The sequence below is a fragment of the Pseudomonas sp. UBA3149 genome (assembly GCF_002364655.1).
GTDB lineage: Bacteria > Pseudomonadota > Gammaproteobacteria > Pseudomonadales > Pseudomonadaceae > Chryseomonas > Chryseomonas luteola.
The window spans coordinates 1-57671 of record NZ_DEYV01000015.1 but is presented as its reverse complement, the minus strand read 5'-3'; the positions used below and the strand labels follow the sequence as shown (position 1 = coordinate 57671).

Here is a 57671-nt window from a genome sequence, read left to right as displayed (position 1 = left end):
CATGGTCTGGGTACTGATTTTCCTTACCTAATCCGTTTGTTTATGCAGGAGCCTGTCATGGCCGATCTATTTGAAAACCCCATGGGCCTCATGGGTTTCGAGTTCATTGAATTCGCCTCCCCGACCCCTAACGTCATCGAGCCTGTACTGGAAAGTATTGGTTTTACCCACGTAGCCAACCACCGTTCCAAGGACGTTGCGCTGTATCGTCAGGGTGATATCAATGCCATTGTCAACCGTGAACCCAAGAGCCATGCGGCCTATTTTGCTGCTGAACATGGCCCTTCCGTGTGCGGTATGGCCTTTCGTGTGCGTGATGCTCACCAGGCTTACTACAAGGCACTGGAAATCGGCGCTCAAGCCGTAGACATTCCTACCGGTCCGATGGAGCTTCGCTTGCCAGCCATCAAGGGCATCGGTGGCGCACCGCTGTACCTGATCGATCGTTTCGAGGAGGGCAGTTCAATCTATGACATCGACTTCGTTTTCCTCGACGGTGTTGATCGCAAGCCGGTCGGGGCTGGTTTAAAGATCATCGACCACCTGACCCATAACGTGTATCGGGGCCGTATGGCCTATTGGGCAGACTTCTACGAGAAGCTGTTCAACTTCCGCGAGATTCGTTACTTCGACATCAAGGGTGAATACACCGGTCTGACCTCCAAGGCCATGACTGCGCCAGACGGCATGGTACGGATTCCGCTGAACGAAGAGTCTTCCAAGGGGGCGGGTCAGATCGAGGAGTTTCTCATGCAGTTCAACGGCGAAGGTATCCAGCATGTTGCCTTTCTTACCGATGATCTCATCAAGACCTGGGATGCGCTAAAGGCCTGCGGCACCCGCTTCATGACAGCACCACCAGAGACCTACTACGAGATGCTTGAAGGCCGCGTGCCCAACCATGGCGAGCCAACTGGAGAGCTTCGCTCACGGGGCATCCTGCTGGATGGCACTTCCGAAGGGGGTGAGCGTCGCCTGCTGCTGCAGATCTTCTCCGAGACCCTGCTGGGTCCGGTGTTCTTCGAATTTATCCAGCGCAAGGGTGACAGTGGTTTTGGCGAGGGCAACTTCAAGGCACTGTTCGAATCGATCGAGCGCGACCAGATCCGCCGTGGCGTGCTAGCCACCGAGTAAGGTCACGGGCGGCCGGTACGCCGGCTGCTCTGTCGGACATGCCCAGAATGAGAATCAAGCCATGAATGTACATGCACAGGGCCTGGATACCCTTCCCTATCAGTCCGGCTTTGGAAACGAATTTGCCAGCGAAGCGCTTCCAGGCGCACTGCCGGTTGGGCAGAACTCACCTCAAAAGGTCCCGTACGGTCTTTATACCGAACTGTTATCAGGAACTGCCTTTACCGTTCCGCGCACGGAAGCCCGGCGTACCTGGCTCTACCGGATTCGCCCGTCGGCTAACCATTCAAAATACAAGCGCCTTGACCGGCAGCTGGCGCATGGCGGCCTCGGTGAAGTAACACCCAATCGCCTGCGCTGGAATCCAATCGCGCAGCCGCAGATCCAGACCGATTTCATCGACGGGCTGGAATGCCTGACGGCTACTCACGATGCGGTGCAGACTACGGGCGTAAGCGTCTACCGCTATGCAGCCAACAGCTCAATGTCTCGAGTCTTCTTCAATGCCGATGGCGAGTGGTTGGTGGTTCCCCAGGCCGGGCGACTGCGTCTGGCAACCGAGCTGGGCATTCTACAGATCGGACCGCTGGAGATTGCGGTTATACCTCGGGGCATGCGCTTTCGCGTCGAACTGCTCGATGGCGTGGCCAGCGGGTATGTCTGTGAAAACCATGGGCAGGCGCTTCGTCTGCCGGATCTGGGACCCATTGGCAGTAATGGTCTGGCCAATCCACGCGATTTTATGGCTCCAGTGGCCTCTTACGAAGAGCGTGATGAGGCAACCGAACTGGTACAGAAATACCTGGGCGAACTATGGTCGACCACGCTGGATCACTCACCTCTGGACGTTGTGGCCTGGCACGGCAACAACGTACCCTACAAGTATGATCTACGCCGCTTCAATACCATCGGTACCGTCAGTTTTGATCACCCCGATCCGTCCATTTTTACAGTCCTGACCTCACCGAGCAGCACTCACGGAATGGCAAATATCGATTTCGTGATTTTCCCGCCACGCTGGATGGTGGCCGAAAACACCTTCCGGCCACCTTGGTTCCATCGCAACCTGATGAATGAATTCATGGGACTTATCCAGGGTGCCTATGATGCAAAGGCCGACGGCTTCTCACCGGGCGGAGCCTCCTTGCACAGCTGCATGAGTGCTCATGGGCCGGATCATGTATCGACGAACCAGGCGATTAACGCCGAGCTGAAACCACACAAAATCGATAACACCATGGCCTTCATGTTTGAGACCGGGCCGGTATTAAGACCCACCCGCCATGCTCTGGAAACCGCAACCTTACAGGCTGACTATGACGCGTGCTGGTCAGGGTTGGGCAAGACGTTTCACCGGGAGGACCCTCTATGAGAACCGAAAATCCACGTCTGAGTTGGGTAGCCTCTGCCAACAGCCATATCGATTTTTCCTTGCAGAATCTGCCCCACGGCGTGTTCAGCCCTCCTGGCGAGACGCCCAGGGGCGGTGTCGCGATTGGGGACTATATTCTGGACATGCGTGTTGCCTGCGAGGCGGGTCTGTTCAGCAGCGCGGCGCAGTGTGCCGCCGAATACGCAGCAGGTACCACGCTAAACGCCTTTTTCGCGTTGGATGCAACCGAGCGCCGTGCTTTACGCGAAGAGCTACTGGCATTACTGGACGAATCGAGCCTGCACCGCACGCGCATGCACGCGCTGGGCGATACGTTATTGCGCCCAATGAAGAGCTGCCAGTTGCATATGCCAGCCAAGGTCGGTGACTACACCGATTTTTATGTAGGAATCCATCACGCCACGAACGTGGGTAAACTGTTTCGTCCGGACAATCCACTGCTCCCCAATTACAAATATGTTCCCATCGGCTATCACGGGCGGGCATCCACCATTGACGTATCCGGAGCGCCGGTCATAAGGCCGAAAGGACAAACACTTCCACCAGGGCAGAGCGAGCCGGTGTTCGGTCCCTGCAAACGCTTGGACTACGAGTTGGAACTCGGCGTCTGGATAGGCCGAGGCAATGCTCGGGGCGAGGCCATCTCAATTGGCAATGCCAAGAAGCATATTGCCGGGCTATGCCTGCTCAATGACTGGTCGGCTCGTGATATCCAGGCGTGGGAATACCAACCGCTGGGTCCGTTCCTGTCCAAAAGTTTTGCTACGACGGTTTCCCCTTGGGTGGTTACCACCGAAGCCCTGGAGCCGTTCCGCTGCGCGCAACCGCCCCGGCCGGCTGGTGATCCTCAGCCGCTCTCCTATTTGCTTGATCCAACCGACCAGGAAACGGGCGCGCTGAACATTGAGCTGGAAGTATTACTGCGCACGGCAGCCATGCGTGAGCAGAATCTGCCGGCTCAACGCGTGGCCTTGAGCAATAGCCTGAACATGTACTGGACTCTATCGCAGCTTGTTACTCACCATACCGTGAATGGATGTAGCTTGCAGCCGGGGGATCTTTTCGGTTCCGGTACGCTTTCAGGGGAACAACCGGACAGCTATGGAAGCCTGCTGGAAACAACCGTAGGAGGCAAGCAGCCGCTAACGCTACCCAACGGTGAAACCCGCACGTTCCTGGAGGATGGTGACGAGGTTATCCTGCGAGCCCGCTGTCACCGTGAAGGTTATGCCTCGATCGGATTTGGCGAGTGCTCCGGTATCATTCAACCGGCACGCTGAGACCAAAGGGCACTATACGGTGCCCTTCTTTTCCTAAAGCAGAGAATCCATCAGTGCCTTCAGCGCCTCGATTCGCATCGGACGAGCAAGGTAGTAACCCTGCGCCTGGTTACACTTCAACCGGGCCAATACGTCCATCTGCCGTTGGGTTTCCACCCCTTCCGCCGTGACAGTCAATGACAATGCACGACCCAATCCGATAATGGCCTCGATGACCGCCTCCCCATTGGAGGAGGTATCCAACCCGGCGATAAAGCTGCGGTCGATCTTGATTCCATCGAAAGGATAGGTATGCAGATAGCTCAGCGATGAATAGCCGGTTCCAAAGTCGTCCATGGCCAAACGAACGCCCAGGGCCTTAAGCCGGTGCATGACTTCGCGCGCCGAATTGGCGTTATCCAAGACGACGCCTTCGGTGATTTCCAGCTCAAGCTGATGAGGCGGCAGCCCTGTTTCCTTCAGAACAGCCATGATCCGGGCAACTACATCACTGCGCTTGAACTCCAGGGGTGAAAGATTCACCGAGACAAATGTATCCGGCGCCCACTGTAACGCCTCAAGGCAGGCTTTGCGCATCACCCAGTCACTCAAGGAGACAATCAGGCCAGTCTCCTCCGCAACGGTAATGAAGTGGTAAGGCCCCAGGTAGCCCCGAATGGGATGTTCCCAGCGCACCAGAGCCTCTGCCCCTAACATTCGTTTTTGCGCTGTGTCGAAGCGGGGCTGGAACTCCAGGCGCAACTCGTCCCGTTGCAAGGCCAGCTTCAGATCACTTTCTATTTGGCGCCGGGCCAAAATACGGGTATTCATCTCCTCGGAATAGAATTGCCAGGTGTTCCGGCCGGCAGCCTTGGCTTCATACAGGGCGATATCGCCAAGCCTGAGCAGTTCATCGGTCCGCTGACCATCCTGTGGCGCACACACGATACCGATACTGCTGCCAATGATGACTTCCTGATCACCAATCTGCACGGGCTCGATAATAGCGGCCAGAATTCTTTCACAGAGCTGCTCGATAGCGGAGCGTCCGGTCACTCCTCGCAGGAGAATAACGAACTCGTCTCCTCCCATGCGCGCAACGAATGTCTCACGTCCCAGACTGCTCTTTAATCGATGCGCGATTTCCATAAGGACCCGATCACCGGCCGCATGACCCAGCGTGTCGTTTACCGGCTTGAAATTATCAAGGTCCATGCAGAGCAGTAAGAGGGGATTGGCCAGCGTAGGCTTGGCGCCAAGCTGACTTTTTAATCGTTTGTACAGGGCACGCCGGTTTGGTAGCCCCGTCAGGCTGTCCTCCAGCGCTTCGCGTTCCCGGCGCTCCTGCTCGGCTCGGCGTTCAGAGATGTCATGCAGAAAAGCGCTGTAAAGCTTATGGTCTAGAGCATCAACAGCTGTCACCTTGAGCTCTACAGGGATACGTGCGCCGTTACGGTGGTGCACCATGATTTCAAGTGCAGCCCCCTCGCCCAGGTCCATTTCCCCCGAAAGATAACGGCTAAGACCGGCCTGGTAGTGATCACCGATGGATGAGGTCATGATGAGCCGGTCTACCGGCTGCCCGACGGCATCCTCACGGCTCCAGCCGAACAGTGCCTCCGCCTTGCGGTTCCAGTCTACGATACGGCCGGCTTCGTTCATGCTGACATAGGCATCACTGCTATTCTCAAGCACTGCACTCAGCTCGGCTTCACGCTTGCGAAGGGCCTGCTCGGACTGCTCCTTCTGTTCGAGTGTTTCGGTCAGTCGCTCATTGGCCTGCTGCAGATCCTGGGTTCGAACATTGATACGCTGCTCCAGATCATGGTGCAGTGCCGCCAGTGACAACTCAGCCTCTTTGCGGGCTTGAATATCCTGTCCAACACGGACGTAATAATCCAGCTCACCCTGATCATTGACATGCCGGGTACACGTCAACCGTACCCAACGGTGCTCTCCGTTCTTGTGCCGGTAACGCTTCTCGATTTCGTACCGGTCGATCTCTCCGTTACGCAACTGATTCAGCAGCTCAAGGTCTTGAGCCATGTCATCAGCATGACTGAGCTCGGCAAAATTCATGCTCAGCACTTCATCACGTTGAAATCCCAGCATGGCGCAAAACGTCTCGTTGATATCGAGCCACTGCCCTGTCGGCGTCAATAGCGAGATCCCCACGCCTGCCCGCTCGAAGATTGTGCGAAACCTGGCCTCGCTGGCCTTGAGCTGGGCAGTGGACTGCTGTAGTTGCTGCCAGGTCTGAACAGCCGTTTCACGCCGCTGAATTTCTCGACTGATGACTCCGGCCAGAGCCTCAAGGGTCTCCAGCTGCTGGTCCGTCAAGACTCGCGGATAGGTATCAATCGCGCAGAGCGTACCCAGTGGATGACCGTCGATACTGTTGACCGGAACGCCTGCATAGAACCGAATATAAGGCTCTCCGATGACCAGGGGATTGTGGGAAAAGCGAGGATCTTCCAGCGCATTGTTTACAACGAGCGGGCCGCGTCGCTGGATGGCATAGGAGCAAAAGGCCCTCTCGCGAGGCATTTCGTTAATGGAAACGCCTAGTTTGGATTTGAACCATAGCCGCTCCGCATCTACCAGCGAAACAAGCGTAATGGGCAGATCAAGCGCATCAGAGAGCAGCTGCGTCACCTGATCGAATACAGCTTCGGCCTCGGTATCGAGTATTCCAAGCGCTTTGAGAACGGCGATTCGCTCAGCCTCGGCCATCAAGTCGCTGGTGTATAAATCACTCATGAGCCAATTACTCTCATCAGACGGCAAGCTCGTAGTTAGCAGCAACAGCGGCGCATTGAGCCGGAGGTATTGCTAGCGAAGTCACCACTTGGCGGTACAAATAGAAGATAGGATTGCGTCAGGTTATCGACCGCCCCCGCGATAGCTTTATGCCATTCGTCCGTAAACGTCCGGCTTCTATCCATACAGGGGGTTATGACCGTGAACTCATGCCTTAAGTCCAACACAGGCGACAGATTGCAACCACTTTATTTTAATTATCGCAATAATAGTAAAGTGCGATAAAGTTCACGTATTGATAGGTGCAATAAGCGCTGGACAGACGTAGGCTAGAATAAGAATGCACCGATTGGCTCCGTACGGTGCTCTATAAAGATACGGCTCGACCAGCGGTCTGATCGTACTGCGTTCAGACTGGCTCACTGTTATGCTCATCAAAGCGGCTCTAAGGAACTTGCTCACTCACGCAGCGCCTTATCCCGTTCTCCTAACCACTGATCTTTCTTTACGTGTTTTTCACGTGCAACGTGTCAAATTAAACGTTTGTTCTAGGAGGCTCTCGTCTGTGAGTGAGTCGTACCAGCCCGTATCCGAGGGCGTGGATTTAAGCGTCTGTGAGCGGGAACCTATCCATGTTCCTGGTTCTATTCAGCCACATGGATTTCTTTTGGGATGCAGCCTGCCGGATTGGAAAATCATTCAGGCTTCAGCCAACACGGCTGACTACCTCAAAGGATACTCACCCGATTATCTGCTTGGGCTTGATCTTGAGCAGGTACTGCCTTTGGAAGCCGTTCACTCGCTACGTAACCTCCTGCAGACGACGATGCTGTCCGGCACGGCAGAGCGCCTTAACCGCATGTCGCTGGACAACAGCGACGTATTTTACGATATGGCCGTTCACGTCTCGGGCGGGATAGCCATCATCGAGGGCACGCCAAGCCTGGATAACACCGCGGCGGCTGACCCTGTCACGCTCGTCAAAGGCCTGATCGGGCGGCTCAAGCGCGCTCCGACCCTTGACCGCTTCCTGAAACAGGCGGCTCAGCAGATCAGGGCATTCACCGGCTACGACCGGGTCATGATCTACAAGTTTTTACACGACAACTCCGGCCAGGTCATTGCCGAGGCGGTAAGGCCCGGCATGGATGCTTTTCTCGGGCTGCATTATCCCGCCTCGGATATTCCGGCTCAGGCCCGAGCGCTCTACAAGCGTCAATGGCTACGTGTAATTACCGATACAGCTTATGTACCTGTTCCATTGGTACCAGGCTTCGGGCCGGATGGCCTGCCCCTGGACCTCAGCCTTGCTACCTTGCGTAGCGTCTCGCCCGTACACATCGAGTATCTGCACAACATGAACGTGCGAGCCACGATGACCGTTTCCATTATGCGGGGGGAAGAGCTATGGGGCTTGATTGCCTGCCACCATAGCGAGCCTTATCGCTTGAGCGGTCCCATGAGCGCTGCCGCGGAACTGTTTGGGCAGGTGCTGTCGCTTCAGCTGGAAGCGAGGGAGCATCAGGATGAGCTGCGCCTGGTCAGCAGCGCGCATGAGGCGCATGACCGGCTGATCGCCAGCATGTCACCCCGTGAGACCTTATTCGATAATCTGGCCGCCTATGCCGGAAACTTGAATGACATCATCCCCTGTGACGGCATCGGGGTATGGTCGGACAGCCGTTTCACTGGCTTTGGTATCACGCCTCCACCTGAGATGGTAGAGCCGCTGATTCAGTTTCTGAGTATGGGCAGTTCCAATGCGGTACTCGCCACCCACGAACTAAGCAAACTTTTTCCTCCCGCACGGGCTTATGCACAGGCCGTCAGCGGGGTACTGGCGATACCCTTCTCTCGCTCCCCCCGAGACTATTTGCTGTTTTTCCGTCGTGAATTCGTGCAGACCATCACCTGGGGAGGCAATCCAGACAAACCGGTTACGCCGGGCGAGCGCATCAGCCCACGCAAGAGTTTTGAGGCTTGGAAACAAACAGTTGGGGGGCAGTCACTACCCTGGCGCTCCGATGAAAAACAGATTGCCGAGACCTTGCGCATCTCGCTTTTGGAAGTGATCCTTCGGCGTGCCGAATTGATTGCGCAGGAGCGGCAGGTGGCCCAGGAAAGCCAATCGCTGCTTATTGCCGAGCTCAACCATCGGGTCAAGAATATTCTCAGCCTGATTCGGGCAGTGGTCCGTCAGAGTGGTCAGCAGACCACATCCGTCAAAGACTTTACTGCAGATCTTGAGCATCGCATCAACGCCCTCGCTCAGGCGCATGACCAGATGAATCAGGTCGGTTGGGCCTCGGCGCCATTGCTTCACTTGCTGGAAGCCGAAGCCCAAGCCTGGGCTTACGGTGCGCAGGATCGTGTGATGTTTTCCGGTCCCTCGGTCATCCTGGATGCACGGGCCTATCAGACGCTAGCACTGGTCTTCCATGAAATGATGACCAATGCGGTCAAGTATGGCGCCTTGAGCCGCCCGACCGGGCATCTGCTGGTGTCCTGGTTCCTGGTAAGTGATCAGGACCTTCGGATCGAGTGGTGTGAAAGCGGAGGGCCGATAGTAAGCGCGCCTTCCCGCCGAGGATTTGGATCGGTCGTTATCGAGCGGACCATTCCCTTCGAGCTGCAAGGTGAGGCCCGGATCGAATACCGAATCGAAGGTGTCCAGGGCAGTTTTTTGATCCCGGCACGCCATGTGAGTGTGGGGAATGTTACTGAGCTGAAAACGGCGCCTACGCTGGTCACGGCGCAATCGTTGGCAGAGAAAAAACTGTTGCTGGTAGAGGACAGCATGATGATCGCGCTGGATGCACAGGCAATGCTCCAGGAAGCTGGCGCTGATGTGGAGATTGCCGGAACGGTCAACGAAGCACGCCGCGCCTTGGGCTTTACTCATTTCGACGTAGTCGTACTGGATGTGAATCTGTCGGGGGAGACCAGTCTGGCTATTGCAGAGGAGCTGGCTGATGCCAAACATCCTTTCATTTTCGCAACAGGCTATGGCGAAAACACGGTGATTCCTGATCGCTTCAAGGATATCCCGCTCATTTCCAAGCCTTACAGCGCCGGGTCGCTTACCCATGCGATCAATCGGTTTGATATCACCCAAGAGCTTGATCGCTTGTAATGACCAGCGCTGCGTAAGCAGGCCCCAACGTTACGAAGCCTGCTTACATCATTTAGTGATGCTGCCTGGTTGCGCTTGCAGTCAAAGCGGTTTCGATCAGATCCACCTCCCTTACCAGCTTTTGTAGCGTACTGTCATTGATATGGTGACGGCTACGCAGCTTGTAGTATTCAGTGCGCTCCGCCTTGAGCGCCTGCAGACGCGTTTCCCGCTCAAGATCGCGTCGCGCTTCGAGAAGCGGGGTCGGCAGCTCGTGGTTATTGATCTCCATGCGCTTGTGGTAGTAGTCCATCAGATGGAGGGTGATCTCGTTGAACGCGACGATAATCTCTTCATCCCCTTGGTGGTCCGCCAGTACCTTCGCTTTTTCTTGGTGATAGTTTTCAATGTGCCGGATTGCCGCCTCGGCCCCACGAATACGCGCATGGCGCTCCTCTTCATATTCGCGGCTGTCTTCAGGCAGATCCAGCCCGCGCAACACCAGAGGAAGACCTACGCTTCCGGTAATCAAGGTGAACAGAATGACGCCGGTCGCCAAGAAGATCAGCAGCTCACGGGCCGGAAACGGCGTACCGTCATTCAGCATCTCTGGCAGCGACAAGGCAGCCGCCAAGGTAATGGTGCCTCGAATACCTGCCAATGTCCCGGCCAACATGACGCGAACGGAGACAGACCGAGCTGGCTTGCGACGCAACAGCCGAGGCACATGTACGGCACCAAATATCCAGAGAAACCGCATCCCTAGAAGCGCAATCGAAATCAGCGCGACGAAAGCCAGCAACTCAATAAACGGCAGCGTAGTGCCTGCACTGGTCGTTGCGTTAAGCGCGCCGCCAATGATTTCGGGCAATTGGAAACCGAGCAGCAGAAAGACCAATGCGTTAAGCACAAACTCCAGCATTTCCCAGACGCTGCGCGTCTGGATACGGGACGTGGTCTGATCCTGGCGTTTGAGGTCAAGCCGGTTGATGACCATACCCGCTGCCACAGCGGAGAGAATACCGGACAGATGAAAATGCTCCGCCAGCAGAAACGCCGCAAAGGGTAGCAGCAGGAGCAGCAGCACGATCTGAATCGTCGAAGCTTCGCCAAGGTGCCGCTCGATCAGACGGGTCCGCACCACATTAAAGGCCAGCGCCAGCAAGGCGCCCACCAGTAGCCCACCCAGGGAAATCAGCAGAAACCCTACTGTTGCCTGTGCCAGAGAGAACGCACCGGTCAGGGCTGCGGCTACCGCGAACTTGAATGCCACAAGACCGGACGCATCATTCATGAGCGACTCGCCCTCAAGAATGTGCATCAGCCGCGGTGGTACAGGAAGACGACCGGAAATAGCCGATACCGCGACGGCATCCGTAGGTGAAAGAATCGCTGTCAGTGCAAAGCAGACAGGCAAAGGCAAACCGGGGAATAACCAGTGAACCACATATCCCACACCAATCACGGTTACCAGTACAAGGCCCAGCGCTAATGCCAGAATAGGCCCACGAAGTAGCATGAATTCGCGCTGCGGGAACCGTCGCGCATCGGCAAATAGAAGCGGGGCAATGAATAGGAGCATGAACAGCTCAGGCTGAAGCTCCACATGCAGCCCGCTGGCAGGCCAGGCCAGTAGCGCGCCAAAAGCAATCTGTACAAGCGGTGTGGGCAGTGATGGTAGAAAGCGAGCCGCCACCCCAGTAGCCGAGGCGACAAGTAAAAGCATTAAAACAAGATAAACCGTATCCATGAATCTTTAGAAAAATCCCTGTCAATGAAGAACCATAAAGCGCTTTAGCGCTATGGAATAAACGTTGCCGACACCCTCAGGCGTGTCTTCCGATGTCCCTCGGACGATGATGTTGATTTAGCTTCTGAGGCCTTTTCAGCGTAGGTGAGGTGAGCGTTGGCACCGGTAACATAATCGCGATCAGGCGCTATACAGCGGCGCACCCCGTCATCACCTTCTTTCCCCGAGTCGACCTGAAAGCATGAGGAATTCGGATACAGCCTTGAATCGCCAATATGTGTAAAAATGTTTCTGAAAGGACTGGGAAATCGACAGAAGCAATCAGCCCTCCATGCCGTTTGGTAGAAAAGCTTTTCATGGCAGTCTCCTTATTAGCCGATTGGTTTTCTTACGACTGGATCAACTTGATAACGTTAGCCACTACCAAGAAGAGTGACCCTAAACAGCCACTTATATTGGCAAGCTATTCTTGTTGTCAGCCATAGGCTCTTACCACCTTACAGCGATAGCGATGTCTAGTCGTAAAAGGCCAGTGCTACGAACATTTTCCTGGCGACCCTGACTGTTATGAGTCCCTGTTGTGTCTTGAAACGTGGTGCATTCCTCTTTTCCAGTCATCCATTGGCAGTTGACCGAACTATCACGCTCGTTCGCCGTCCATTCTGCGTCGAGGCAAAACGCCACGCTCTAAACGAGCGAGCCGGTCATGCATCGGATCAAGCGCTGCAGTCTGCCTTTCTATGAGCTGACCGTTGATGAGCATCTGTGTAGCTTTCTGCGCATGTCCAGTTCAACTTGTCGTGGCTGCCATACTGAGCGCCGTAAATGACTTTCTGAGAGAAGTCATCCAGTAATCGATTGCCGATTACCTCAGCTCAGGTCGCTCTTGCAGCAAGACGACAATCATTTCCCCAGCCGAGCAAACGGCGTGACAACAGGTACCTTTTTTCACATCCATCTGGGCTAAGCACATGGTTGAGTTACTGCCCGAGCGATTTTCCGATAAGTACTCTAAAGTAGTCCTGTAACTATAGTCCGCTGTCCATTAGCCCTGATCTATCCCCGCCTGCACTCAACAAGGAGAACATGCATGGCTCGTCTTACCGCAAAAGATTTCGCGCCCGAACTGCTTGAGCTGTATGACTATTACGTGCATGGGCGAATCAATCGTCGAGAATTTCTCGACCGTGCAGGTAAATTCGCCGTAGGCGGATTAGCCGCCACGACACTCCTTGCTGCCTTGAGTCCAGATTACGCTCTGGCGCAGCAAGTCGAATTTACCGATCCTGAAATCATCCCTGAATACATTTCCTACCCCTCGCCTAAAGGGCATGGACATGTCCGTGGCTATCTCGTGCGACCTGCGCAGACCAAGGGAAAAGTTGCGGGCATTGTCGTCGCTCATGAAAACCGTGGGCTCAATCCCTACATCGAGGACGTTGCGCGACGCCTGGCAAAGGCGGGATTCGTGGCGCTGGCCCCTGATGGCTTGAGTTCCGTAGGCGGCTACCCGGGAAATGACGACAAGGGGCGCGAGCTTCAGCAAACCGTTAATCCTGAAAAGCTGATGAACGACTTTTTTGCTGCCGTCGAATGGCTCATGGGGCATGAGCTCACAACTGGCAAGGTAGGAATCACCGGTTTCTGCTATGGCGGAGGCGTAGCCAACGCGGCAGCCGTCGCCTATCCCGAGCTCGGGGCAGCCGTACCGTTTTATGGGCGGCAACCCAGAGCTGAAGATGTCCCTCGCATCAAGGCACCGTTACTCATTCATTATGCCGAGCGAGATGAGCGCATCAATGAAGGTTGGCCTGCCTATGAGAGCGCTTTGAAGGCCGCTGGCAAAACCTATGAAGCCTATATCTATCCCGGCACGAACCATGGTTTTCATAATGATTCGACGCCACGCTATGACGAGGCCGCCGCAGCGCTGGCCTGGGAGCGAACACTGGGCTGGTTCCGCCGTTATCTGGCCTGAGTAAAGAGCTATTGAAATAGCTTTTGTAAGGCACCATCTCAATCACAGGTTAGAGCACTGCAAGCCACCTTAACCAGAATCAGGTCACGGATGGCTTGTCTGTGCCTGTACGGCAGAGCACCTTCTTACAGGCATACTTATCAACCCTTACAAGAGCAAGACGTATACTCGCCAAACGTTTGACCCATAACGATATTTGCAACCTCTGGCCGCAGAAGCGCTGATCGAAATAGCGTAGAGTAAGCACAAACCGGTTGTTACGTGTTCCGCACAGGTTTGATCAGCCAGTCATCCCAACACCATGCTTTAGGAGAATTTTATGGCGACCGAATACATGACCGTTGCAGGAGGCTGCTTCTGGTGCGTAGAGGCAGTATTCAAGGATGTCATCGGAGTCGTTTCCGTCGAGAGTGGCTATACCGGCGGCAAAACGGTCAACCCTACGTATGAGCAGGTCTGTGAGGGTAATACCGATCATGCCGAAGCCATCCGTATTGGTTACGACCCTGACGTGATCAGCTATGGCGAGTTGCTCGATATTCACTTTGCAACCCATGACCCGACCCAGCTCAACCGACAGGGTAACGACATGGGTACGCAGTATCGGACTGCCCTGTTCCCGGCAAACCCCGAACAGGAAGCCGAGGCCAGAGCGGCGATTGCACGTGCACAGGAAGGTCTCTCAGCGCCCATCGTGACCACAATCGAGCCACTGGGGCCTTGGTATCCGGCAGAAGGATATCATCAGAACTATTGGGAAGAGCGCGGGCGCGCCAACCAGTACTGCATGGCGGTAATCCCACCCAAGCTTCAAAAGCTGCGCAAGAGCTTCGCCCAACGGTCCAAAACCTCGATCGAGGGCTGAGTTGTCCGGGGTAGCCCTTCTTGGGGCTACCTTCTCTGCACTGGATTTTCTGCACCTAAGCCACTACTATCCGTTTTTCTTTCTGTCTTGCAAGGAGCCTGATCATGCGACGCGCTTTCACTCTTTGCAGGTCCTGCCAGGCGTAAACGCTTTCCTGCGCACTTAGCGCATGCTTTGCCCGGCTCCGGCCTGCCTTTCCCTGAATTATTGTTTACCCATCAGGAGTTGGTTATGGGCAATTGCATTCGTACTCTATCGGAACGCGTCAACCTTATCGCATCCGATAATCTCTGGATCGAAGGTACTGCGATACAGCAGTTGGAAACTACTGCCAGATTGACTGGTATGGTCCGGGTCTCCGGCATGCCGGACCTTCACCCAGGCCGTGGCTACCCAGTAGGCGCCGCGTTCTTCTCTGAAAATGTTATCTACCCAGCCCTGGTTGGAAATGATATCGGCTGCGGCATGGCGCTCTGGCAGACTGATATCCGAGCTGGCAAGCTGAACCTCGACAAACTCGAACGGCGCCTGGGCAGTATCGACGGGCCACTGGACAGCAGTTGGGCCGAAGACGTAAAGGCCTTTTCGCTTTCCAGGACAGGCCATGAAGCCTCTCTGGGCACGATTGGCGGCGGCAATCACTTTGCCGAGCTTCAAGCCATCGATACCGCTCATGACGAAACGCTGGTCGCTTCACTGGGGCTGGATCGAAAAACCCTGCTTCTGCTTGTGCACAGCGGATCGCGCGGCTATGGCGAGTCGGTTTTGCGTAGGCATGTCGAGGTGTTTGGGCATGCTGGTCTCGACCCTAGGTCGCCCGAAGGGCTCGAGTATCTGGCACTGCACGACCAAGGTCTGCGCTATGCCGAGGCCAATCGCCAGCTCATCGCCAGACGACTCCTGGCGAATCTGCATGCGGAGGGCCGTCAGGTACTGGATATCAACCACAATCTTGTGTCCTCAGCCACCCTTGACGGTGTGCAGGGCTGGCTGCATCGCAAAGGGGCCACTCCGGCCGACGCGGGACCAGTCATCATTCCGGGCTCTCGTGGGTCCTATAGCTGGCTGGTCAAACCGATTCCTTCGGAAGTCAGTCTATTTTCCCTTGCCCATGGTGCTGGCAGAAAATGGCTCAGGACAGAATGCCGTGATCGGTTATCCAACCGCTTCTCGTTCGATCAGTTGAAGCGCACGTCCTTGGGCAGCCGGGTAATCTGCGAGGACAAGGCGTTGATGTATGAGGAAGCGCCAGAAGCGTACAAGGACATCGACAGCGTCATCGAAACCCTGCAAGGTGCTTCACTGGTCACGGTCATAGCCCGGCTTAAACCGGTGCTGACCTACAAGCGACGGGGGTGCTGCCCGTGAGACTCCTGCAACTCTCATCGGCTCAAGGCCCGGCTGAGTGCGAGCTGGCAGTAACCAAGGCACTTCGTCTCCTGGAGACAGAAGCCGAACGCGAGGGTGTGCTGCTGTCAGTGATTGAACAGACGGATGGCGAGCACCGCGGCACCGTTAGCTCTGCACTTCTGGTATTGGAAGGCGAGCGCAGCGAGCCACTGGCCAGCCGATGGAACGGCAGTCTACTCTGGATATGCCAAAGTCCTTACCGGCCCCAGCATGGCAGAAAGAACTGGTATTTTGGCGCCAGGGTATTTATGCCGCCTGCGTCAGCCCCCCCCGGGATCGATACGCTTCGAGTACGTGCGGGCCTCAGGGCCTGGCGGTCAGCACGTGAACAAGACGGACTCTGCCGTTCGGGCTACTCATGTGCAGAGCGGGCTTTCGGTCAAGGTGCAAAGCGAGCGCAGCCAGCATGCCAACAAGCGCTTGGCAATGGCATTGATTGAGCAAAAACTTGCGCAGTACGCCGAGGACGCCCAAGCAGCTCAGCGGCTGGATAGACGCTTGTTTCACCATGATATTGAGCGCGGTAACCCGGTTCGTACATTTCGCGGAATGCGTTTTACTGAAAAATGAGGTCTTCAGCGGCAAGCGTATAGCTTGCCGCTCTTGTATGAACCCTCAAATCAAACGCTAGCCCGCAACAGAATATCGGACTTTGGCTGAATTTCGCCTCATCCGAACAATGGCCCATCATTATCAGTTAGAGCGCGGAGGGATGCGCTGCTGAAGGATAACGGCTCAGCAATAGCTCTGATTACACGCGAGAACGCATACAAGAAAAGCGCAAACCGTTAAGATGGCGCTCTGCTTCATTGTTGGCCTCAAAGGTAATGGCAAGAAAATCATCGAAAACCGCCTCCGGACCCTCTTCTGGTACTCCCGCCCTGACCTTGATCGATGTTGCCAAGGTGGCGGGTGTCTCACCCATTACGGTTTCCCGAGCACTCCACCGCCCAGAGATCGTAAGCGAGGCCGCTCGGGAAAAGGTCTTAGCCGCCGTCAAAGCCACAGGATATGTTCCCAACATGTTGGCGGGAGGCCTGGCTTCGAATAAAAGTCGGCTGGTCGCCATCTTCCTGCCGACAATTGCACACTCCATTTTTGCCGACACGGTACAGGCCTTGATCGATCAGCTGACAGCGTCTGGTTACCAGACGATGATAGGTCTGACCGGCTACTCTCCCGAACAGGAAGAGCAGCTTCTGGCAGCCGTACTCGGTAGGCGGCCCGATGGAATCGTACTGACAGGTACGCTTCACACCGAAGAGAGCCGTGACCGGCTGTCACGCTCATCTATTCCGGTAGTTGAAGCATGGGAGCTGGGCACCGAGCCAATCGACATGCAAATCGGCTTTTCCCATGAAGCCGTTGGGCGCGCTATGGCCGATTATCTCTATGGCAAAGGGTATCGTCAGTTTGGACTGGTTTCGGTCGACGACATACGAGCTCTAAAGCGTGGACGTGCCCTACTGGACCAACTGGCGTCGTTAGGCATTACGGATGTACCTGTCGAGATCATGCAAACGCCTGCCACGCTGTTAAGTGGTCGTGAAGGTTTGCGCCAGCTCAAGGGGCGTGGCTCGCTTCCTGAAGTGGTGGTATGCAGTTCCGATACAGTCGCCCAGGGCATTCTGGCAGAAGCGGCCAGTCAGGGGATCAAGGTGCCTGAAGAACTGGCCGTTCTAGGATTTGGCGACCTATCCAGCGCGGCTCATGTATACCCTTCACTCTCGACTGTGAATGTTGATGGTGCCCGAATGGGCAAGCTCATTGCGAAGGCTCTGCTGGCGCGCTTTCAAAATCCTGACCAACATACCGAGCCGGTACAACTGGATACTGGGTTCACAATTGTGGAACGCTCCACAACCTGATTCAACGGCAGGCGACTATTCGTCAGCCTCTTACACTTTAATGATTGCGCAATCACATCAAGATCGGTTATCAATAGACACAACCGATTGGTGTGATAGTGCCTTTAATGATTGCGCAATCAGACAAAGCACCATCTGATCACTATAAAAAGGACAACAACCGTGAAACATATCGAACCGCGTACTCAGTTCCCCCTTCCCTCTCGCTTATTGCCTGTTACCCACTCAGGCGCATAGCTCCAGCTCGCTTCCTTTCTGCCACACCGCTCTATGGGGTGAGGCTAATCATCGACAACAATAAATATCGAGGTGAACGTTATGGGCGATACACGGCAAACCCGGGTCCGCTATCTGATTCTCCTGATGCTGTTCCTGGTAACAACGATCAACTATGCGGATAGAGCCACCATTTCGATTGGCGGCTCCAGTATGCAAAAGGATTTGGGAATCGATGCCGTCACGCTCGGCTATATTTTCTCTGCCTTCGGTTGGGCTTATGTGCTGGGCCAGATCCCCGGAGGCTGGCTACTTGACCGTTTCGGTTCAAAACGCGTTTACGCCACGGGTATTTTCATCTGGTCACTGTTTACTCTGCTTCAGGGCTTTGTTGGCATGATGCCTGTAGCCTGGGCCGTGGTTACGCTGTTCGTTCTACGTTTTCTAGTGGGATTTGCCGAAGCGCCTTCATTTCCGGGTAACGCCCGCATCGTTGCAGCCTGGTTCCCCACTGCAGAGCGCGGTACCGCTTCGGCCGTGTTCAACTCTGCACAATACTTCGCAACGGCATTGTTTGCACCGCTGATGGGCTGGATTGTTTACAGCTTCGGCTGGGAACATGTGTTTGTTGTCATGGGTGTATTGGGCATCATTTTCTCCGGCATCTGGATGAAAACGATCTATAACCCCAAGGATCATCCTCGGGCGAATGCGGCGGAAATTGCACACATCGAAAAGAACGGTGGTCTGGTCGATATGGACCAGGCACGTGGTACCAACAACGGCCCCAAATGGCACTACATCAGCCAACTGCTGACCAATCGCATGATGCTGGGTGTTTACCTTGGCCAGTATTGCATCAATGCCATCACCTACTTCTTCCTGACTTGGTTCCCGGTCTATCTTGTCCAGGAGCGTGGGATGACCATCCTAAAGGCTGGTTTCATTGCCTCTTTGCCAGCAATCTGCGGTTTTATCGGGGGTGTACTGGGTGGCATCATTTCCGACTGGCTGCTGCGTCGCGGCAATACACTGACCTTCTCCCGTAAACTGCCGATCGTGTGTGGGCTACTGCTATCCACCTCAATGGTGTTCTGTAACTATGTGGATGCCGAATGGATGGTAGTTGGCTTCATGACGCTGGCTTTCTTCGGAAAGGGATTGGGTGCACTGGGCTGGGCGGTTGTATCGGACACGTCACCCAAGCAGATTGCAGGCCTTTCAGGCGGTCTCTTCAACACGTTTGGCAACATCGCTTCTATTACCACGCCCATTATCATTGGCTACATCATTGCAGTAACGGGCTCGTTCCGCTGGGCGTTGGTGTATGTAGGTGCCAACGCGCTAGTCGCAGTCTTTAGCTACCTTTTCATCGTTGGCAAGATACAGCGTGTCGAGCTGCGCGATGAGAATGGCAAGCAATTGGCGGATACGTCGGTTCCTGCACCCGCCTCGGCTTGATCCAACAAGGACTGGCTAATACATCAGCCGGTCCTCCAATCAGATCGCTATACAGGCAAAGGGCGCCGTTGGGCGCCCTTTGCTGTCTTTGTTACTTATGCCGCTTCGTCATTCAACGCAGGACGCGCTTCACTGGCAATGGTAATGCGCTTTGGCTTTGCTTCTTCCGGCACCCGGCGAACCAGATCAATAGTGAGCAAGCCATTCCTTAGGCTGGCGCCTTTGACCTCAATGTGCTCATCGAGCCGGAAGGACAGCCTGAAGGCACGCAGGGCAATACCTTGGTGCAGGTAGGTCACACCTTCAGCGGTGTGCTCACGCCGATCGGCACTTATTGTCAGTACACCACGCTCGACCTGAATATCCAGATCGTCTTCATGCAGGCCCGCTGCCGCAATCACGATGCGATAGTCGTTTTCGCCGTGCTTCTCGACATTGTAAGGCGGATAGCCTGGTACCGAATCACGCAGCGCCGACTCAAATAGATCATTGAAACGATCAAAGCCAACAGTGCTACGGAACAAAGGTGCAAGGGATAAACCAGTCATGATGAATCTCCTGAAGATCAGCAAGTTTCGATAACTCGGGACCCGATTTCGGCATCCCGCATGACCCAACATAAGGATAGTGAAAATACTTTCAAGCGGTCTGCCGACGAACGGAAAGCCCAGTAAGCCTTTGTTTTTCAACTGCTTATTTTTTATCGCCCCATTGATGTCGCAGGTTTCAGCAAGGTCGAGCTACCCTTGGGTTTGCGAAATACCAAGATGTTGCCCAGCAGTACCAGCGCTAGCCCAAACAGTGCAGGCCATGTCCATTGGTATCCTTCCATCCATGCCGAGATGTTAAGGGCAACCACCGGAAACAGGACGGTGCAATAGGCCGCCCGCTCAGCACCCAGACGGCCAACCAGGGTCAGGTAGGCGGTAAATCCGATCACTGAGCCAGGAACGGCCAAATAAACCAGCGAACTGACGTAGCGTGTACTAAGGTCGACTGTAAAAGGCACCCCCTGTACAAGGCAGATCACCAATAGAATCAAGGCGCCGTACAACATGCCCCAGGCATTGCTCGTCAACGGGCGGATACCCACGCGCTGTTGCAGACTCGAAATCATGTTGCCCGCTGAAAAGCACAGTGTTCCTAACAAGGAGAGCCCAAGCCCTAGCCAAGTCTCATGGCTTGCCGTGTGGCTGCCCAGTTCCGGCCAGAACAACAGGGCGAGCCCCAGCAAACCCAATGCGCCCCCGGCCAAAACGTTAGCCGCGATGGTTTGCTTGAACCACAGGCGTGCGTTGAGGGCGTTCCAGAGTGTGGCGGTTGAAAACACTACGGCAATCAGCCCACTGGCTATGTACTGGCTGGCCGAGTAAAAGCAGATGAAGTTCAGGCAGAACAGGCAAACACCTTGAGCCATGCAGAACAGTTGGCCGCGTTGATCCAATGGCTGTAGGCGACGGGTCGGTATCAGGATTAGAAACAGGACCAGCGCTGCAAGGGCGAAGCGATAGGCAATCGAAAGCGGAATGGCTACGGATTCGATCTGAAACTTGATGGCAATCCAGGTGGTGCCCCAGATCAGAACAGTCAACAGATAAAGCGTAAGGTTCATGGTGGTCTCCAGCGGTCAGGAAACCAGTGTGGTGAGTAAGTCCGTTGAAGAGTTGCACATTCTTGCGCTTTTTATTCTGGCATGCGGTTCGCGCCTCTCATAAGCCTTATGATGTGAAACCAGGAGACGTGATCATGCAGCAAGCCGACGACTTTCAAGTGTTTCGTACCTTAGACCAGGCCTCCAATGCACACCGTCTACGTCATACTGCGCTGGGCAATGGCATGGCGTTGGCGCAGTGGTATCGTAGCGATGCCGACGTGCTGGGCTACAGCAGCCCGGATCATCACACTTTGTCGCTCTATCTGGAAGGTGGTTGGCAGACGTTTCGCCTCGACCAGCCGGGCCACTATGGGGCGCCTGACCGATTCTGTGTTCTGCCAGCCGGACACGACTCTGACTGGTCAGTTACGCAAGGGCTGGGTTTCATGCATCTGTACGTCACCCCTGAGCAGTTGATGCTGGAAACCATCCGGGTTCTGGACAAGGAACCCCGGGCGATCCATCTGCAGGAACGCACATACATGGAGGATCCTGCACTCGTTGCCATCTGCCGTGCGCTGGAACGCAGTGACTGGCAGGAACCTGGAGAGTGCCTGCTGTGCTCGAGCCTGGCGCACGAAGCGGTCAGCCATCTGCTGCTCAATGGGTGCGGGCCGCGCCAGGAGGTACACTGGCGCGGCGGCCTTTCACCATCGGTCAGACGACGCATCCGCGACTATATTGACACCCACCTGGATAAACCGCTTGAGCTGTCGACACTGGCTGAAGAAGCGGCCTTGTCGACCTTTCACTTTAGCCGCATGTTCACGCTTTCATTCGGTATGCCGCCTCATCGTTATGTACTGGCACGACGATTAGCCAAGGCTCGAGAGCTGCTGGTGAATACTACATTGCCGCTTGCTCAGATTACGCTGGATTGTGGCTTTTCCAGCGCCAGTCACCTGAGTCGCCGGTTTGCTCAGGTACATGGCGCAACACCGGGACAATATCGTACCGTCCTTTCACGCACAGGTTGAAGTGCTAGAGGTCAGCCGTCCTGCCCAAATACTGATCTCAAAGCCGCTCTAGCAGGTGGCCTCTCATAAAGAAGCTATGCTTTAAGTAAACCTCAACTGGGTCACATCAAATGGATGCACATAATGCTGAAACACCGCAGCGTTACGCCCCCATTGCGCTTGTAGCGGAAGATGAGGTCATGCTTCGTGAGCTAATGATCGACGTGTTACAAAACGAAGGTTTTGAGGTGGCAGCGTTTGGTACAGCTGATGAGGCCCTGAGCTTTCTAGAGGACAAAGCGCTTTTGGTAAGTGTGGTCGTATCGAATGTGAGAATGCCTGGGCATATCAACGGCATCGACCTGGCACATATCGTTTCAAAACGCTGGCCCTTTCTTCCAATCGTCTTGATGTCTGGCTATACCGGTCTGGAAATACAACTACCTAAGGATGTGCCCTTTCTACGCAAGCCCTGGACAATCGACCAACTGGCCACTGCAGTCAAAGAGATGAGGCGCTAAACAGCGCTTTTTGATTACAGTTTTTCTCTGATCAATGTAACGCCTTCTTCATTGCTAAATATTGTTGTTATCTGGCATTCATCGTAGCTATGGATGTTTGATCCTCCCCTTCTCGGGTGACGCAACTTCTGCCTAGCTAGCCTTAAGATAGCTTTGTTAGCTTGGTCAGCACTGAGCTTACCGCGCAGGTACTAGAGGAACCCTTCTAACCTCCTGTCCTCATATATAGCTGTCTGCTACTCATACCTCAGAAAGGGCCGAACGAAAAGGAAAATACCCAGTAACAGCAGGCCGATGAAAAAGAGCCTTCGAAAAAGCGTCTCACTCAATCTGGTACGTAGTTTTTGCCCTGCAAGCAAGCCAGCAAGCGCAGGTAGGAGCATAAGCAAAGAGGTTTTGACATCATCAATAACCACAGCGCCCTGCCATGACAGGCCTGCGCCAAGCGTCAACGTCGAAACGGTAAAGGAAAGCCCAAGCGCTTGAATCAGTCGCTCCCTGCCAAGATTCATCGCTTGAAGATACGGCACGGCAGGGACTACAAAAACGCTGGTAGCTCCCGTGATCAAACCAGTAACAAGGCCCACTGCGCCTGAAACAAGACCGCCGCTCTCCGATACGGTAGGTAGGCGGTACGCGCACAACCCCATGCAGCCATACACTATCAATATCAGGCCCAGCATGGCAGGTATGAAGACGTTTTCTGATTCAGTCAGCCAGCGCACGGTCAGTAGTGTTCCCAGGCACAGCATTACCATCATCAACCAGAGCCGGCTGATCAGTTGACCTAATGCGGGCCCGCCGTACAACTGCCAGAGGTTGGTAACCAACGAAGGGATCAACAACAGCGCTGACGCTTCCCCAGGCGTCATGACCAGGGCAAGCAGGGCAACGGCTACCGTTGGTAGCCCCATTCCCAAAACACCTTTGATAATACCGGCGAGCAGGAAGACCAGACTGCAAAACAGGATAGTCATTAGTCATACCTTCCGTTGAGTGATCTGATGAGCATGCAGCGTCAGCGCCTCATTTAAAATCTGCATTTCCCTGATTCTGGGTTAGGCTGGGACGAAGCCAGATAAGCATCGATGGAAGCCCGCCCCATGAGATGTGATCTTGTTGATCTCAAGCTCTTCATACATATCATCGAGACGCAAAGCATTACAGCAGGGGCCGGCAAGAGTCATTTATCCCTCGCTTCAGCCAGCGCCCGCATAAAGGGTATGGAAGAGACGCTCGGAACCGCTCTGCTTGAGCGCCACCGGAGAGGCACTGTGCCTACGCCGGCTGGCAGAACCCTTGCCCATCACGCTCAGGCTGTCCTCCACCAACTGGAGGTAATGAACGGCGAGCTTGGCAATCACGCCTCGGGATCAAGATGCCGAATTCGCCTGCTATGCAATACCGCTGCGCTAACAGAGCATTTGCCCGACCTCCTGAGCCATTTTCTGTTGCGGCATCCCCAGCTTGATTTGGATATAGAGGAGCGTTCCAGCTATCAAATTGTGGAATCGCTTACCAGACGCCAGTCAGAGCTAGGCTTGCTTGCCGATCACACAGCGTTTAACGCACTCGAATCTCGCCCGTTTCGAACGGATCGTCTGGTAGTCATAGCTGCCAAGCATTCGCCATTTTTTGTTGGTAGAAAGGTCATTCAGTTTGAGGAGCTACTCACCGAGCCCTTTGTGGGGCTGACCTCTACCAATGCTCTTCAACAGCATCTGGAAGAAAAGGCAAAGCAAGCCGGCAAATGGTTAGCTCTTCGGGTGCGGGTGGCTACTTTGGACGCTATATGCAGCCTGGTAACGCAGGGCATAGGAATAGCCATCGTACCTGAGGCAACGTATCGCCGGAGTCAGCTGAGAAAGAGGCTCTCAATGGTCAGACTTCAAGATACTTGGGCGACCCGGTTATTGTATTTATGTACCTACTGCTTTGATGCCCTCTCACCATACGCAGCCGAGCTGGCTAAGCACATTCTGGCCCGCTCTGACCTTGACGTCCCAGAGAATGAGTCAGAGCGTTAACTGTCTGCATAGCAACAAGCATGAGTTAATTAACGTGTATATAGGCTAGCTGACCACCGTCCCGAAAAAGCAGGGACTAAGTTTCCTGCACTATAATCAGCGCTACTTTGTGTTTATCCAACGACTCTGCGTCCTGTCTATTTTGACAGGCTAGAGCCTAACTGACGGGGGCGCGTTTAATTTCTTACTCGGTTGGAGGCTAGGACTATAAAATTCATGCTAATCATCACATAAGTTACCTTTAATGATTACTTATAGAGCATTCTAGCCTTAGCATTCTTCTCAGGATAGCCACAGTGGCCTTTTAAATCTCGTGCTGCCATCAGGCATAACCTCACAGGTTCTTTCCAGTAAATGAAAATCAGCAGATTCAGAGGGTATGAAAACCAAGGGACTGCTCCTCAAGCGCTTGGCTTTTCATCCTGCATTCTGGCCTTTTTTTGCCCTTTTGCTGAGAAAATAACCTGCACTGCCAACACCGCTCCCATCAGCACGGTCATGATTCCTAATGCCTCATTCCAGGACGGTAAGCGGCGCTCAAATGCTAGAGCCAGCACGGCTGCAAACAAGGACTCTAAGGCAATCAGCTGACCTGAAAGCACCATTGGTAAATCACGACAGGCCCTGTTCCATGCCCAGGCTCCAAGTAAAGAAGAGAAAACTCCAATCAGGAAGGCCCAGCCGTAAAGGGTACCTGCACTGGCAAAGTCGTATCCTTGGTGAGGAAAGTGAAAAAGACCAAAGGCCTGTGCCAAGGGCATTAGGACTAATAGAGCCAATGCACTTCCCGCCATCATGAGGCCAGTCCAGACGCCTGTCGCGCCGGGAGAAATCTTTTCCAATGAGTTTTGGTTTAAAAAACTAAACACTAGCCAGAGCATCACTGCCGCAACCGAAAACGCAATTCCAGTCGACACCGATACGCTCTCGTTCAGTGGATGCTGAAGACTGGTCAGATTGATCAACAGCAACCCAAAGGCAAGAACACACAAGGGCAGGGCCAGTCGACGCCATGCCAATACTTTGGAGTGCACATTGCCTAACAATGCCAGTAATACCGGGACCATCCCAATAAAGGCAGGGGTTAAAACCGGACCTCCAAACTGAGCACCTGAAGCAATAAGGGTGCTGTAACCGAAATAGCCCATGGCACCCAATCCGGCGGCCATGTATCGCAACGGCCATGACAGCATGGAAAGATGGGCGCGGTTGATAGCAATTAATACAATGCCAATTACCCCTACGATCAGAAATCGAGTGGCAAGGAAATCAAATATGGTATAGCTCCCTGTGATATAGGGAACGATAAAATTCAGTGCCCAACACAGGGTCGCGAATATCGCAAAGGCGATCCCAGTCACGAGCCGAGAGGTAAGCCCTTTCATTAAAATCCTTGAACCAGATTATGACTGGCTTATGTATCTAAAGGCCGCTATCAACGCTTAGGTGGATCTACACATGGAGCCGGTGGCGCTCAGCAATAGTTGATCTCTAAATGCATCATCAAGCACTTGGGCACCAGACAGGTAACATCCACCAAGCCCTCCTAGCGATTCACATTGACGACAAGCCGCCCGCGTATCTTGCCCTGAAGCAAATCAGTGGACGCAGTAATAGCCTCCCCTAGCGTAATTTCGCGTGTTATTTCAGACAGCATAGATAAATCGAGATCTGTCTGCAGGCGGTTCCAGGCCTCCACACGCCGCTCGTAGACCTGGGTGACGCTATTGATACCTAGCAGGCTTACCCCGCGAAGAATGAAAGGCGCTACGGTTGCGGGCAGGTCCATACCCTGTGCTAGACCACAGGCGGCTACCGCTCCTTCTGCCCGAGTGGCAGCACAGACATTTGCAAGCGTATGGCTACCCACTGAATCAATAGCTCCAGCCCAGCGCTCTTTGGAGAGCGGACGGCCCGGCTCAGACAGTTCGTTGCGGTTGATAACCGATTGGGCGCCAAGCTTTTTAAGGTACTCGGACTCCTCGGGTCTCCCTGTGGCAGCAATGACCGAATAACCGTTACGAGCTAGCAGAGAAACGGCGAAACTACCAACGCCACCATTAGCACCTGTTACCAGGATGTCTCCTTTATCAGGTGTGATTCCATGTCGCTCCAGCGCCATTAGGCAAAGCATGGCAGTGTATCCGGCAGTACCGATTGCCATAGCCTGGTGTTCGTCGAGCCCGGACGGTAGCGGGATCAGCCAATCACCCTGTACGCTGGCCTTTTGAGCCAGTCCACCCCAATGGCTTTCACCAACGCCCCATCCATTGAGCAGCACTCGGTCTCCGGCCTTGTACCGTGGATGGGTACTTTCCTCAACGATCCCGGCACAGTCTATTCCAGGCACCATGGGAAATTTGCGCACGACAGGGCTATTCCCTGTTATAGCCAGTCCGTCCTTGAAGTTCAGCGTGCTATAGGAAACACGCACCGTTACATCCCCTTCAGGAAGCTGGTCTTCGCTCATGTCAGCCAGCCGAGCGTTATAGGTTGATGCATTCTTGTCGATAAGAACTGCTTTAAACATCATATCTCCTATTTAGACCAGTCGTCTTTAATTAGGCAGCAGCAGTTATGCTTTGATGCCATTCAGAAAACCCTCAATAAAACAGTCGAGAGGCCACACCGTCTGAGACAGTCGTGCACGTAGCACAGCGCCTTCCCAGCCAATCCAGAAGTAAGCAGCCAAATCATCACAATTACATCCAGACTGCAGCTGTCCTCTCTTTGCTGCCTCACGAAGGCAGTCAGCTAAACGCCGTTGCCAATCAAGCAAGGTCGCTTCTAGCTGGGAGCGAAAACTATCCGGCAGGACGAGTACTTCCTGTCCAAGATTGCCAACCAAACAGCCTCGTCGAAACTCGTACCTGGCCATACCGACTTTGGCATCCTCTACAAAGTTCTTTAGCCGCTGTATGGGATCAACGCTTTCATCCAATAACCAGCGGTCAAGCTTACGCGCGAAGTAAGCTGCGTAGCTCCTGAGCACTGCCTGCCCAAAGGCTTCCTTGCTATCGAAATAATGATAAAACGAGCCTTTAGGCACCTGTATTCGTTTAAGGACTAAGTCGATGCCTGTGGTAGCAAAGCCTTGCTCGGTAAAGATTTCCATACCCGCATGGATCAAAGCGTCACGCGTATCGGCGTGCTCTCGGGGAATCTTAGGTGGCCGACCTCGGCGGGCCGGTAAGGTACTGGTAGTCATACTCCCATATTAGACCGATCGTCTTTAAAGTCAATTTAGACTACTGGGAAGTTATTTGCGCTTATGAAATGAGGCAGACGCCTATTCAACGGCTTTGCATGCTATGGCTATCCGTGCACCTGTATCGTTTTGACTTTATTCATCAGGAATGTACCTAAGACTATAGGGGCCGAGGCTTAGGCATGTAAAAACGTCGGGGGGCGCGGCGATAAGCATGGCGCTGATAAAGCGTTGTGCTGACGTTGTCAGCAGTCTCAAAGAAAGCAAACTTCTTTAGATCCGAACACATACTTTTATGCCAGCGCGGCAGTTACATAGGCCATTGCCACGAGACGGCTACTTCCCTTGCACAGCTACACTCAAAAATACACGGCCGACCTCGTACGATCTGTTTAAGCTTTAAAGCCTTAATGTATGGGTACCACAGTCAATATCGAAAGGATGAGCTCATGAGTGCGCGTATCGAGATTGCAATTAACCCAAAAGAAAATGAGCGCTCGGCTATCCTTAAACCCTTACGGGCTCATAATCATTCTAAAGCGGGTGATCCGAAACCAGAGTCAATCGCGCTACTAGTCCGCGATGAGGACACCAATGAAGTCATTGGAGGGCTCTATGGGGAAATATACTATCGTTGGCTATTCATCGAGTTGCTAGCTATACCTGAGGAAACAAGGGGCCAAGGCATAGGTTCACGCCTGGTGGACATGGCCGAAGACGTTGCGCGTGAAAGAAGTTGCGTCGGAATCTGGCTCGATACTTTTGACTTTCAGGCACCGGGCTTCTACCAAAAACATGGTTTCACTGAATTTGGTCATCTTGATAGTTTTCCACCAGAACATACACGCTTCTTTTTTCAAAAAAGATTGTCCTAACGTGCTCATCTTTTCCTTGAAGCAAGCACACCGAATAAAGATTCTGTCCAACCTTGCTGATGGCAAAGTGTCGGTATTGCTAACATTTGCAGCTGTCACTATATTCAAGACATGCATATAACTCAGCTCACCTCGACCGCTACCACCACGACCGCTATAGGCGGGCCGTGCAAGGTGTCGTGAGCAAGAGATAGCGAGCGAATCCAAAGGCCCCGCCAGCGATGGTAGGGGCTTTTTATTTGTCCTTACGTCACTGGCCAACGTAAGGAAATAATCCATGCACGCACTCTTGATCCTCGATATGCAGGTAGGCCTGTTTCAAGGTCCAGACAAACCCTGGCTTGGCGATCGTCTACTTTCCACTCTAAATGACCTTATCTATCGAGCTCAAAAAGCGGGCTCTCCCGTTTTCCTTGCGAGGCATACAGGCCCTGCTGGTAGTCCGATTGAGCCGGGTAGTCCTTTCACTCAATTGGTAAATGGACTGGCTCTTGAAGGCTCCGAAATTATTTTCGATAAAACCAGACCCAATGCGTTTGCTTTTACCAATCTGGCCGAACAGCTCCGATCAAAAGGCGTTGATACTGTTGTAATTGCGGGCATGAAGACTCAGTACTGTATCGACAGTACCTGCCGCGCAGCACGGGACTTAGGATTCGAGGCTATCCTTATAGAGGATGGACATACCTGCTCAGATACGCCAGTGATGAGCGCTAACGCTATTATTGACTATCATAACGCGACACTCGTGGGTGCCTTTTGCCAGGTCATGAAAGCCGCAGAATGCGAGCTCAAATAAGCAATCTGTCCATTTGGATAGGGTCGCAGTGGGTTTATACGGCTCGCTGCAATGCTCCAGTGCCTGTCGTCATTGGGGTATACCTCTGAGGCTGCACACTTGGCTGAGCTGCATTTACGGTAATACCTCTTAAGCGAGGCTGATAGGACCGCGTACTCTGATGTGCCTCGGCGTGCTTTCTAGAATCTGTTACTTACCGCTTATCCTATAAAAGGGGTATACCCAACTTTTAAGGAACTCCGTACAGCCTTTTCCCTTCCGATCTCTTGAAGGGTGATTGTTCCGATCAGCCAGGCAAGTCCTAACCATTGTGGAGAAAGACATGACAGCTAAAAACGACAATCCAGGTAACTTCGCTAACGATCGTGAGAAAGCCTCTGAAGCAGGCAAGAAAGGCGGTCAAAACAGCGGTGGCAACTTTGCCAATGATCGCGAGAAAGCCTCTGAAGCGGGCAAGAAAGGTGGCGAGCATAGCCATGGCGGCGGTCGTCAGTAAGAGATGACATGAGCGGGGGCATAAGCTCCCGTTCTGTTATGAATCTATCCATCCCCTGCTCTCGGCTCAATAAAGCCTGCCTTTCTTAGTCTTACCGCTTAAATGCCTTTAAAGCCTTTTGCTCTCGCTTTTTTCCGGCAGGAATTTGCTCATGCTGTCTCGCAAGCCGTTATCAGGATCTGAGATGGAAGAAGAGGCTGGGCTTGTATTTGAGCTATTTGGCCGAAATCCGATGTGCATGCTCGCTGAGTTGAGCGTTCGTAAAATGAGCAAGGCTTAGGTTGTTGCGCACGGCAGACTAACTCTCTGGTCCTAACCCTTATGTCCCAGCAAGGAATAAGGCCGATGAAATTGGATGCCGATATACGTAACATCGTAGTGATTGGGGCCTCCGCTGGAGGGGTCCAGGCATTGACCACGCTATTCCAGAGTCTTCCTCCTGTCCTTCCTGCCGCGTTCCTGGTAGTTCTTCATATACCCGCTTATGCACCCAGCGTGCTACCCGAGGTTCTTTCTCGCGTGACACAGATGCGGGTTGTGCCTGCCGATGACAGTCAGCCGCTCGAAGCTGGGAGCGTCTATGTGGCTACGTCAGATCGTCACCTGATGCTTGAAGAAGAAGGGCTACGTGTTACCCGAGGCCCGAAGGAATGCCGGGTACGCCCAGCGATAGACGTTCTTTTTCGCTCAGCCGCGGTCAGTCATGGTGCACGTGTAATCGGTGTCATTCTTACAGGGGCGCTTGACGATGGAACCGCAGGTCTCTGGGCGATTAAAGACAGAGAGGGCTTGGCTTTGGTACAGGATCCATCCGAGGCGATGCACGAATCAATGCCTGAAAGCGCCATAAAGCATGTGAAGGTTGATTTCATAGGCCCTATCGAGGCACTGGCTCAGCAGATAGTTAGGGCTGTGGGCACGCAGATAGATAGGCAGCATGCCCGTCCCGCCAGGGAAGGACACGTGATTGAGAAGCTGATTGAACTCAAGGGCAACGGCCTCGAAGCGGGTGTAATGTCCCTAGGTGCAGTATCAAAATATACTTGTCCCGAGTGTCATGGCGTCCTGGTACAGATCGAAGAAGGTTCTATTATCAGGTTTCGATGTCATACCGGACACGCCTTTTCGATGAAAACACTCATTGCTGAGGTTAACGAGGCCATTGATAACGGGCTCTGGGACACCTTGCGTGCGGTTGAAGAACGCATCGTCCTGCTCAAGCAAATGGCCGAGCTTGCAGACCGCGCAGGCTCGCACGATGAGGCTGCGCAGTGCCGCTATCAGGCAGACGAATCGGAGAAGCGGCTACAGCCGCTACGTGAGCTGGTACTGGACTCAGGCTTTTTCGGCCATGACCAGATGGGGTAAAGATAGCAAAACGACTCTGTATAGAGCTGGTCGCCTAAGAGCCACAGCCTGCTTAACGTTATGGGCAGCGATGTAGAACGTGCCAAACCATCTTTTGGTCAGTGTCAGCTTATGAGGCCTTCAAAATTTCCTTGATTTTGCTGGCAAGTGCTTCGATTGCAAAAGGCTTGGTAATAATTTCCATGTTGGGTGCAAGATAACCGCTCACATTGGAGCCTTCCGCATAGCCAGTCGCAAAGAGAACCTTCAGGTTCGCTCGGCTTAGACGGGCAAAGTCAGCAAGCTGACGTCCATTCATGCCTGGTAGCCCTACATCAGAAATCATCAGATCAATGCGCTGATCGCTTTCTAAAAGAGGGATAGCCTCTTGAGCATCTGCCGCTTGAAGCGCCCGATAGCCTAACTCATCTAGTACCTCTACGATGAGCGAGCGAACCACTGCCTCATCTTCAACGACCAGTACGATTTCACCACTTCCTAACGGTGCCACCCTGTTTTTCTCTGCTGGCAACGTATTTGCGTCACCTTTATGGCAAGGCATATACAGGTAAACACTGGTTCCATTTCCAGGCTCAGAGAGAATCTGAACAGACCCTTTGGCCTGTTTCAAATAGCCATACACCATGGACAACCCTAGCCCTGTCCCTTGACCGATAGGTTTGGTGGTGTAAAAGGGCTCGAAGACCTTAGCTAACACATCAGGCGCCATTCCCATACCGGTATCCGTTACCGTCAACTGTATGTATTGGCCCTCCTTGAGCTCAGCCCATCTGGCCTCCTGGTCACTCTCTACGTCGAAAGCGGCAGTCGAAATGGTGATAGTGCCGCCGTGCGGCATAGCATCCCGTGCATTAATCACAAGGTTAATCAGGGCGCTCTCGAGTTGATTGGCATCCATGCAGGCCAGAGGAAGACCTGCGCTTAGCGCTGTTACAACCTTGATATTTTCCCCAGTCGTACGGTTAAGCAGATCCTCTAACGAGGCTACCAGCTGGTTAACGTCAATCGCCTTAAGATCCAGTGTCTGACGCCGAGAAAAAGCCAGAAGGCGCTGAGTGAGCGCTGCCGCCCGTTGGGCCGAAGTTACGGCAGCGTTTATATAGCGCTCATCATCCTTCGAACTGCCGGCACTGTGGCGCCGTTGCATCAGCTCCAGGCTACCAATGATCCCTGTGAGCAGATTATTGAAGTCATGGGCAATACCGCCGGCGAGTTGCCCCACTGCTTCCATTTTTTGGGCCTGATGGAGTGTTTCTTCCACACGGGTACGCTCGGCTACCTCGGAGGCAACACGCGCTTCCAGTGTTTCATTGAGCTCACGCAAGGCGTTCTCAGCGTGCTTTCGAGCACTGATATCCACGCAAGTACCTGTTACATACGATGGATTGCCTGCGGCATCCCTGAAAACATTACCTTTACAGACCAGCCATCTTTCGTCCTGGTTACGCTGTAGCCGAAACTCAACTGTAAAATTGCTACCTTGCAGACATTGAGCAAAGGATCGGCGTACCTGCGCCTGGTCCTCTGGATGTACATAGCCGAGAAAGCGCTCTACAGCATTATGGGTAAGGGTATCCGGCAGTTTAAACAGCTGTTGCAGCGCGCTATCAAAGTAGAGCCTGTCTTCATCGATATACCAGTCAAAGATACCGGCTTCAGATGCCAGCAGGGCAGCACGAAAACGCTCATCAACAACCTTGAGGTTTGAATTGGAGCGTTGTTGTTCGACAACCTGCTCTGTCACATCTTCGGTCTGATGGATGATGTAGATGACCTCGCCCTTTTCATCCAGCACAGGCGTATTAAGCGGACTCCAGTAGCGTACTTCAAAGCCCCCACCCTGCGCTGCTGGCCGAGGAATATCATACTTGGTGATTGCCATGCGATCAGGCGCTCGGGTCTGTACCACACGCTCTAGCGAGGCGCGTAATACGCCTGCACCAAACTCTGTTCGCTCGTCCGGATTCTTTCCAAACACCTCGAATATCGATCGTCCTATGCAGTCCTCACGCCGCGTATTGGTTCCTCTAAGCCGCCCTTCGTTAGCAGCCAGCATGATGAATTCCGGACCTGTAGACAGGACCAGTACAAGGTGCGGAAGCGCTTCGAATAATGTCTGAAAATTTAGCTCTTGTTTCATCAAGACTCGCACTTGTGTCAGAGATGAGCCAAGTAATGCGCCTGGATTTAGGCATTGCATTAATCAACCCGGTTTACTTGGCTGACCTTTAGAACGTTGCTTGTCAGGCCTTTAACTATCGATAGGGAAATCAGCGGTCAGTTCATTCATGCCGATAGCCGCACGAAGAAGCAGACAGGACTAAGGAAGACATGACATCGGCACCTCTTGATGACGGGAGGAGCACCAGGTCTATCGCCACCTGCAAACGTTCCGTTGATAAAGAGCTTGGCATCCAGGATCTCGCCTGTATTGAAATCTCGCTCCTTGCCTTTAAAGAATCGGCTCTCATGGGTCTTAACAAACCTGATTCCGCTGCATCTGCCCCTGTAGGAGCCATTTGGGTTGAAGCCGATGGAGTCGTCCATTGCTATCTTTGTGAACGATTAAGTCCTAGTTATTAGAGAAGAGCAATAGACTTAAGAACAGTTTATTTACCAGCGTAACGGTAAAGATAGCTTAGCCGTTTCTACTACTTAAGTAGATCGATCCTTTAGCTGTAAATAGGTCGGCGTTCCCATAGGGTATACCTTAATGCCTACACCGGAAAAAACCATTATACATAGGACGTTAGTATCAAGCATTGAGGAAACAGACGTCTAACAAACAAACTATGTTTGACTTGTTCTTATAGCCGGTGTGTACAAGTTACAAAGCTGATGCCACATGAGTGGCATCAGCTTATCGTGTTACTGCTGAATAACGGAAGCAGTATTACCTGTGCCGTTTTGCATTACAGTAGCTACGTTATCTGCTCTAAAAGAAGCAATAGACCAACGCTGGGAAACTGCAGCTTCATTGGAAAAACCGATTTGGGCAATACTAGCTTGGCTGTTCCAGGCCAGCTCTTCTTGGTGTATCCGCCCTAAATTGCCGCCACCCTCCTGAACAATACCCGCACTTGAGGCATCACCAGACTGAGCTATATCTACTACGTTGTCATCTCCAATAGAATGACCACTAGCCCTAACAGCACGAGCCCCTTGGTAAATACTCAGCTCGTTATTGTTGCCCTGCTGGGCAAAGCTTGTACTGCTTGATCCACTACCATGATAGATGGTCGCTGTGTTGGCATTGCCTTCTTGCGACAGTGATGTAAATCCAGCCGCATCTCGGCTAGTGCCTCCCTGGTTAACAGTGGCAGCATTTTGATCGCCGTCCTGAGAGACATAGACCGACCCTGGCATGTAACCGCCGCCCTGGTTAACAACAAGTACATTGTCGTCGCCAGTTTGAAAGAGCTGGGCATCTACTGCTGAGCCCTGCTGAACAGTCAGCTGGTTATTGTTACCAACCGTACGCGCTTCCAGGTTACCGCCTGTAAGAGCATCGCGTTGCTCAATGTTATAGATGTTGTTATTACCTTCCTGATATAGCGTGGCGTGATGATAACTGTCCTGGCTCAACGTTAATGTATTCGCTTCGCCGAGCTGCGTAACAGTAGCGCTTTGATCGTCGTACTCCCCACCCTGTTGATAGACAGAGGCCGTATTACCGCTACCGGTCTGGCTGAGGTCTATGGAATTGTTAAACCCTTGCTGAATGGTCTCGGCAACGTTTGCGTTACCGTCCTGAAGGACAGCTGATCGGTTATTGTCGCCCGTCTGATTCTGAGTAGCTTTATTGTTCTCACCACGCTGATCGAGTGTTACCTCGTTGTTGTTCCCATCCTGTAGTTGCGTAGCACTGTTATTAGCTGCGACTGCAGTACTACCTAGTGAAACCAGAACGATAAAAGCGAGAGGTTTGAGCTTGAACATGACAACTTTCCTTGTGAGGCCATAGGGAGTCAGCTAAGTACGAGACAAAGCTAGAAAGCTATAGACCACTTATTAAAAAAGCGCCAAGTCGTGGTGCGCTGGTAATCCCTTATGCGTTGCTCATACATAATGACCTATACAGCCTTGACTCAAGGGCTCCTTCACTTCCATCGCGGCCAAAGACTATAACGGCAGAATCTAAGTTCTAAGTATAGTCGCTGGGTATACCCTAATGACCCTATAAAAAATCATTGCCAACGATTCAAGGTAGGCTCTTAGAAAATAGAGGAACTGATAAAGATCTATGGCTGAGCCGATAGTGGCGGCTCATACATGCTGTAAAACTGATGCCACTTATGTGGCATCAGCTTAGATGCGTTACCGTTGAGTAATAGAGACTATGTTGCCCATACCCGCTTGCGTAACAACAGTCGTATTTCCCTGGCCGCCTGGGTTGTATTCCTGAGTTTGACTGATGCTAACTCTGTTATCCTCACCGTTTTGTCTGACCGTGGCGGAATGACCTGCTGGGTCAAATGTAAAATGGTCGCTTTGTAACAGAGTAATCTCGTTAGCGCTGCCAAACTGGTTAACATCGGCATAATTATTACTGTCAGCCTGATCGATAGAGAGCAGGTTGCTGTCACCTTCCTGAGCATATGCAACGGTTGAGCCTTCGCCACGGTGATCTATATCGACAGCGTTGTTATTACCGACGGAACGCCCATAAAGCTGGCCACCTATCCCTTGCGAAACAACTGCATTATTGCCGTTGCCTTGCTGACTGAGGTTTGCGGAGTTAAGACCTCCCTGGCTAACTGAAGCCGAGTTAGCATCGCCCTCTTGATAAAGGGCGACACTGTTCTGCCCGTAACGGCCTCCACCATTATTTACATCAGCCAAGTTATTGTTGCCATTTTGACTGATAGTGGAATCTGCTCCACCCGCTCCCCCAAAGCTCTGCCCCAGAGTTATCTGGTTGCCGTCGCCCGTCTGCTCTACCTGCGCGGTTACGTAGTCGGTCTGAGAAACCGTCAACTGATTATTATTACCCGTTGTAGTAGCAGTCAGAATATTGCCGCCATATACGCTTCCCTGATGAATATCATAGGTATTGTTGTTTCCTTCCTGATATAGCGTAGCGTTATTAGTGTAAAAACTCCCTTGCTGCTCAAGCTTTACAGCATTGCTGTCCCCTAATTGAGCTACTGATGCAGTGTGGCCTGCTTGCGGCTCGATATAATCGGGATGCTGATAGATAGAGGCAAAATTCCCATTACCGCTTTGATTAACATTGACCTCACTGCCATAGCCCTCCTGAAGAGTTTCTACGGAATTATTGTTCCCGCTCTGCACAACGGCAGACCGATGCGCATCACCCGTCTGGGTCTGTGTTGCCGTATTGCCTTCCCCGCTCTGTTCGAGCGTGACTTCATTATTATTTCCATTCTGTGTCTGGGTTGCGGTGTGGCTAGCAGCCAGTGTGGTACCCGAGATAGCGAAAAGGACAGCTAGTGCCAGAGGCTTTAGCATAAACATGAGGTACTTTCCTTGTGAGACCAAAGATTTCGATTCGCTAAGTCGAAAGACGAAGCTAGAAATCTATAGACCAGCCTTATAAGGTCAGCAAATGGATGAATACCCATTCGACTAACGGGCGGTAGTGCATGGTCATTACGTGTAGTCGCTGAGGCATACCCCAGCGACTACAGATCTTTAACTGGCTAGCATCCGTTATTGGTTGATTGGACTAGCTAGATTACGATTACTCGCCTTAGGTGATGTAACGTCATCCTCTTCCTGGGCCCAGCTGAGACAAAACTCATGCAAATTGCCAACATACCTTTTGGAACAACTGACTGGTCTACGGTTGAGCCGACAACCCATCCTGGCGAAACCGGCTCGGCTTACTGGCGTACCCAAACCTATGGTTCCATCCGAGTACGAATGGTTGAGTATAGTGCTGGCTACCTAGCAGACCATTGGTGCTCGAAAGGTCACATACTGTTTTGTCTTGAAGGTGAACTACAGACTGAGCTTGACGATGGTCGTCAATTCACTCTTAAGCCAGGCATGAGCTATCAGGTCGCAGATAATGCTGAGGCACACCGCTCTTACACGGCTAGCGGAGCAAAGCTCTTCGTGGTCGACTGATGAATGCTCATAAGATGTAACGAAGCCAGGACGATAGCTATTTATCATTAGGGTGTACCCGAACAATAACAGCTGCTGGCTATCGTTCAGGTGTAGCAATAAATGGCAGACTGACTTAACGACTACATCGCTTATTTGCAACACCTAACCACTACACTTGATATGCTAAGCAATTACCTATTCCTGCCTTGGAGCTAGCGCTAATAATCTAGCCGTCAATCGCTCTCAAAAATTGCACCTGCTGTCCTTCACGACTAATTGAGATGGTGCATCGCAGCCTTTTACATCATGCTTTTCGTACAGATAGCAAAAACTGCCAGAGCATCTAGTACTCAATAATTAAGATGTGAATACCAATCTGTATAACCAGTACCAGAACAATAAGAAGTGACCATTAAAAGGCACTTTAAGTATTGATAGCGATAAAGACATAACTGAAGCTGTAAGCTATCGACAGAACGGATGACGCATTTAATATCCCCTCAAGTAATGGTCTGGAAATGACAGGTCTCCATAGCTGCCTGCAAGCAAGAAGCCTTTGTGAAAGGCCTCTTGCTATACACCCTATTACTTAAGCCAATCCAGGTTGACGGCATTAGCCATTGCAAGGAAGCCAGTCTCGTTGGGGTGAATATGGTCGCCCGAGTCGAACAAGGGGTTCAATCGGGTCGGTCTTTTTGGGTCACGCATGGTTTTGTCAAAATCGATAACCGCATCATAGGCCCCGCTTTCACGAATCCACTTGTTTACTTCCTGACGCTTGGCCTCGCCCTGCCGGGTGTAATAGCTGCCCCCTTCATACGGTAGAAGCGTGGCACCAATTACCTTTAGACCATGGGTTTTCGCACGGGCAATCAGCTGCTTGTAACCTGCAATGAGCTGCTTGGCGCTTACCTTTTCCCGAGAACCGGGCAAATCCGAATAGCCAATGTCGTTGATGCCTTCGAGTAATATCAGATGCGTAACGCCAGGCTGCGCGATGACATCTCGATCGAAGCGTGATAGTGCGCTTGGCCCCACCTGCTCGTGCAGGATGCGGTTGCCGCTAATGCCGAGATTAAGAACACCCTTGGTATTGATATCGGACCGGTTCAGCAGGCGGCGAGCCAGATAGTCAGTCCAACGGTTGTTTGTATCTACCGCGGCATTGAGACCATCTGTAATCGAGTCGCCAAATGCGACAACAGCTGTGGTGTCCTTATGGGTCAGAATATCCACACCCGTTAGGAAGTACCATGAAGTGCTGGTCGACTTTGTTTGTAACGCGCGCGCTTTCGTATGGTTGCCGGAGGTAGAAATATAGTTGGTCTGCTTGCCCAACGTATGTACGGTTTTAGTTTCGGTCTGCTCTGGTAGATAAAGGCTGATAGCCAGATCGGCTTGTGAAGAGAACCGCATGTCTACAGGATCGCTGTACATCACCGCTCCAGGCGGGATTGTCGTCGAGGATATTCCTCCAAACGTCAAGGGCCGATCTGTATCGGGGTTGATGGTGTTCTTACCAGCACTCAATGCAACCCGGGCCTCGCCAATCACCAGCGGAGTTTTCCCCAAGGCATTGGATAAGCGAACTCGAAACTTATAGCCTCCAATAGAGGTATGAACGATCTGGCGTATCGTCTGATTGTTCACCCTGACAACAGTCTCTTTCGAGCCGGCAGAAGCACCGTTGGCTTGCGGAGCCGCGGCCCAGCTTCCAACCCAATGAGGACTTTGCGGCTGAGCCGCCAGCGAATAATTACCCGCCATCAAAAGCGCTGCCGCCAGGGTGGACATTGACCACCGTTTTAGGGATTTCCTGTGAGCGGCTGCAAAAATATTAGCGTTATTTTTAGTATGGAATTCAACCACGTTTCGTTTCCTGCTTTTCTATAAACCCGACCAACGCTAGACGCTAAACCCGCTCCTGTCCAAAAACGCGGCTGCGCTTGTTCAATAAAGTAGTGCTATTTCAATAAATTAGCGTCGGTTTACCTGAAGCAGGCAGCTCATGCGGCATAAATAATTAATCCGCTGAGGTACAGGGGTAATCTTGGCGGTGGCAGAAAACAAACATGCGCATAAAGCAATCAGGCAGATACTGCTATATTACCTTTTTTAGCAACATTCTAACATCAATATACATTTATACCTTTGTGTTCTCCTTTAACTTAGTGCTGAGACAAGGACTTATGCAGTAGGACAAATAGGATACTGCTTTAAGGAATACCTTAGTGGAGCGACACCTGATTTAAGGCATTGCTCAAACAGGTCCACTCACGCCAGCAAAACACGCTAAATCGTGCATAAATTCTGACTTAATAATTATTTATTGCATGTTTATGCATCTTTATGCATGATTGATAGATCAACTGAGTACACGATCATGCCTATTCTTAAAGATATTCTTCCTCATGAACGTCAGTCCGTGATTCTCCAGCGCCTGGATTCTCAAGGGCGGGTCATCGCAGCGGATCTGGCAAAAGAAATGAGCGTTTCTGAAGACTCGATTCGCAGAGATCTTCGCGAACTGGCTCAGAGAGGACTATGCCGTCGAGTATATGGGGGCGCTTTGTCTGTTGCCCCTGACCCCGGCCCGTTAAATAAACGTATTCAAAACAGCACACCTATCCTCTCGGTGCTGGCCGAAGCAGCGGCAGCATTGGTCGGTCCAGGCCAGACGATTTTTCTGGATGCAGGCTCAACCAACCGGGCAATTGCATTGGCCCTTCCTTCACAGGCCAACCTCACAGTCATCACCAACGCGCCCGCTATTGGCGAAGCACTACTGAGCAAGCCTGGGGTAGAGACGATCCTGATTGGGGGCCGCCTCGACTCAAAAGCTGGTGGCAGTCTGGGGGCAAAAGCACTAAGGGAAATCCAGGCTATTCACGCAGACATTTATTTCATGGGGGCCTGCGCGCTCAGCTTTGAAACGGGCGTGACGGCATTCAACTTCGAGGAAGCGGAGCTCAAGCGCGCCCTGGTGAACGCGGCCAACGCCACGGTTATTACCCTGTCTGCCGATAAATTCGACACCCTGGCGCCCTATCAGGTGATCCCCAGCGAGGCGATCGATCATTTGGTGATTGAAACAAACAACCAGGTCGAGCCGCGCCTGAAGGCATTTCGAAAATCAGGCTGCTCGGTACAGACCGTACACATTCAGGAGGCGCTATGAAGATTGCACACGTTGCCCTATGGACACTTGATCTTGAGCGGGCCGCCGATTTCTGGCATCAGACGTTTAGCGCCCGCATCGGTCAGCCTTACCACAGCCAGACCAACAAAGGCTTCATTTCTCGCTTCGTCACTCTAGAGGACGGACCGACTATCGAACTGATGACGCATCCGAGACTGAACCAAGCCACCATCTCTTCAGACACACCTGTAACAGGCTGGGCCCATATCGCCATATCGCTGGGATCGGAAGACGCCGTCAGGAAACTTGCTGAGCATATGGACGGCGAACAGGCGCTAGTATCCGCGCCACGCTGGACGGGCGATGGCTTCTTCGAAGCGGTAATCCGGGATCCCGATGGCAATCTAATCGAAATAACGGCCTGATCGTTTGATCTTCTTGGCCGCGCTGCTGAATATCAACAATACCGCTAGCTTGTGGCTTACGCATTCGGCCTCGTTTCTTCAGACAGCGAGGCCGATTTTCAGAGGCCCTCTCAAGAACCTAAGCACCTCAGATATCTCACACCGGTAGCCTCGATGCTTTACACAGTGGCACGTATCAACTAACAACCATCCTTTGAAAAGCAAAAATAAAAATAGTTAAGCCTTGGCGCGCAAACCATATTCCTGCCAGGGTCAGTCGGAGTATGATCCGCGCCCCGACCTGTTAATGGAACTAACATGCGCCTCAAAGGGATATTACTCAGCGCGATTCTGTGCCTGCTTGCCGCCTGCGACGCCTCTCAGGATGCGCCAACGGGATCTACATCCAAGACCGCGCCTGAATCATCCGGATCGCCTGCATCTGCGACTATTGATGCTAAAACAGCCGAATCGGCACCGGTATCAAAAACTCAGGACATTGCCCAGACAGCCGAGCGATACGCTGGCCGAGCATTGACTGTGGTTGACGCCTCTGAGATTCAGCTGGACGGTGCCAGCACATTGTCGGCTACGTTTTCAGTCCCCTTGCAACGCGAACAGGCATTTCATCAGTACCTTCATCTGGCAGAGAAGACCGCCGGCCCGGTTGATGGCGCCTGGGAACTGTCGGATAACCAGATGGAGCTTCGGCTGCGCCATTTGCAGCCCAAGCGTGAGCTTACTCTGACCATTGATGCGGGCCTAAAAGCCATCAATGGCAACGCGCTGAATGCCCCTTACACCACCTCACTCAACACGCGAAACATTACCCCAAGCGTTGGCTTCGCCAGTCGTGGCTCACTCCTGCCAACACGACTGGCCGAGGGGCTTCCGGTCATTGCCCTGAACGTCGATAAAATCAATGTCGACTTTTTTCGCATCAAGCCCGATGCGCTGCCAGCCTTCCTTGCTAGGTGGGGTAATCGAGCCACAATGGGGTATTGGGAGTCGAGCGAAATACTGCCAATGGCAGAGCTGGTTTATACCGGCCGATTCAACCTGTCACCCAAGTTGAATACCCGGGAAACCGTACTGCTGCCCCTGACTGGGATAGAGCCCCTCAAAGAAAGCGGCGTTTATTTGGCCGTGATGCAACAGGCCGGCAAATACGACTATCAACAGTCGACTACGCTGCTGACGTTGAGCGATATCGGCTTGTCGGCCCATCGCTATCGGGATCGGATCGATGTCTTTACTCAAGCTCTAAATGGCGGACAGCCACTGGGCAAGATTGCCATTCGGGTACTGGATAAAGACAGTGCAGTTCTGGCTGAAACCCAGACCGATGCCCAAGGGCATGCGCAGCTTACCGTCAACGGTAACGCACGCGTGCTGCTGGCTCAGCATGATGGGCAAACCAGCCTACTGCGACTGGATAACCCCGCATTGGATCTGGCTGAATACAAGATCGATGGCCCAAGACAACAACCGCAGCAGTTCTTTGTATTTGGCCCTCGTGACCTGTATCGACCCGGTGAGACCGTGTTGCTGAATGCCCTATTGCGCGACGGAGACGGACATGCGCTGCCACCACACCCGGTCCCGGTCGAGGTTCGTCGGCCGGATAACCAGACGAGCCGTCGCTTCGTCTGGAAGCCTGATGCAAATGGTCTTTACCAATATGAACTGCAACTGGGCGAAGAAGCGCCCACCGGCCGCTGGCAACTGGTCATGCAGGTAGACGGGGCTACGCCTCAACTGTATGAGTTTTCCGTCGAAGATTTCCTTCCAGAGCGCATGGCGCTTGAGCTCAAGGGTGAAGACGCGCCGCTGGCTCCCGATGAACCATTTGAAGTCAACGTGACCGGCCGCTACCTGTACGGAGCACCCGCGAATGGCAATACCCTCTCCAGCCAGCTGTATGTCAGACCACTTCGCGAAGCCGCGGCAACCCTGCCGGGTTATCAATTCGGCTCCATTACCGAGGCCGACCTCAGCCAGGACCTTGACCTGGATGACCTGACGCTGGATACCAAAGGACGCGGACTTCTTTCCCAGGATACCCGTTGGAGCGAAGCGCGCTCGCCCCTGCAGTTGATTTTGCAGTCCAGCCTGCAGGAGTCAGGCGGCAGACCGGTGACACGTCGTCTTGTCCAACCGGTCTGGCCCGCTCAACACCTTCCCGGAATTCGCCCTCTATTCAATGACGGCGAGGTCGATGCAGATAGCCAGGCGGGCTTTGAGATCGTTATGGCCAACGCGCAGGGTAAGAAACTACAGGCCAGCCAGCTACGGGTCCGTTTGGTCCGTGAACGAAGGGACTATTACTGGGGTTTTTCTGATGATGAAGGCTGGAGTAGTCGTTACAACGAAAAAGCCATCACCATGTCTGAAGAGACGATCGATATTGCGGCAAACGGTTCAGCGAAGGTCAGTTTTCCTGTGGAATGGGGTCCTTACCGGGTTGAAGTGGAAGACTCCGAGACCGGCCTGATAAGCAGTGTTCGGTTCTGGGCAGGCTATCGGTGGCAGGACAACACCGACAACGGAAGCGTACGGCCTGACCAGGTCAAGCTTTCGCTCGACCGTCCAGCCTACCCCGCGGGCGATCAGGCTCGCATCACTGTCACGCCTCCTACAGCAGGCAATGGTTATCTGCTCGTGGAGTCCGCCGAGGGTCCGCTCTGGTGGCAGCCTATCGAAGTGCCGGAAGGCGGCAAGACGTTTGATGTGCCCGTCGCCAAGGACTGGTCTCGTCATGATCTGTATGTCACGGCGCTGGTTATACGCCCAGGTGAAGCCAAGACAGGCGTTACCCCCAAGCGTGCGGTAGGCTTACTGCATCTTCCGCTGGACCGTGAGGCCCGTCGCCTGAACCTGACGGTAAACACCCCTGCACGCATGGAGCCAGGCCAGCCGCTAAAGGTCCGCCTGCAGGCACGCAACGCCGATGGGTCGATTCCTCAACAGGCGCACGTTCTGGTGTCGGCTGTCGATACCGGTGTTTTGAGCATCACTCGATATACCACACCGGACCCCTTCTCGGCCTTCTTTGGCCGTAAGGCCTACACGGCCGATCAGTTCGATGTGTATGGCCAGCTGATCGAGGCAGGCCGTGGCCGCCTGGCAGCCCTGGCTTTTGGTGGTGACGCTGACCTGTCGGCCGGGGGCAAGCGGCCCCCTACCAAGGTAAAAATTCTTTCTGAGCAAAGTCAGGCAGTAACCTTCGATGCAGAGGGTAATGCCGAGGTAAGCCTGCCGGTTGAAGATTTCAACGGTGAGCTGCGCGTCATGGCTCAGGTCTGGACAGAAGACCGGTTCGGGGCGGGTGAAAGCAAGGTTACTGTTGCGGCACCTCTGGTAGCTGAGTTGGCTGCACCTCGCTTTCTTGCAAGCGGCGACGAAACGACATTGGCTCTGGACGTGACAAACCTTTCCGGACGCGCTCAGCAGCTAGTAGTCAAAACCGAGGTTTCAGGACGTCTGGCGCTGCAGGAAACCGTTGATAAGCCCCTTGCCCTGAAAGAAGGACAACGCGTAACACTCAAGGTACCGGTAAAAGCGCTTGGGGGTTACGGGACAGGCAAGGTTACCGTTCGGATCACGGGATTGGTGATGCCAGAGGGTAGCTCATCGCTGTCCCGCGACTGGACGCTAGGTGTTCGCCCGGCCTATCCGGCACGCCGTGACCAATTCTCTGTCGCGCTGGACGCCAGCACACCCTCCTGGAGCTTACCGGCATCGGTACTCGAAGCCTATGCTCCGGAAACTCGGGAAGCGATGCTGGCAGTATCAAGCCAGCCGCCGCTTAATCTGGCCGAGCATATCAAGGCACTTGAGGCCTACCCATACGGCTGTCTCGAACAGACCACCAGTGGGCTTTACCCCTCCCTTTATGCGGACGCCGAGTCACTCAAGCGCCTCGGCATTCGGGGTGAGCAGGAGAGCGATCGCCGCCGCAAGATCGAGGTGGGAATCGATCGGTTGCTGGGAATGCAGCGATACTCGGGCGGCTTCGGTCTCTGGAGCGCGGAGAGCTCAGAAGAGTACTGGCTGACAGCGTATGTCACTGACTTCCTGCTACGGGCCCGGGAGCGAGGCTTTGCTGTACCCGCCGAGTCTCTGAACAAGGCAACACAACGGTTGCTGCGCTATCTGCAAGATCCTAATCAGATCGATGTAGGGTATAGCGAAAACGCCACACATGACCGCTTTGCCGTTCAGGCCTATGCGGCTTATGTACTGGCACGCAGCAAACAGGCACCGCTTGGCGCACTGCGTAGCCTGTTTGATCGCCGTGAGGCTGCAGCGTCCGGCCTGCCCTTGGTCCATCTTGCCATTGCCCTGCAGCGCATGGGTGATAATGACCGGGCAATGCAAGCGCTGACGGCCGGACTTGCACAGGTTCGTGCCTCAAAGGCCTGGTTCCATGACTACGGTAGCGTCTTGCGTGACGAGGCGCAGATTCTGGCACTGCTCGAAGAAAATGACTTGGCGGAAAACCAACGTACCCAGCGCCTATTCGCGCTGGCGGAGGAATTGTCCACTCATCGGTGGTTGTCGACGCAAGAGCGAAACTGGCTATATCTCGCGGGTCGTTCGATCATGAGTAAACCGGCCCAGCCCTGGAAGGTCGAATTAACTCTCGCAGGAGTCCCGCGCGAACTGGCCGATAACCGCGACGTGACGCAGCACATCGATGGTGCCGAACTCAATACACCGCTTTCGGTACGCAACACGGGTGATGCGGTGGTGTACCAACAAATGACTGTGACCGGTTATGGGATGCAGGCACCAGCACCTACCAGCGAAAACCTGAGCATCGAGCGCAGCTATCTAGGGATGGATGGCCGTCCGGTCAATCTGTCCCAACTTCATAGCGGCGAACTTGTGCTTGTGCATCTTGCCGTACGGGCTCATCAGCGTGTACCCGATGCGCTGGTGGTCGATCTGCTACCGGCAGGACTTGAGCTGGAAAACCAGAACTTGGCACAAAGCGCAGCCAGCCTGGAGGATGCCGGCAGCAACGTTCGTGAATGGGTAAAGGCGATGCAGAACGGTACGCTCAAGCATCAGGAGTACCGGGATGATCGTTATGTTGCCGCCGTAGATGTCAACGGCTATGGCACTACGCATCTGGTATACCTGGCGCGGGCGGTTACACCAGGACGCTACCTCGTGCCGCCACCCCAGGTGGAGTCCATGTATCGCCCTGCCTGGCAAGCGCTGGGTGCTACCCCTGATCAACTAGTTGTTCTGCCGCGTTAAGCGGCAGACCTCCCGAGTTGTGTAGCCATGAAAAAAGGCCTGCACGCCGCAAAATACTGGTCTCGTCTCGCGCTGAGCCTTTTTTCAGTGCTTGCTGCAATGTTATGGCTGGCTGACCAGCTTTGGCCGCTACCTGTACCTGACGATGGGCTTGCCCATGTCATTCTGGCCGAAGACGGCGAGCCGCTCTACCGGTTCGCTGATGGGCAAGGTATCTGGCGCTATCCCGCTACGCCAGATACCGTTTCGCCCTACTACCTCGACGCGTTACTGGCGTATGAAGACCGTTGGTTCTATCAGCACCCCGGTATCAATCCGGCTGCGCTCGCACGTGCCGCCTGGCTGAACCTCTCAAGTGGGCGGGTCGTCTCGGGGGGTAGTACGCTATCGATGCAGGTTGCCCGCTTGCTGGAACCACATTCGCGGACTTTCGCCGGAAAACTTCGCCAGCTGTTTCGGACCGCTCAGCTTGAGTGCCACCTGTCCAAACAGGAAATCCTCACGCTGTACCTCAACCGTGCACCCTTCGGCGGCACATTGGAAGGGGTCGCCGCCGCCAGCTGGACCTATCTTGGCAAGTCACCTGTCAACCTTACACGTGCCGAAGCAGCACTACTTGCGGTATTGCCACAAGCGCCAAGTCGTTTGAGGCCGGATCGCTTTCCCGAACGAGCACAGGCGGCGCGAGACAAAGTGCTCGCTCGACTGGACAGCGAAGGGGTATGGCCTGCCAAAGCGGTAAAAGAGGCGATGGAAGAACCTGTGTGGCTGGCGCCCCGGCAATCGCCTGACCAGGCACCGCTGCTGGCTCGTCGGCTGAATACGCCAGGAGAGTCGCCAGCGATCCACACGACCATCGACATTGCCTTGCAACGACGCCTCGAATCGCTGCTCCTTGATTGGCGGGCCCGTCTACCGGAGCGTACTTCAGCTGCAATTATTGTGGTTGATACCGGGAGCATGGCGGTAAAGGCATACCTGGGCTCTGTCGATATCACGGATGATCGTCGGTTTGGCCATGTCGACATGGTGTCAGCCATACGATCACCCGGCTCCACGCTCAAGCCCTTCCTGTATGCCCAGGCACTGGACGCAGGTCTGATTCACTCGGAATCCTTGCTGCAAGATGTCCCTCGACGCTTTGGCGATTACCGGCCCGGGAACTTCTCTTCAGGCTTCAGTGGCCCTGTCGCTGCAAGCGAGGCGTTACATCGGTCGCTCAATCTCCCTGCGGTGCAATTGCTCGAGGCCTATGGCTCCAAGCGGTTTTCCGGTGAACTGCGTAGTGCAGGCGTCCCGCTCTTTTATCCTCGAGGCGCTGAGCCCAATCTGTCATTGATACTGGGCGGTGTCGGCGCACGACTGGAAGATCTGGCCAGTGGTTATAGCGCCTTCGCGCGCGAGGGAAAGGTAGCCCGCCTGCGGTTTCGTCCAGAAGAGCCTGTGATGGAAAGACGGTTGATGTCGCCCGGTGCTGCCTGGATCGTTCGGCGTATGCTGGCCGACCGCTCAGATCCCCTCCTGGATGAAGCCCAACTGCCTCCAGCGCTGGCTTACAAGACGGGAACCAGCTATGGTTTTCGGGATGCGTGGTCGATCGGCATTACGCCAGGTTATGTGATTGGCGTCTGGATCGGTCGCCCTGACGGCACACCGGTAGCAGGTCAGTTTGGCCTTGCTTCAGCCGCCCCGCTGCTCTTTCAGGTCAACGATATATTGCTCAATCGGGATACTCAGCGAGGACGTCTCTCCCCCATACAGACCAGACCAGCAAGCGTCGGGGTGGAATCCATCTGTTGGCCTGGGGGACAACCGCTTCCGGCCGATGATGAAAACTGTCGAGTCCGACGTTGGGCTTTCACGCTGGACAAACAGACGCCTCCCACAATGCAAGCTCCTGACCAGCCCTTGGGCCAAGGCCTGGATGAGACCTATTGGGTCAACGAGGCAGGCAAGCAGGTGGCACCATCATGTTCTGGCGCACGTCCGGTACGTTTCCTGGCTTGGCCTGCGTCCCTCGAACCTTGGCTGGCCGCGCGTGAGCGGCGCATGTCCCGTCTGCCATCAGTCGATTCGAACTGTGCGCCTACCCTTGGCACTGCAGCCAGTCCGTTACAGATTACCGGGCTACGTGATGGTGCACGATTACAAGCGCCTGCCGGACAATCCGAGCCCGTTTCCATCACCGTAACCGCGCAGGGTGGTGAAGGTTCACGCTGGTGGTTCGTCAATGGCGAACCGGTGGCAGAGCAATCGGAACAATTGAGTTACACGTTTCCCAGGCCAGGAGCTTACGAGATCAGCGTACTGGATGATTCCGGGCAGACCGAGCAAGTGAATGTAACTGTAGTGCGGTAGCGGCTTTATGTCTTATGCATTAAGCCCCTCATGCATGAAAGCGTTTACGGTATTCGGCTGGAGTAATGCCCACGTGTTTCATGAAGGCTCGGCGCAACGTATCGGTGCTGGCAAAGCCGACCTTGGTAGCGACTTGTTTGGGCACATCGCCCTGCTCTTCCAAAAGCAAACGAGCGGCGCTTATGCGCGCACGCTCTACCCATACCGCAGGCGTTTCACCGATTTCAGCTGAAAACAATCGCGCAAAATGTCGGGAACTCATACCTGCATGAGCCGCTAACGCGTCGACTGACAACGGTGACGACAGGTTTGCCATGGCCCACCGTTGTGTTTCCTGCAGAACAGACCGACCGCCAACACTGGACTGTCCATGCCGGCTGAACTGGAGCTGCCCTCCGGGTCGCTTGAAATACATAACCAGCTGAGAAGCGACCTGTCTTGCAATGTTCCGGCCCAAGTCTTCTTCTACCAGTGCCAGGGCAAGATCGAGACCTGCCGTCACCCCTGCTGATGTTCTCAATTTACCGTCTCGAATATACATAGCATCCTCTTCGACCTGGACGCTGGGATATGCCTGTGCCAGCGCGGGTGCGCAAGCCCAATGAGTAGTGACACGACGCCCATCGAGCAAGCCACTGTGAGCCAAAACAAATGCACCTGTACAGACAGAACCAAAGCGCCGCGCACGCTTTGCTGCACCGCGTATCCACGCCTGAGTGATCGGGTCTGGTTTGAGGTTGGAGATGTGCGGCGCCCCTGCGACAAGAACAGTGTCATAGCGCTCCGGCTGTTCATTGACAACGCCGTCTGCGTACAGACGTGCACCTGACGAACTTTGGACGGGACCTGACTCAAGCCCAATTACTCTGCACAGGTAAGAGGGGGTACCTGAATCAAGGTTAGCCTGTGCGAAAACGTCCAGAGGACCTGCTACATCGAGCAGCTGCACACCGGGAAGTGCCAGGATGGCGACAAGTCTGGTCATTGAAATCCTCTACACGTCTGTCTCAGACGGATAATGGCAGGATTTAACGCAATACTGCAATTGAGGACATGCCGACAACGGGTGAAACTTTGTTTTCCACCCTTTGCCGGAGAGTTTGCATGAGTATTAATATTGATGGCGTTAACATCCCTGATACTGCATTGACTCGGGAAATTACTGAGATTGTTCGAGATACCGCATCTCCCCTCCTCTTTCACCATTCCAGCCGGGTCTATTACTTCGCGGCGCTGGCCGGGCAAAAGCGCGGCTTAACATACGATGCGGAGCTTTTGTATTGCGGCTGCATGTTCCATGACATGGGCCTGACGCATCAGCACAGCAGCGCCTGCGAGCGCTTTGAGGTAGACGGTGCCAACGCGGCCAGGACATTTCTGGCAAGCCACGGGATAAACCAACAGGATATCGATACCGTCTGGGCCTCGATTGCACTGCATACCACGCCGGGCATTCCCCAGCACATGCATCCGCTGATTGCCCTGGTCACGGCAGGCGTAGAGATGGACGTGCTAGGGCTAACCTACCCGGAATACAGCGATGAGCAACGACAAGCAATCGTCAATGCCCATCCTCGAGGCAATCGTTTCAAGGAAGAGATTATTCAGGCCTTTTACGAGGGAATAAAACACAAACCTCAGACTACGTTCGGCAATGTCAAGGCAGATGTTATCGCTGACAAAGACCCTCAATTCGCTCCCCTGAATTTCTGCAGCGTCATTCGAAACTCTCAATGGGCCAGTTAGTGTGACGCCTGGAGATGAAACCAGCCAGGCTGGTTTCATCTCGGTCTGATCGATTGAGTCCTCAACAGCCTTTTCTGAAATCCATACCTATAACCCTCATGTTCACGCGGCCACCAACTAGGCGCATGAGCACGTCGGCAGGAATGCCACACGGCTTCTTCCGCTCAGCTTTTGAAGGATTTTATCCGTACCACATCGCTTTTGGGGACGATGAAATCCCTTCTACTGCAAAGTCTTTACGTTACGCCGCTTGATTTTGAGATGTATAAAAGACAGGCTAAATAGCAGGTCTAAACAGCCATTTTGATCACTCGGCGGGCATTTGCCCCTGCAATTCCTTCTCCTCTAGGGCTAAACGCTAACGTATGATGGGTAAGCAGTCTTGTCTCGTGGGAGGCGGTCAGGCAGGTGAACGATTACGGGCCGTTGATTGGCAGAACACTCCATTAGGCCCTGTCGAAGGTTGGCCCCTGTCGCTTCAGGCAGCCATCAGAATAGTACTCAGCTCCGACTTTCCCATGATGGTGCACTGGGGTCCGGATCTGATTACCTTTTACAACGATGCCTACGCTCCAAGTCTGGGTAACAAGCACCCTGGAAATCTTGGAAGACCCGCCAAGGAATGGTGGTTTGAGATGTGGGATCAGCTGACTCCGATTTTTGATCATGTCCTCTCGGGGAAGGCTTATTTTGTAGAGGATGCCCGATACACACCCAATCGCAACGGGGTACAGCAGGAAGCATTCTTCACGCACTGCCATAGCCCGTTATGGGATGACGATGGTCATGTCGCAGGTATTTTTCTGGTTGTGACGGAAACGACGGGCCGTATCGTGGCCGAGCGCAAGCTGCTTCAGGCCAATGCCGATTTGGAGCGGCAAGTGCTGGCTGCAAAATCCAGCGAGGCGCGCCTGAGCGCCTTTGTCAGTGCATCGTCCGAGGGGCTGTATTCCATGAGTGGGGATTGGCAGGAGATGCACGAGCTGAAGGGACGTGGCTTTTTGAAGGATACATCCTCGCCCAATCCGAACTGGTTGACCGATTATATTCCCGTTGACGAGCAGCCCCGCGTGAAGGCAACCCTCAACGAAGCGATAACCTCCAGGAAGTTGTTTAGCCTGGAGCATCAGGTCAAGCGCGTTGATGGCAGTATAGGCTGGGTGCAATCACGAGCCATACCGTTTCTTGATGCGGCGGGTGATATTACCGAGTGGTTTGGCGCAGTAAGCGACATTACCGTTCGCCGCCATGCAGACGAGGTCCTGCAAGGACAGAAAAAGAATCTTGAGCATCAGGTAACCGAGCGAACCATAGAGCTGAATCACCTCTGGGAGATTTCGCCCGACCTTTTGCTGGTGATCGATTACGAGGGCATTTTCCGTAAGGTCAACCCCGCCTGGACACGTATCCTGGGTTATGAACCGGAAGAACTGCTCGGACAGAACGTCAGTGAACTCGTGATACCCGATACCGCTCTTTCGCCGCTGGAAGCCTATGAGCGAGCTGCACGCGGCGAGCTGTCTGAAATGGAGAATCGCTATCGCCATAAGGACGGCTCCACCCGTTGGTTTTCCTGGGTTGCGGCGCCCTCTGCCGGGCAGATCTATGCAAACCGGACGGGATATCACGGCAGCAAAGGCGGCAGAAGCCGAGCTGGCTTCGATGCAGGAAGCCTTGCGTCATGCACAAAAGATGGAAGCCGTCGGCCAGCTGACAGGCGGTGTCGCCCATGACTTCAATAACCTGCTGGCTGGCATTTCCGGGTCAGTGGATATGATGCAGATCCGTATACAGCAGGGAAGACTGGATGATCTAGAGCGCTATCTGGGCATGGCCCAAAACGGTCTCAAACGTGCGGCGTCGCTTACCCACCGTCTCCTGGCTTTTTCACGGCGCCAGACGCTGGATCCCAAGCCGACCCGTATCGGACAGCTGGTTTTGGGTATGCAGGAGCTGATTCAAAGTACGGTAGGCCCTGCGACGCCCGTAAGAATGAATACGCCAGAGGAGTTGTGGTCTGCGCTGGTCGATGCACCTCAGCTTGAAAACTCCCTACTTAACCTGTGCATCAATGCTCGCGACGCGATGCCTCAAGGCGGGCGTATCCTCGTTGAAATGGCCAACCGTTCTCTTGATGAGTACGCGGCGCGACAGCATGATCTACCGCCGGGAGACTATCTCACGCTCAGTGTTACCGACAGCGGAACCGGGATGCCTCCCGCGGTCATTGAGCGGGCGTTCGAGCCATTCTTTACAACAAAGCCAATCGGAAAAGGCACCGCCTGGGATTGTCCATGGTCTATGGCTTTGTCCAGCAATCGGGCGGACAGGTCCGAATCAATTCACGACTGGGCGAAGGCACTACGGTCTGTGTCTACCTGCCTCGTTACTATGGCAATGCTATCACCCCCTTGACCGGCTTTGCCGAAGCTACAGAGTTTCCCCGCTCAGAGCCGGGCGAGACCGTTCTAGTGGTGGATGATGAGCCTACGGTTCGTACGTTGATCATGGAAATTCTTGAAGACCTTGGGTACATCGCCCTCGAAGCTGGCGACGGTGCGGCTAGCCTTGAGATATTGCATTCGGATAGGCGCATCGATTTGTTAATTACCGATGTAGGCTTGCCAGGTGGCCTGAACGGCCGACAGGTCGCTGATGCAGCACGGGCTTGGCGCCCTGGCCTCAAGGTTCTGTTCATTACCGGCTACGCCGAAAAAAGCCTGCTGAGCGAAGGGCAAATGGAGCCGGGCATGGCGGTGTTAACCAAGCCTTTCGCCATGGACATAATGGCGACACGCATTCGCACCATGATCGAGTCATGAGGACGCCTTACGTTTTGTCCGCTCGGACGACCAACAGGATTCCTCCTGCAGAAACAGCGGCACCTACCAACATAAGCCACGAGAGCGGCTCGCCGAACATCATCCATGCCCATACCAGCGTAACCGCTGGGCTCAGGTAGAGCACACTGGCTACCCGTGTGGGTGATGAGCGCCGCAGGCACACCCAATACAGACCATAGCCGCCAAGGGTGGAAATTGCCGCGGTCCAAAAGACACTCAATGCAAAACCTGCCGTTGGAATGGGCCAGAGGCTACCCTGCCAGCCTGCAAGCACAGCGAATACCACTGCAAATACCGCACACTGCAGCCACATTGTTGGCAGCAATCCAAGTGGATGAGAAAGCCTGCAATGCTTCTGCCATAACGTAGCCACCGCGAGGGACAGCATGCCTAATATGGGCAGCCCATACGCCCATAAAGGCGCATCTCCCCACGCCAGGGCGTCATAGGTAACCAATAGCACTCCGCCAAGACCAATGGCCAGCCCCAGCCATACCTTGCCCGAAAGCCGTTGCCCCAGAACGGTAACGCTAAGCAGTGCCGTACCGATAGGCAGTAGATCGGCAAACAATGCAGCCAGACCTGTCGGAACACCCAGCGCAATGCCCTGGACAACACCGACCAGATAACCCGCCATGGCCAGTAGACCGATACCCGCATGCTGCAAGAGCACGGCGGGGTGAACACATTGAAGCGTTTTGATCACGAACGGCAACAGGAAAAGCGTGACCACTACACACCGCCAGAACACGACCAGCAGCGCCGGTGCGTAATCGATTGAAAAACGGGCACCCACAAAGCCCGAACTCCACGTAATGACCATCATTGCTTCAAGCAGGAGTAAAGGCGCTCTGCTGAGAGATACAACGCCTGAGAGCGCGCTGATTAGGGGTCGGGTCGTTCGAGTGGTCTGATTCATCACCCGACCTTACGAAAACCAGCTAATCTAATAAATCAAAACTTTATCACTTAATGGTTTACAAATATTAAATAATGAATGCAACCCTTGATATCGAGCTGCTTAGAACCTTCGATACCGTAGCTCGGATGGGAAAATTCAGACTGGCGGCCGAGCATCTTCATAAAAGCCCTGCGGCTATCAGTGTGCATATTCAGCGGCTGGAGACCATTGCTGGAGGGCGCCTGCTTGAGCGTGATAACCAGTCGGTATCCCTGACTGCGCTTGGACAACGACTGCTTATGTCTGCCGCCGAGCTGCTCCGAACCCATGACAGGGTTATGGGCGAGTTACATGGTCCGCACGTGATTGGATGTGTTCAGCTGGGTATGCCTGATGAATATGCCGCCCATGTCATTGGTGACATCCTGCCCATTTTCACAGCCTCCTGGCCAAATGTAGTGCTGGAGGTAACCACCGCACCGAGTTTTACGCTACGCGATCATCTCCAACAGGGAAAGCTTGATCTGGCATTGCTGACACAACCTCGCGCGGCTGGCTCCGACGCACTGGTACTCACCTCCACGACTCCGGTCTGGGTAGGAAGCGCAGTGCTACCCGCCACGTTGAACGATCCTGTACCACTGGCGCTTTACGCAGCGGATTGCCCTTACCGCGAAGCCATGATAAGCACCCTCACAACGGCAGGAAGGCCATGGCGGGTAGTGTTGGACAGTGCCTCCAGCCAGGCGATAAGGGCCTGTGTCGAGGCCGGGCTTGCCGTTACGCTCATGGATCGTGCACGGGTAACCGAAAGAATGGTTATACGCGAGGACTTACCCATCATGCCTGACCACGAGGTGGTACTGGTCCGCCCACCGGCCAGGGAAAGCAATGAAGCCGTAGAGCTGCTGATAGATGCTATCCAGCGATACTTCCGCCTATAGCTGGCAGAGCTACAGGGTCGCTGCAAAACTGCCCTGCGCGAGATTAGGCTCTTACCCTTTGAAACGGGCGACGCGGTGTGCTTGTTTCAGATCATTGCACTGGCGCCTATCGACCAGGAGGCTCCTCGTCGGTTGACTTGATACACTTGTCACCTATCAGCCACTCGGTGTGCGCAGAGCGGCCAAACACGTGTGCGAGCAGAAGCTTCTGGTTCCAGCGTCTGTCGTATCTGTTATTTGACCAGGATCCTTATGAGAATTGACTCCAACCTACATGATGTTCTTGAGCCTCATACCCAGAGGAAAAACACCAAGCCTCTGGATTACCACTCTCACATCACCTTTACGCATCCAGTGGTGGCAGCATGATTGAAGTAACCGAGGTTTCCATTGCCGCGCTACGTGAGGCGCTTGAGTCAGGCCGTACCACAGCAGTTGAGCTGGTTCATGCCTACCTTGCCCGGATCGAAGCCTATGATGGTCTTGATACGCCCACGGCCCTGAATGCTGTCGTGGTCAGTAACCCTGATGCCCTCAAGGAAGCGGAAGCATCCGATGCCCGTCGCGCCCGAGGCGAAACACTTGGTCCATTGGATGGGATCCCCTATACGGCAAAAGACAGTTATCTGGTGAAAGGGCTGACTGCCGCCTCGGGCAGCCCTGCCTTTAAGGATCTGGTGGCGTACCGCGATGCGTTCACGATCGAGCGTCTGCGGGCGGCGGGTGCGATCTGCCTGGGCAAAACCAATATGCCCCCTATGGCGAATGGTGGTATGCAGCGCGGCGTTTATGGTCGCGCGGAAAGTCCATACAACGGTGATTACCTGACCGCGCCTTTCGCCTCTGGCTCCTCCAACGGTGCAGGTACAGCTGCCGCAGCAAGCTTTGCCGCGTTCGGCCTTGCAGAAGAAACATGGTCGAGCGGACGAGGCCCTGCTTCGAATAATGGTTTGTGCGCCTATACCCCTTCACGGGGAGTAATCTCGGTACGCGGGAACTGGCCGCTGACCCCGACGATGGATGTAGTCGTGCCCTTTGCCAGAACCATGGAAGACCTGCTGGAAGTGCTGGATGTGATCGTGGCGGATGACCCGGAAACACGCGGCGATCTATGGCGGATGCAGCCCTGGGTACCAATCCCGAGCGCCTCTTCGGTGCGGCCCGCCACGTATAGGGAGCTTGCCGCAAAACCTGATGCCCTTGCTGGCAAGCGGTTTGGTGTTCCGCGCATGTACATAAATGCAGACCCCGAAGCAGGGACCAGTGAAAACCCGGGTATCGGCGGTCCGACTGGGCAACGAATCCATACCCGACCTTCGGTCATCGCACTGTGGGAGCAGGCTCGACAAGCCCTTGAGGCCGCGGGTGCCGAAGTGGTCGAGGTTGACTTCCCGATGGTTTCCAATTGCGAAGGCGACCGTCCCGGCGCGCCAACGGTATACAACCGTGGACTGGTCTCGAAAGAGTTTCTTCATGACGAACTGTGGGAGCTGACGGCCTGGGCATTCGATGATTTTCTTCAGGCCAATGGGGATCCCAAACTGAACCGTCTGGTGGACGTCGATGGCCCGCAAATCTTTCCCCATGACCCGGGCACCCTACCCAACCGGGAGGGAGACCTTGCGGCCGGTATGGACGAGTATGTGAACATGGCCGAGCGCGGCATCACGCCATGGGACAAGATCGCCACGTTACCTGAGGGGCTGAAAGGGCTTGAAAAGACGCGCCGGATCGATCTGGAAGACTGGATGACCCAGTTGGGATTGGATGCCGTCATCTTCCCGACCGTTGCAGACGTAGGGCCCGCCGATGCTGACGTGAATCCCGAGTCGGCCGATATCGCCTGGAGCAATGGCGTCTGGGTCGCCAATGGCAACCTTGCGATTCGTCACTTGGGCGTACCTACCGTAACGGTGCCCATGGGCATCATGGCCGATATCGGTATGCCGGTAGGCCTGACCTTTGCCGGACGTGCCTACGATGATTCCTCCCTGCTGCGTTTTGCAGCGGCTTTCGAATCAACCGGATCGCGCCGCATGATTCCCCCGCGTACTCCACCGTTGCAAACGAGCTGACCAGGAGCTGGGCGAGACTGAGGAGCTGTAACCAGTCCCGCTCAGTTGCCGATACATTCAGGGACTCGCCTGCGCCTTCTGCAGGTTTGTCCCTGTGTTGCTAAAAAGCAAACCTCAGCCCTTACCTAAGACGCGCTTCAACCCGGCGTTACCAATAGCAAGTGCCAAGCTGTCTTCGGCGAGCCCCAAGGCTGCGTTGATGACTGCACCGGAGCTGCCGTAACGCTTGCGCAGGCGAATGGCGATTTTTGCCGAGATGCAGGCAGCGGTTGCGCCGATCAAAGCGGGGACCAAAGCAGGCTGTCGTTGCGCCCCTGCCAGTGCTGCCGCGGTCACACCTCCTGACAGCGCCCGTACCATCATTGACGGTGCGATTGTCCGATCGGGGGCAAATGGAAGTTTGTCGCCCAACAACTCACTTGCGGCAAGCGGTATCAGGAGATGGCGTGCTCTGGACTTAACCAGCGTACGGGTCAAGGAGTCTGCGTTGGTAGCAGCCGAACGCCTGGCAAGCGCCTCACTGACCATTGCAGGAGCCAGCATGCTACGCATACCTGTTACGACGCCTAGCGCTAAAGCGCCCCATAAAAGACGGTTCGATCTTGTCATGCTCATACCTCCAGTCGTTAAGCATGTCGACCGGCCGTAACTGGAGGCAGTTCAGGCTGCTAGCAAGATTAAAGCTGTATCGCTTCCTGATAGAGCGGCTTGTCATGAGCTACCATTTTGATACCAATAAAGGCAACATATGACAAGCCGTTTTCTGGATGCCTATGACTACTTTTTGCTTTAGAGCCGCTAACAAAAC

40 protein-coding genes and 2 pseudogenes are annotated in these 57671 nt (G+C 54.0%); 27 read left to right on the top strand and 15 right to left on the bottom strand.

Features of this window, described 5'->3' with window-relative positions:
* Positions 1 to 57: 57 nt before the first annotated feature.
* The 3 genes from hppD (at position 58) to fahA (ending at position 3807) form a co-directional block, all read left to right on the top strand.
* A complete protein-coding gene (gene hppD / locus B3729_RS12120) occupies positions 58 to 1134 on the top strand; it encodes a 4-hydroxyphenylpyruvate dioxygenase (RefSeq protein ID WP_010798721.1) in 1077 nt (358 codons plus the stop codon).
* Positions 1135 to 1195: 61 nt separating this feature from the next.
* A complete protein-coding gene (hmgA, locus tag B3729_RS12115; RefSeq protein WP_286788026.1) occupies positions 1196 to 2506 on the top strand; it encodes a homogentisate 1,2-dioxygenase in 1311 nt (436 codons plus the stop codon).
* Positions 2503 to 3807: a fumarylacetoacetase gene (gene fahA, locus B3729_RS12110; protein WP_286788025.1), complete on the top strand. Its 1305-nt coding sequence runs from the start codon at positions 2503 to 2505 to the stop codon at positions 3805 to 3807. Before hmgA ends, fahA begins: the two co-directional genes overlap by 4 nt.
* A gap of 33 nt (positions 3808 to 3840) precedes the next feature.
* Here the strand turns inward: fahA and B3729_RS12105 are convergent, their stop codons facing one another.
* Positions 3841 to 6546 carry a bifunctional diguanylate cyclase/phosphodiesterase gene (locus B3729_RS12105; RefSeq protein WP_286788024.1) on the bottom strand — a complete coding sequence of 902 codons (2706 nt, stop codon included), beginning with the start codon at positions 6544 to 6546 and terminating at the stop codon, positions 3841 to 3843.
* Positions 6547 to 7111: 565 nt separating this feature from the next.
* Between B3729_RS12105 and B3729_RS12100 the strand changes: the two genes are divergently transcribed.
* Positions 7112 to 9679, top strand: a complete 2568-nt coding sequence (locus B3729_RS12100; protein ID WP_286788023.1) for an HWE histidine kinase domain-containing protein — start codon at positions 7112 to 7114, stop codon at positions 9677 to 9679.
* 52 nt (positions 9680 to 9731) lie between these two features.
* Here B3729_RS12100 and B3729_RS12095 read toward each other — a convergent pair whose 3' ends face one another.
* Entirely contained in the window at positions 9732 to 11408 is a 1677-nt protein-coding gene (locus tag B3729_RS12095) for a Na+/H+ antiporter (RefSeq protein WP_167517186.1), read from the bottom strand.
* Positions 11409 to 12498: 1090 nt separating this feature from the next.
* On the opposite strand from B3729_RS12095, the gene yghX reads away from it, so the two are divergent.
* From yghX to B3729_RS12065, 6 genes are all read left to right on the top strand, one after another.
* Positions 12499 to 13386: a YghX family hydrolase gene (gene yghX, locus B3729_RS12090; RefSeq protein WP_286788022.1), complete on the top strand. Its 888-nt coding sequence runs from the start codon at positions 12499 to 12501 to the stop codon at positions 13384 to 13386.
* A gap of 319 nt (positions 13387 to 13705) precedes the next feature.
* Complete coding sequence (gene msrA / locus B3729_RS12085) at positions 13706 to 14251, top strand: peptide-methionine (S)-S-oxide reductase MsrA (RefSeq protein WP_286788021.1); 546 nt, start codon at positions 13706 to 13708, stop codon at positions 14249 to 14251.
* A 231-nt stretch (positions 14252 to 14482) separates the two neighbouring features.
* A complete protein-coding gene (locus tag B3729_RS12080; protein ID WP_286788020.1) occupies positions 14483 to 15619 on the top strand; it encodes an RNA ligase RtcB family protein in 1137 nt (378 codons plus the stop codon).
* Positions 15620 to 15985: 366 nt separating this feature from the next.
* Entirely contained in the window at positions 15986 to 16231 is a 246-nt protein-coding gene (locus B3729_RS12075; RefSeq protein WP_286788019.1) for a peptide chain release factor-like protein, read from the top strand.
* 257 nt (positions 16232 to 16488) lie between these two features.
* Positions 16489 to 17529 carry a LacI family DNA-binding transcriptional regulator gene (locus tag B3729_RS12070; protein WP_286788018.1) on the top strand — a complete coding sequence of 347 codons (1041 nt, stop codon included), beginning with the start codon at positions 16489 to 16491 and terminating at the stop codon, positions 17527 to 17529.
* Positions 17530 to 17847: 318 nt separating this feature from the next.
* Positions 17848 to 19206, top strand: coding sequence for an MFS transporter (locus tag B3729_RS12065; RefSeq protein ID WP_019366131.1), 1359 nt, complete (start codon positions 17848 to 17850; stop codon positions 19204 to 19206).
* A gap of 95 nt (positions 19207 to 19301) precedes the next feature.
* On the opposite strand, the gene B3729_RS12060 is transcribed toward B3729_RS12065, so the two are convergent.
* Together B3729_RS12060 and B3729_RS12055 are read right to left on the bottom strand one after the other, a co-directional pair.
* Positions 19302 to 19754: an Hsp20 family protein gene (locus B3729_RS12060; protein WP_286788017.1), complete on the bottom strand. Its 453-nt coding sequence runs from the start codon at positions 19752 to 19754 to the stop codon at positions 19302 to 19304.
* A gap of 152 nt (positions 19755 to 19906) precedes the next feature.
* Positions 19907 to 20818 carry a DMT family transporter gene (locus tag B3729_RS12055; RefSeq protein WP_197873272.1) on the bottom strand — a complete coding sequence of 304 codons (912 nt, stop codon included), beginning with the start codon at positions 20816 to 20818 and terminating at the stop codon, positions 19907 to 19909.
* A gap of 134 nt (positions 20819 to 20952) precedes the next feature.
* On the opposite strand from B3729_RS12055, the gene B3729_RS12050 reads away from it, so the two are divergent.
* Positions 20953 to 21837, top strand: a complete 885-nt coding sequence (locus B3729_RS12050; RefSeq protein WP_286788016.1) for an AraC family transcriptional regulator — start codon at positions 20953 to 20955, stop codon at positions 21835 to 21837.
* A gap of 110 nt (positions 21838 to 21947) precedes the next feature.
* Positions 21948 to 22337 carry a response regulator gene (locus tag B3729_RS12045; protein ID WP_286788015.1) on the top strand — a complete coding sequence of 130 codons (390 nt, stop codon included), beginning with the start codon at positions 21948 to 21950 and terminating at the stop codon, positions 22335 to 22337.
* Positions 22338 to 22573: 236 nt separating this feature from the next.
* Here B3729_RS12045 and B3729_RS12040 read toward each other — a convergent pair whose 3' ends face one another.
* Positions 22574 to 23314 carry a sulfite exporter TauE/SafE family protein gene (locus B3729_RS12040; RefSeq protein ID WP_286788014.1) on the bottom strand — a complete coding sequence of 247 codons (741 nt, stop codon included), beginning with the start codon at positions 23312 to 23314 and terminating at the stop codon, positions 22574 to 22576.
* Positions 23315 to 23425: 111 nt separating this feature from the next.
* On the opposite strand from B3729_RS12040, the gene B3729_RS12030 reads away from it, so the two are divergent.
* A complete protein-coding gene (locus B3729_RS12030) occupies positions 23426 to 24364 on the top strand; it encodes a LysR family transcriptional regulator (protein WP_414704025.1) in 939 nt (312 codons plus the stop codon).
* A gap of 401 nt (positions 24365 to 24765) precedes the next feature.
* Here the strand turns inward: B3729_RS12030 and B3729_RS12025 are convergent, their stop codons facing one another.
* The 3 genes from B3729_RS12025 to B3729_RS12015 all read right to left on the bottom strand — a co-directional run bounded on the left by B3729_RS12025 (position 24766) and on the right by B3729_RS12015 (position 27572).
* The gene (locus B3729_RS12025; protein ID WP_286788012.1) at positions 24766 to 25749 is read right to left on the bottom strand and encodes a DMT family transporter; all 984 of its coding nucleotides are present in this window, start codon (positions 25747 to 25749) and stop codon (positions 24766 to 24768) included.
* A 161-nt stretch (positions 25750 to 25910) separates the two neighbouring features.
* Positions 25911 to 26894 (bottom strand): MDR family oxidoreductase, encoded by a 984-nt coding sequence (locus B3729_RS12020; RefSeq protein ID WP_286788011.1) that lies wholly within the window; start codon positions 26892 to 26894, stop codon positions 25911 to 25913.
* Positions 26895 to 26939: 45 nt separating this feature from the next.
* On the bottom strand, positions 26940 to 27572 hold the full coding sequence (locus tag B3729_RS12015) for a TetR/AcrR family transcriptional regulator (protein ID WP_286788010.1): 633 nt from the start codon (positions 27570 to 27572) through the stop codon (positions 26940 to 26942).
* 449 nt (positions 27573 to 28021) lie between these two features.
* Between B3729_RS12015 and B3729_RS12010 the strand changes: the two genes are divergently transcribed.
* From B3729_RS12010 to B3729_RS11995, 4 genes and pseudogenes are all read left to right on the top strand, one after another.
* Complete coding sequence (locus tag B3729_RS12010; protein ID WP_286788009.1) at positions 28022 to 28447, top strand: GNAT family N-acetyltransferase; 426 nt, start codon at positions 28022 to 28024, stop codon at positions 28445 to 28447.
* Positions 28448 to 28724: 277 nt separating this feature from the next.
* Complete coding sequence (locus B3729_RS12005) at positions 28725 to 29246, top strand: cysteine hydrolase family protein (protein WP_286788008.1); 522 nt, start codon at positions 28725 to 28727, stop codon at positions 29244 to 29246.
* A gap of 346 nt (positions 29247 to 29592) precedes the next feature.
* Positions 29593 to 29742: pseudogene (locus B3729_RS12000) on the top strand (general stress protein); the annotation flags it as partial.
* Between the two features lie 345 nt (positions 29743 to 30087).
* Positions 30088 to 31110 carry a chemotaxis protein CheB gene (locus B3729_RS11995; protein WP_286788007.1) on the top strand — a complete coding sequence of 341 codons (1023 nt, stop codon included), beginning with the start codon at positions 30088 to 30090 and terminating at the stop codon, positions 31108 to 31110.
* Between the two features lie 109 nt (positions 31111 to 31219).
* Here B3729_RS11995 and B3729_RS11990 read toward each other — a convergent pair whose 3' ends face one another.
* The 3 genes from B3729_RS11990 to B3729_RS11980 form a co-directional block, all read right to left on the bottom strand.
* The gene (locus B3729_RS11990; RefSeq protein WP_286788006.1) at positions 31220 to 33250 is read right to left on the bottom strand and encodes a hybrid sensor histidine kinase/response regulator; all 2031 of its coding nucleotides are present in this window, start codon (positions 33248 to 33250) and stop codon (positions 31220 to 31222) included.
* Positions 33251 to 33978: 728 nt separating this feature from the next.
* Positions 33979 to 35049 (bottom strand): hypothetical protein, encoded by a 1071-nt coding sequence (locus tag B3729_RS11985; RefSeq protein WP_286788005.1) that lies wholly within the window; start codon positions 35047 to 35049, stop codon positions 33979 to 33981.
* A gap of 378 nt (positions 35050 to 35427) precedes the next feature.
* Positions 35428 to 36588: a hypothetical protein gene (locus B3729_RS11980; RefSeq protein WP_286788004.1), complete on the bottom strand. Its 1161-nt coding sequence runs from the start codon at positions 36586 to 36588 to the stop codon at positions 35428 to 35430.
* A gap of 285 nt (positions 36589 to 36873) precedes the next feature.
* Here B3729_RS11980 and B3729_RS11975 point away from each other — a divergent pair, with 285 nt between their 5' ends.
* On the top strand, positions 36874 to 37203 hold the full coding sequence (locus B3729_RS11975; RefSeq protein ID WP_286788003.1) for a DHCW motif cupin fold protein: 330 nt from the start codon (positions 36874 to 36876) through the stop codon (positions 37201 to 37203).
* 567 nt (positions 37204 to 37770) lie between these two features.
* Here B3729_RS11975 and B3729_RS11970 read toward each other — a convergent pair.
* Complete coding sequence (locus tag B3729_RS11970) at positions 37771 to 38979, bottom strand: SGNH/GDSL hydrolase family protein (protein ID WP_286788002.1); 1209 nt, start codon at positions 38977 to 38979, stop codon at positions 37771 to 37773.
* 589 nt (positions 38980 to 39568) lie between these two features.
* On the opposite strand from B3729_RS11970, the gene B3729_RS11965 reads away from it, so the two are divergent.
* The 4 genes from B3729_RS11965 (at position 39569) to pbpC (ending at position 48354) form a co-directional block, all read left to right on the top strand.
* A complete protein-coding gene (locus B3729_RS11965; protein WP_150346299.1) occupies positions 39569 to 40363 on the top strand; it encodes a DeoR/GlpR family DNA-binding transcription regulator in 795 nt (264 codons plus the stop codon).
* A complete protein-coding gene (locus tag B3729_RS11960; RefSeq protein WP_150346298.1) occupies positions 40360 to 40749 on the top strand; it encodes a VOC family protein in 390 nt (129 codons plus the stop codon). The genes B3729_RS11965 and B3729_RS11960 overlap by 4 nt, the downstream gene beginning before the upstream one ends.
* Positions 40750 to 41046: 297 nt before the next feature.
* Positions 41047 to 45996, top strand: coding sequence for an alpha-2-macroglobulin family protein (locus tag B3729_RS11955; protein WP_286788001.1), 4950 nt, complete (start codon positions 41047 to 41049; stop codon positions 45994 to 45996).
* Between the two features lie 27 nt (positions 45997 to 46023).
* On the top strand, positions 46024 to 48354 hold the full coding sequence (gene pbpC, locus B3729_RS11950; protein ID WP_286788000.1) for a peptidoglycan glycosyltransferase PbpC: 2331 nt from the start codon (positions 46024 to 46026) through the stop codon (positions 48352 to 48354).
* Positions 48355 to 48382: 28 nt separating this feature from the next.
* On the opposite strand, the gene B3729_RS11945 is transcribed toward pbpC, so the two are convergent.
* Positions 48383 to 49339 carry a GlxA family transcriptional regulator gene (locus B3729_RS11945; RefSeq protein ID WP_150346295.1) on the bottom strand — a complete coding sequence of 319 codons (957 nt, stop codon included), beginning with the start codon at positions 49337 to 49339 and terminating at the stop codon, positions 48383 to 48385.
* A gap of 119 nt (positions 49340 to 49458) precedes the next feature.
* On the opposite strand from B3729_RS11945, the gene B3729_RS11940 reads away from it, so the two are divergent.
* The 3 genes and pseudogenes from B3729_RS11940 to B3729_RS11930 form a co-directional block, all read left to right on the top strand.
* On the top strand, positions 49459 to 50100 hold the full coding sequence (locus tag B3729_RS11940) for an HD domain-containing protein (protein WP_150346294.1): 642 nt from the start codon (positions 49459 to 49461) through the stop codon (positions 50098 to 50100).
* Between the two features lie 365 nt (positions 50101 to 50465).
* Positions 50466 to 51833, top strand: a complete 1368-nt coding sequence (locus B3729_RS24640) for a PAS domain S-box protein (RefSeq protein ID WP_341874959.1) — start codon at positions 50466 to 50468, stop codon at positions 51831 to 51833.
* Positions 51721 to 52922: pseudogene (locus tag B3729_RS11930) on the top strand (ATP-binding protein); the annotation flags it as partial. The gene B3729_RS24640 and the pseudogene B3729_RS11930, both read left to right, overlap by 113 nt.
* A gap of 7 nt (positions 52923 to 52929) precedes the next feature.
* On the opposite strand, the gene B3729_RS11925 reads toward B3729_RS11930, so the two are convergent.
* The gene (locus tag B3729_RS11925) at positions 52930 to 53781 is read right to left on the bottom strand and encodes a DMT family transporter (protein WP_312126232.1); all 852 of its coding nucleotides are present in this window, start codon (positions 53779 to 53781) and stop codon (positions 52930 to 52932) included.
* A gap of 155 nt (positions 53782 to 53936) precedes the next feature.
* Between B3729_RS11925 and B3729_RS11920 the strand changes: the two genes are divergently transcribed.
* The gene (locus B3729_RS11920) at positions 53937 to 54788 is read left to right on the top strand and encodes a LysR substrate-binding domain-containing protein (RefSeq protein WP_150346293.1); all 852 of its coding nucleotides are present in this window, start codon (positions 53937 to 53939) and stop codon (positions 54786 to 54788) included.
* Between the two features lie 365 nt (positions 54789 to 55153).
* On the top strand, positions 55154 to 56863 hold the full coding sequence (locus tag B3729_RS11915; RefSeq protein WP_150346292.1) for an amidase: 1710 nt from the start codon (positions 55154 to 55156) through the stop codon (positions 56861 to 56863).
* Positions 56864 to 56977: 114 nt separating this feature from the next.
* Here the strand turns inward: B3729_RS11915 and B3729_RS11910 are convergent, their stop codons facing one another.
* Positions 56978 to 57472, bottom strand: a complete 495-nt coding sequence (locus B3729_RS11910; protein WP_167517184.1) for a DUF4126 domain-containing protein — start codon at positions 57470 to 57472, stop codon at positions 56978 to 56980.
* Positions 57473 to 57671: the final 199 nt, after the last annotated feature.

Bases quoted from the DNA above. Each gene is read 5' to 3' on its own strand.
- B3729_RS12080 (WP_286788020.1), top strand. From the start codon at position 14,483: ATGGGCAATTGCATTCGTACTCTATCGGAACGCGTCAACCTTATCGCA.
- B3729_RS12015 (WP_286788010.1), bottom strand. From the start codon at position 27,572: ATGACTACCAGTACCTTACCGGCCCGCCGAGGTCGGCCACCTAAGATT.
- B3729_RS12010 (WP_286788009.1), top strand. From the start codon at position 28,022: ATGAGTGCGCGTATCGAGATTGCAATTAACCCAAAAGAAAATGAGCGC.
- B3729_RS11920 (WP_150346293.1), top strand. From the start codon at position 53,937: ATGAATGCAACCCTTGATATCGAGCTGCTTAGAACCTTCGATACCGTA.
- B3729_RS12070 (WP_286788018.1), top strand. From the start codon at position 16,489: ATGGCAAGAAAATCATCGAAAACCGCCTCCGGACCCTCTTCTGGTACT.
- B3729_RS11975 (WP_286788003.1), top strand. From the start codon at position 36,874: ATGCAAATTGCCAACATACCTTTTGGAACAACTGACTGGTCTACGGTT.
- B3729_RS11955 (WP_286788001.1), top strand. From the start codon at position 41,047: ATGCGCCTCAAAGGGATATTACTCAGCGCGATTCTGTGCCTGCTTGCC.
- B3729_RS11985 (WP_286788005.1), bottom strand. From the start codon at position 35,049: ATGTTCAAGCTCAAACCTCTCGCTTTTATCGTTCTGGTTTCACTAGGT.
- B3729_RS12040 (WP_286788014.1), bottom strand. From the start codon at position 23,314: ATGACTATCCTGTTTTGCAGTCTGGTCTTCCTGCTCGCCGGTATTATC.
- B3729_RS11980 (WP_286788004.1), bottom strand. From the start codon at position 36,588: ATGTTTATGCTAAAGCCTCTGGCACTAGCTGTCCTTTTCGCTATCTCG.
- B3729_RS12045 (WP_286788015.1), top strand. From the start codon at position 21,948: ATGGATGCACATAATGCTGAAACACCGCAGCGTTACGCCCCCATTGCG.
- hmgA (WP_286788026.1), top strand. From the start codon at position 1,196: ATGAATGTACATGCACAGGGCCTGGATACCCTTCCCTATCAGTCCGGC.
- msrA (WP_286788021.1), top strand. From the start codon at position 13,706: ATGGCGACCGAATACATGACCGTTGCAGGAGGCTGCTTCTGGTGCGTA.
- B3729_RS11970 (WP_286788002.1), bottom strand. From the start codon at position 38,979: ATGTCCACCCTGGCGGCAGCGCTTTTGATGGCGGGTAATTATTCGCTG.
- yghX (WP_286788022.1), top strand. From the start codon at position 12,499: ATGGCTCGTCTTACCGCAAAAGATTTCGCGCCCGAACTGCTTGAGCTG.
- hppD (WP_010798721.1), top strand. From the start codon at position 58: ATGGCCGATCTATTTGAAAACCCCATGGGCCTCATGGGTTTCGAGTTC.
- B3729_RS11910 (WP_167517184.1), bottom strand. From the start codon at position 57,472: ATGACAAGATCGAACCGTCTTTTATGGGGCGCTTTAGCGCTAGGCGTC.
- B3729_RS12095 (WP_167517186.1), bottom strand. From the start codon at position 11,408: ATGGATACGGTTTATCTTGTTTTAATGCTTTTACTTGTCGCCTCGGCT.
- B3729_RS12030 (WP_414704025.1), top strand. From the start codon at position 23,426: ATGGAAGCCCGCCCCATGAGATGTGATCTTGTTGATCTCAAGCTCTTC.
- B3729_RS12050 (WP_286788016.1), top strand. From the start codon at position 20,953: ATGCAGCAAGCCGACGACTTTCAAGTGTTTCGTACCTTAGACCAGGCC.
- B3729_RS12060 (WP_286788017.1), bottom strand. From the start codon at position 19,754: ATGACTGGTTTATCCCTTGCACCTTTGTTCCGTAGCACTGTTGGCTTT.
- B3729_RS11990 (WP_286788006.1), bottom strand. From the start codon at position 33,250: ATGAAACAAGAGCTAAATTTTCAGACATTATTCGAAGCGCTTCCGCAC.
- B3729_RS11965 (WP_150346299.1), top strand. From the start codon at position 39,569: ATGCCTATTCTTAAAGATATTCTTCCTCATGAACGTCAGTCCGTGATT.
- B3729_RS24640 (WP_341874959.1), top strand. From the start codon at position 50,466: ATGATGGGTAAGCAGTCTTGTCTCGTGGGAGGCGGTCAGGCAGGTGAA.
- pbpC (WP_286788000.1), top strand. From the start codon at position 46,024: ATGAAAAAAGGCCTGCACGCCGCAAAATACTGGTCTCGTCTCGCGCTG.
- B3729_RS11945 (WP_150346295.1), bottom strand. From the start codon at position 49,339: ATGACCAGACTTGTCGCCATCCTGGCACTTCCCGGTGTGCAGCTGCTC.
- B3729_RS11960 (WP_150346298.1), top strand. From the start codon at position 40,360: ATGAAGATTGCACACGTTGCCCTATGGACACTTGATCTTGAGCGGGCC.
- B3729_RS12025 (WP_286788012.1), bottom strand. From the start codon at position 25,749: ATGAAAGGGCTTACCTCTCGGCTCGTGACTGGGATCGCCTTTGCGATA.
- B3729_RS11915 (WP_150346292.1), top strand. From the start codon at position 55,154: ATGATTGAAGTAACCGAGGTTTCCATTGCCGCGCTACGTGAGGCGCTT.
- B3729_RS12105 (WP_286788024.1), bottom strand. From the start codon at position 6,546: ATGAGTGATTTATACACCAGCGACTTGATGGCCGAGGCTGAGCGAATC.
- B3729_RS11940 (WP_150346294.1), top strand. From the start codon at position 49,459: ATGAGTATTAATATTGATGGCGTTAACATCCCTGATACTGCATTGACT.
- B3729_RS12065 (WP_019366131.1), top strand. From the start codon at position 17,848: ATGGGCGATACACGGCAAACCCGGGTCCGCTATCTGATTCTCCTGATG.
- B3729_RS12020 (WP_286788011.1), bottom strand. From the start codon at position 26,894: ATGTTTAAAGCAGTTCTTATCGACAAGAATGCATCAACCTATAACGCT.
- fahA (WP_286788025.1), top strand. From the start codon at position 2,503: ATGAGAACCGAAAATCCACGTCTGAGTTGGGTAGCCTCTGCCAACAGC.
- B3729_RS12055 (WP_197873272.1), bottom strand. From the start codon at position 20,818: ATGAACCTTACGCTTTATCTGTTGACTGTTCTGATCTGGGGCACCACC.
- B3729_RS11995 (WP_286788007.1), top strand. From the start codon at position 30,088: ATGAAATTGGATGCCGATATACGTAACATCGTAGTGATTGGGGCCTCC.
- B3729_RS12005 (WP_286788008.1), top strand. From the start codon at position 28,725: ATGCACGCACTCTTGATCCTCGATATGCAGGTAGGCCTGTTTCAAGGT.